This is a genomic window from Streptacidiphilus sp. EB129, assembly GCF_041262645.1.
GTDB lineage: Bacteria > Actinomycetota > Actinomycetes > Streptomycetales > Streptomycetaceae > Streptacidiphilus.
The window spans coordinates 1-57,671 of sequence record NZ_JBGCCS010000013.1 but is presented as its reverse complement, the minus strand read 5'-3'; the positions used below and the strand labels follow the sequence as shown (position 1 = coordinate 57,671).

The window sequence follows — 57,671 nt, the reverse complement described above, 5'->3', positions numbered from 1 at the left end:
GGACCACGAGCCCGGTCCGCGTCTCGCTGGACCGCTCGGCCGGCAGCGCGCTCAACTGGCCGACGATCCTGGAGGTGGCGGGTCTCATCCTGCTGTCCGTCGCCATCTGGTTGCTCTTCGACCTCAAGCGTCGCAGAGCGGCGCCAGGGTAGCCGGCCCCGGCCAGCAACCTCGCCCAGGGCAGAGAAGCCCGCGCGTTTCCTCGGGCAAGGCCCCGAGGAAACGCGCGGGAGATGGCCGACGGCAGCATCGAACTGCCCACACAGTGCGCTATATGTCGGATATACACGTTTTTCCACGATGCCGAGTGGATCAGCGAGAACGGCCTGAGGACTCCAGGGAGACTCAGCGCCCGTGGGACGTCCTCTCGGCGAGCCGGACAAGAGGACGAGATGAATTGGCCCTGGTATGCCCCACGGACAGTGTCACGCGCCCTGGTACTGATCCTGCTGATCTGTGCAGCATCCGTCGGAACGGCACTGCTCCCCCCGCATGCCAACGCGGCGGGGGCGGTGCTGTTCCATCAACCGTTCCACGACGACACCGTGGATGGAACGGCGGGATCGGTGTCGCTGCCCACGGCTCCGTCCGGGCCCAACAGCGCCTGTCTGACAGCCTCCGGCAATGCCACCGCCAATCCGCTGTCCAGCTGCCCGAGTGCGACGGACGTGCAAGGTGCGGGCCGGCTTCGGCTCACCTCGAACTCCATGTCCCAAGAGGGTGGTGTCTTCGCCGACACGAGCGTCCCGACCTCGCAGGGCCTGGACATGACGTTCGACTCCTACCAGTACGGGGGTACCAACGCCGACGGGATCGCGTTCGTGCTGGCCGCGGTCGACCCGGCCAATCCGCAGACACCGGCCGCCATCGGGCAGACCGGCGGATCCCTCGGCTACTCAGCGAAGAGTTCCGCTCCAGGCCTCGCTGACGGCTACCTGGGAGTGGGCATCGACGCGTACGGCAACTTCAGCAACAAGTACGAGGGATCGGGCTGCGCCGACCCCGCCGCCATCGCGCAGCGGATGCCGGGTCAGGTCGTGGTGCGAGGTCCGGGCAACGCCGCCGTCGGGTACTGCCCGTTGCAGAGCAGCGCCCCGACGCCGACCGCTCCGAAGCTCACGCTGCGGGCCGCGACGCGGACTGCTGCGCTGGTACCTGTCGAGGTGGTCTTCAATCCGACGGCGTCGTCGGTGACGACGCCGTCCGGGCTGGCGGTGCCCGCCGGCGACTACGCCGTCAGCTTCACACCGGTGGGCGGAACGGCCAGGACCATGGTGGGTGCCCTGCCGGTGGTACCGGCCGGGCTCTACCCGGGGAGCTGGGTCAGCGCCGGTGGAATCCCCCAGCAGGTGGCATTCGGATGGGTGGCCTCCAGCGGGGCGTCGGCCGATTACCACGAGATCGACAACGTGGTGGTCACCAGCCTCAACTCCGTCCCCCGACTCGCCCTCTCCCAGACGAGCTATGCTCCGGCGACGCCGGCGCCGGGCACTCCGGTCACCTACACGGTCTCGGCATCGTCCTCGGGGGCGGCGGAGAACTCCCCGGTGACAGTGACCCAGACCCTTCCGGTCGGAGTCCTGCCGGTCCGCGCCTCCGGCGGTGGCTGGGTCTGCGGTCCGCCGGCCGGACAGCAGATCGTGTGCACGGACAGCACAAGCCCTTTCACCAGCGGCACGATCACCGTGAACGCAGTCGTCACCTCCAGCGTCGTCACCCAGGCCCTCATCCAGACCGGCACCAGCGCAGTCGTCTCCTCCGGCGACGCCGGCCCCGCGACATCGTCGAGCGCACCGGAGGGCACCCCGGCCGCCGCGCCCGTGGTCACCGCCGTGACCCCGCTCAACGGGCCTTCCCGCGGGGACAACCACGTCACCATCAGTGGCACCAACCTCGGTGGAGCAACGGCCATCGAGATCGGAACGGCCGCCGAATTCGCCGCCGGCACACCCGCCACCCTGGTGCCGTGCGCGTCGTCGGCGCCCCGCTGCTTCACCGTCACCAGCGACACCGGCCTGGACATCCCGGCCATGCCCCACCACCTGGCGGGACCGGTGACAGTGACCGTCGTCAGCCTGGGCAGCTCCGGCAGCGGCGTCTACGCCTACAACCCGGGCCCCGCACTCAGCTTCCCCGATCCACCGAGTGGGGAGATCAACGCGTACTACAGCGACCAGCTGACGATGGCCGGCGGAACCAGCCCCATCACCTGGTCCGTGAGCGCCGGAACACCGCCGCCCGGTGTCACGCTCAACGCCGCCACCGGGCTGCTGTCCGGCACACCCACCACCGCGGGCACGTACACCTTCACAGTCCGGGTGACCGACGGTGCCGCTCTGAGCGGCACCAGGCCGGTGTCCCTGTCCATCATCGCCGGGCCCGCGCCGACCTTCACCGCCCCACCGCCCGCCTGGACACACACGGTCTACCTCGACACGCTCACCGAATCCGGCGGAACCAGCCCGTTCACCTGGTCCGTGAGCGGTGGCGGACTCCCCAGAGGCATCAGCCTCAGCCCCGACGGGAACCTGACCGGTACCCCGACGGCGACCGGGACGTTCCATTTCACCGCCCGGGTGACAGATGCCAGGGGCCAGTCCGCCGCCCAGGCGACCAGCGTGAGCGTGTCCGCCGGAGTGTCGACCACCTTCGTCGCCCCTCCGGTCGCCGTCGTCGGCGTCGCCCACACCGACAGGCTGACCGCCGTCGGCGGCACCACCCCCTACACCTGGTCGGTGAACGCGGGAAACCTGCCGCCCGGCGTCACCCTCACCTCCGCGGGCGTGCTGTCCGGCACACCCACCGCCTCGGGTATCTTCCCGTTCTCGGTCAACGTGACCGACAAGAACAACGGCATCGCCACCGCCTCGATCACCCTGGTGGTCAAACCCACTCTCCTGCTCGGCTTTCCCGCCCCGCCGTCCGCGCAGGTCGGCGCCGCGTACAGCGACACGCTGACCGCCACTGGCGGAGCCGCCCCCTACGGCTGGTCGGTGAAGACGGGGACGGTGCCCACGGGCATCACGCTCAACGCGTCCACCGGCGTACTCGCCGGCACCCCCACCACGGCCGGCACTTTCACCTTCACCGTCCAGGCCACCGACAGCAAGAGTCAAACGGCCACCGAAGCCACCTCGGTCACCGTCGCCGCCGGACCGCTGGCGATCTCCGTGCCCGCCAGTGCGACCCTGCCGGACGCCCCGCCCGGCGGCACCATCAACGCACCACTCGGCGCGGTGACCGTCACCGACAACCGCGGCGCCACAAACGCGCAGTGGACAGCCACGGTCACCACGACGACGTTCACCACCGTTGGCGGAACCCCTGCGGAGACGATCCCCCCGACCCAGATCGCCTACTGGTCCGGCTTGGTCACGGCAGGCACCGGCGACGGCACGCTCACCCCAGGCCAGCCGGACCAGGCCCACGCCGTGGACCTCACTGTCCCGCGGACCGCGTTCAGCCGTTTCAGCGGCAGCTCAGTCAACTCGGCGTCATGGAACCCCACCTTGGCCATCACCGTGCCTGCCACGCCCGTGGAATGCAGCTACACCGCCACGGTCACCCACTCGGTGGCGTGACGCCGCCCTCCCGGCATATCCAATACACCTTGGCCATCAGCAGGAAATCAGCCGTATGGGCCACCGGTAGCACATATCCAAAATCATTGAAAATCCCCGGACCAAGCAGCCGGACCACCATCCCGAACGGACGGCACACCGAGGAGGAAACGACGCCGCATGGAGTACTGGAATAGAAAGAAATCTTTTATCAATATATGGTTCTCGTGGCCGAGCGTAGTCACGCAATTCTCCGGGCAATGGGCCCGGCGCTGCGCTCGGAACCTGAGGAGGTATCGCATGCGCCTGTCGTCTCTTGCGACCGCGGCCCTGCTGGGCACGGCGGTTCTCGCGGTGAACGCCCCGCTTGCATCCGCACAGACGGTCTCGGCAGTCACCCTGCCTACCGTTCACGTCGCCCCCATGACCAACCAGGCCTGTTCTCCCACAAGTCAGAACAGCCCCGCGGCCGCCATTCCGTCCGCGGACGTCGCGAACAAGGCGGCCGCGCCTTCCCTCGAGCGGGCTCCGCAGCAGGACCCGGGCATGCAGCCGCAGAGGGAGGACCGGGACGACCCCGGCAGGACCATCGTGGTGTCGGTCCACATCATCAACAACAACGACAACGAGGCCGAGAACCGCAACGACATCAAGAACGACAGCAAGGCCGACAACCGCAACGACAACAAGGCCGATGCCGACAGCAAGGCCGCCAACCGCAACGACAACAAGGCCGAGAACCACAACGCCTCGCACGCCGACAGCGCAGCGCTCGCCAAGGCGCACGCCACGAGCGTCAACGTTCTCAAGAACCACAACCGGAAGGTCGTCAAGCACCAGCGCCACCACTGCCACCACGAAGAGTAGAAGCCGCTGACGTGCGCACGCAGGTGACACGGCGAGCACACGCTGAGCACACCGAGCAGCCGACCTTCTGAGATCCACCCGCCCGGCACTGAACCGGGCAAGCCTGTCCGAAGCCGTACACTCGGCTGGAAGGCCCTGCCACCTCCCCCGATGGCAGGGCCTTCCCCTGTTCGGCAGCGGAGCATACGTGCGCCGCCCACGCGGTCCGCGTCCACGCCGGCCATCGGCGGATATGCCACGACATACCCGCGAACCCATATCCGCGTCGACTGGCGCGGCAAGTACCCCGAGCCTTACCACCGAGTCGGTTCGGATTGCCCGCCCGATGGTGCTCCATGAAATTACTCAGCGACATAAAGGTGAAGCGACAGCCTTCTTCCGTGTGAACCCTGTGGCCCTCGTGTTACGTTTCCCGCCACATCAGCGCAAACTCTCAGGAATTCAGAGGCCGCGCAGCAGAGGCACGCCTTGGGAGAGGGTCTGATGCTCACGGAGCAGGGATATGCGGAGGCGCGAATGCCGCGCTGCCGGTCGCGATCGCAGGATCCGGCGTTGAGACAGCCACCTCATGCCCTGGCCCCACGCCTCCGTCCAGGGCGATACCCACTGTCCCGGATCTGTCCCTCACCCCCACACACGGTTCCGACGTGCACACGGCATCCATCGGCGCCGTTGTCGGCAGCGTCTGCATGACGGCGACGCCGCCGCCCTTCGCGCGCCACTGCACGGCGCTGACGACCCACCGGGTCACCGGCCATGGCCGGACCCGCGACCGATTCCACACCCAAGACACGGAGCCGTGGCCGACCAGTGGAAGGGACGGTCTCCATGGCCGCTGAGCCACTCGATCCAGAGCGGACCACTCCCATCGGCCGCACTCGCACCGGCCCGCCTCACACCGGCGTTCAGGCCCCGGCGCTCCCCCCGGCCAAGGCTCCCTGGACGTGGATGTACCACTCCATCGGCGCCTACGGCGAAGACCCGTACCAGGTCACCGTGACTCCCGAACGGTTCGCCCGGCAGCTGTCCTGGCTGCATTGCACTGGTCTGCGCGGTGTGAGCATCAGCGAGCTGCTGCAGGCCCACGCGGAGGGGCGCGCCAGTGGAATGGTCGGACTCACCTTCGACGACGGCTACGCCGATCTGCTCAGCGAGGCTCTGCCGGCGCTGGAGCGCTACGGATTCACCGCGACGGCGTTCATCGTCGCCGGCCGGCTCGGCGGACAGAACGACTGGGATCCGAACGGACCCAGGAAGCAGCTGCTGACCCTTGAGCAAGTCCGCCTGCTGGGGGGTAGCCGCATCGAGATCGGCTCGCACGGACTGCTTCATCGCTCCCTGCCCGGCCTCGCCCCTGAGGTGCTGGAAATGGAGACGCTGCGCAGCCGCGAGTTGCTGGAGGCCATCGTCGAACGATCCGTCACCGGCTTCTGCTACCCGTACGGGGCGGTGGATCCCAAGGCCCTGTCCGCGGTGCGCGACGGCGGCTACGACTACGCAGTCGCCATCGACCACGGGCCGCTCAGCGGGCGTTGGGCTCTTCCACGCACCTTCGTCGGCGAACGGGACGGCGAATGGCGGCTGCGTGCCAAGCGGGCGCGCCACCGGCTGCGCTGTCTTCGCACCCACGCCGAGGGAAGGGGGGCCTGTTGAAGGTCCTGCATGTCATCACCGGACTGGCCGCCGGTGGCGCGGAGCAACAGCTGCGGCTACTGCTCCGGTACCTGCCGAAGCGTCTGCAGTGTGACGTGGTCACCCTGGAGAACCCGGGCACCGTGGCCAACGGGTTGCGCGCCGACGGCGTCAGGGTCTTCGACCTGGGCATGCAGGGCAACCGCGATCTCGCCGCGCTGCCGCGGCTGACCGGCCTGATCCGGTACGGCGGCTACGACGTGGTCCACTGTCACCTGTACCGGGCCTGCGTCTACGGCAGGATCGCCGCCCGCCTCGCCGGGGTGCGCGCCATCGTGGCGACCGAGCACTCGCTGCTCGCCCAGACGCTGGAAGGCAGACGGATCACCCCTGGCGTCCGTGCTCTCTATCTGGCCACCGAGAGGCTGGGACGGAGCACCGTGGCGGTGTCGGAGGCGGTCGCGGAACGGCTGGTCCTGTGGGGGGTTCCGCAGGGACGCGTGGAGATCATTCCCAACGGTGTGGACCGCGCCCGCTACATTCAGCCCGCGCCGACCCGCGCTGCCACCCGCCTGGCCATACGGGCCGAACTGGGACTGCCGCACGATGCCTTCGTCATCGGCGGGCTCGGCCGCATGGTTCGGGGAAAGCGCTATGACGTGCTGATCGACGCGCTCGCGATGATGCCCTCTGCGCCGTCCGCCACGCGAACCCCCTGGCTTCTGCTCGTCGGCGAGGGCGAATCCCGCCCTGCACTGCAGCGACGGGCCAAGGAAGCGGGAGTGGCCGAACGCGTGGTCTTCACCGGGGAGCGGGACGACGTCCCCGAACTCTTCACCGCCATGGACGCGCTGGGCGCGCCGTCGACGTTGGAGACCTTCGGGCTGTCCCTGATCGAGGCACTCGCGGCCGGGCTGCCGGTGTGCTGGTCCTCCGGGCCGGCCCTGGCCGAACTACCGGCCGATGCGGCGCCCGGAGCCTTCTGGATGCCCGCGGATCCGACGGACTACGCGGCGCAGTTGAGCGCGCTCAGCTCTTCCCGGCTCACTCCGCTCGCCCAACCGGAAGCGGTCAGGCACTACGACATCGCCCGTTTGGCCTCGGACATCTGCGGCCTGTACGAGCGGATCGGGCCGCCGCGGGCCGCCCCGCCGGCCCAGCGCTCGGCGTCCACGCCCATGTCCACCTCGGAGGATCGACTCGCCGTGAAGAAGGTCTGCACCGATGTCCGCCCGTAGCCGCGCCTCGGGCGAGACCGGTACCGCGCCGGGTCGCTGCCGCCCCGAACCGCCGGCACCGCCCCTCGGCCCGGTCGACCCAGTCATCGGGGCGAGGATCCCGGTTCCGGCACCGGGCACGGCCCTGCCCGACTCCCCCCGTACCGGGGCCCACCCCGTACCGGAGCGGGGTCCACTGGTCGAAGTGGTCCGCGATGCCGCCGTACTCGACTCCCTGGCCGCGGAGTGGGACGCCCTGGTCGACCGGTGTTCCGCAGCCACCCCCTTCCAGAGCCACGCCTGGCTCTCCTCGTGGTGGCACTCCTACGGGCGCCGTGGCCGGCTGCGCGTGCTGACGGTCCGCCAGGACGGACAGCTGGTGGCGGTCGCACCGCTGATGCTGCGCCACCGTCTCCTCCCGCTGCTCACGCCGATCGGCGTGGGCCTCACCGACTTCCTCGACATCCTTCTCGACGACGCGCATGCGCAGGAGGTCGCACCCCTGCTCGCCAGTGCACTCGCCCGCGAGCTGCACCTGAACCGCCCGTGGGCCGCCCTGGATCTGCGCGAGTTGCGTCCCGGCGCCGCCGCGCATCTGCTCGCCACGCATTGGCCCGGGGCGCGACGCCTGTTGCCCGACTCCCTGTGCCAGCACCTTCCCGGTGCCCCCGCCGAGAAGTTGCTGTCGCGGCTGTCGGGTCGCACCGCGCAACGCTTCCGGTTCAAGCTCCGCAAGCTGGAGGCGACCGGGATCGAGACCCGGCTCGTTCCCGCCCAGGAGGTGCCACACGCCATCACCGAGCTACTTGCCCTCCACGAACTTCAGTGGCGCGGACGCGGCGTCACCACCGAGCACCTGCGCAGCCGCTTCGCCGTGCACCTCCGTCGGTCTGCGACGCGGATGGTCGCCGCCGACCGCGCCGCGGTCCGCCAGTACCGGCTCCACGGCGCCCTTGTCGCCTGTGAGCTGGTGCTCCAGGGTCCCGACCTGGTGGCGCTGTACCTGTTCGGCGCGCACCCGGTTCTGCGGTCGCAGGTGGACATCGCGGGCATGCTCCTGCGGGAAAGCCTGTCACACGCCTCCGAGACCGGCCGCGGCGAGTTCAGCCTCCTTCGCGGCGACGAGCCGTACAAGTACCACTGGCGTCCCGAACAGCGCCGCAACGAGCGGCTGCTGCTCGGCGGCGGCCCGGCAGTCGCCCTGCGCGCCGGCGCGATCCGGGGGCGTCGCGGCGCCGTGCGTGTCCTGCGGAAACGCCTTCCCCTACTCGTGGGCCGGGGCACGTCCCGCTGACGACGGCAGACCGCCGGGCGGCGGCGTCCTACCGCTTCGCCAGCACCTGCCGATAGACCCGGCTGGCCTTCGGGTTGGCGGTGCAGCGCCACACCCCGTGGGGACAGTAGTCGGTGATGGTCTGGTAGAGCGTGTTGTGGGTGCTGATCCAGTGCAGCATCTGTTGCACGAACGCCGGGTCGTCGCCCTGGCCGAACATTCCCCACTCGGGATACGACACGGGCTTGTGGTGCGCGGCTGCGAAGCGGACCTGTGCCAGCAGCCCGTACGGCTCCTGGACATAGCTGGTGAAGGACGCGGTGCGGCTCGGGTCGGACTGGGCCATGTCGTAGCTGTCCATGCCGACGATGTCGGTGACATCGTCACCCGGATAGCAGTCCGGCCAGGGATGAGCGTCCAGGCCACGGGTGGGCGCGAACTCGAACCGGAAGTGCTCCCCGGGGACGGCCCGCATCGCGCCGACGATCCGGCGCCAGTACGTCTTCCAGGCGACCGGGTCGGGGCCGCAGCGCCCGGTGTAGGTCGTGCCGTTCATCTCCCAGCCGAGGGTCAGCACGGCGTCGGACGCGCCCAGCGCGACCAGGCGCCGCGACAAGGTGGTGTAGTGACTGTCGTACCTGCCTTCGGCGCCCTGCCGCAGCAGGGTGCGGACCTGGTCGTCGCCGACGTCGCCCTCGTTGTCGGCGAGCATCGGCACGGCAATGACCAGGAGCCGATCGGGGGCGGCCAACCGCCAGGCCGACCACGGCGCGAGCAGCGTGGTGCTGCCCTCGATGTCGCCCCAGGTGTCACCGGGAAGGTAGGTGTGTCCGACCTGGATCCTCGCACCGCCGAGCCAGCCGGACAGCTGCCGCTGCGCGTCATTGGATTCCGTCGAACCGAGGAAGGCGCCGAACGGCACGGAGTGCGGGGCGACCGCCGTCGGATCCGCGCGCGTGACCGGTGGCCCGGCCTTGCCGCCACCGAGCCGCAGCAGCACCACGCAGGCCAACGCGAGCAGCAGCGCTGCCGAGACGAACAGCGTCAGCGCACGACGCGCCATTACCGTCCTCCCTTCATCGCGAGCCGGCTGAACTCACGGTAGGCGGACCTGCCTCGGTCGACGGCAGGACACACCTCGATGGCGAGGAATTCCCGAGGGAACCATCAATTCGCGCTGCCGCAACCGCAATTCACTCGACATCAGGGGAATTTCGACGAGCAGAATCCGCGGCCATCGCGGTCGCGCTCGGCGATTTCATCCAACTCGACTGTCTCATAAGTTGCTTGCGACAGACCCCGGTCCAGCCGCCGGTGAGCAGACGCCCAGCGGAGCGAGGGCTGCGTTCAGGTCCTCGCCGATCGGCCCGTCCTGCCACCTGTCCATGGCAGCGCGCAACCGCTCCAGTTCACCGCGGTGGCGAGCGGATCCGGTGTCGGCGGCGATCACCGCGGACTCGCCGGCCAGCACAACGGCCTGTTCGGGCTCGCCGAGGCCGGCGCACGCGATGGCTTGCCGGGCCAGATAGACCCCGGTATCCCGGCGGGCGCTGACCGGCGTCGCGGCGGTGATCTGCTCCCAGAGCCGATGAGCCTCGCGGTGCAGCCCCAGTCGGCCGTAACAGGTGGCCCGTTGCACCTCGAAGTAGCGCTCGTTGCGTCTGCCGGCGGTACCCCACTGCGCCGACGGGTCCGTTCGCTCGACGTGTCCGGCTGCCCGGTCGAGCAGGCTGTCGACACGCTCCCGGTCACCGAGCAGCGCGTGCCCGTGGGCCTGCTGGGCCATGAGGTTGACCTGGATGTGCGACGAGAGCCGGTAGCCCTCGGCCAGGGCGATGCCGCACAGGTCGACCACGGCGCGGCCGTCACCGAGGTCGGCGCGCAGATGAGCGGTGTTCGACAGGGTGTAGGCGACGAGGTCGGCATCACCGGACATACGCGCCTCGTTCTGTGCCAGGCCGTGCCAGTAGGCGGAGGCGTGCCAGGCTCCGGAGTCCTGATGCAGCCATCCGCACAGTTCGGCGTATGCGGCACCGACTTTGAGGAGTTCACTGCGGACCTGGCGTTCAGCGTCGCGTGCGAGGGCCGCGATCAGCTTGTACTGCTCGGTTACCGTGCTGATCAGGTCGCGCGAGCCAAGCATTATGTCGGCGACGTAGTGACCGTCGAGCTGGGCGTAGAAGTACGGGACTATCCCCAGGTCGACGTGCCGCCTGGCGTTCATGCCCGAGAGGAAGTCGGATGCGGCCGGCCCGAAGGGATACCCCGTGGTGAGGACGCAGCGCCGGTCCGAGGAAGCCCGCGGCACGGTACCCGGTTCGCATGCCCGGATGAAGCCGAGATCCCTGGGCCGTCGGCCGAATACCGCGCTCAGCACGGTCAGCGCAGGATATCGGGGCCATCCAGGATTTTCCGACTCCCATCTGCGGTAGGTGCGCTCGGAAACCGACCACCCGCGAGCGGCCTGCATAAGGGAAGCCGCCTTGGTGATCTCGAACGCGGCCTCCTCCTGGGAGTGCCACCCACGAGCAATCCGGGCGGCCCGCAGACGGTAATTCCCCAAGCTGGGGTCTAACGGATCCTCAGTACCCACCCGGCTACGCCTCCCTTTGACGCTTCGGCGACGTCAGCTGGAACGGTGCAGCAACTACCCATTCTGCATTCTCCTAATAGCCTAGGCATCGAATGGAGTTGGGGCGATACTCTGTTCGCCGTCTCACTCGATCAGGTGATGGACGCCAGGCCATGGATTGGCGAGGGAGCCGCAATATCGTTTCTCCTTCGCATACGTCTGGGCAGAAACCTTTCAGTGATTTCGCAGTGGCCGCAGAATGGCCGCTGGACTTCCTGGCCGAACGGGGTCCGGTGCCCCTGTACTCAAGTGATGACCGCCCAGGTCCAGAGGCCAGCATCGAGGCTCCCCTCCTGGCCCTGGGCGGTCGTCCCGTTTCCGGCGAGTAGAGAGCTGCCTGCATGCACTCCCTGGGGTTCGTGGTTCGCTTCACCATCCGCTCCCGGCCGTACCTGGTGGCTGCGGTTCGCCGCCGGGTACTGGTCCACCTGCATTGCCGCGGCGTACGGCTGGATCCCGACACGTCGGCCGTGCTGGAGCTACTCGTGTCCGAACTCGTCACCAACGCTGTGGTCCACGCCAGAGGCACACGGGTGGCGGTCACTCTGTACGGATGGGGAAACCGAACCTTGGTCGATGTGCACGACAGCAGCACTCAGCTTCCACGGGTCCGCCGCGCTGAGGACGGCGCCGAGGCCGGGCGCGGCCTGGCGCTGATCGCCCACCTCGCCTACCGGTACGGCTGGGCGCCCACGAAGGACGGTAAGCACTGCTGGGCCGAGGTCAGGCATTCCCCTGACCCCGAGCGGAGCGCCGTCCCACCCACACAGGAGTCGGCCGTTCACCAGGAGGAGCCCCAGGGAAGGAGGCCGGAGCGGGCGGCACGCAGCCTCCTCCCCTTGCGCTGCTGCCCGGCGAGCAGCGATCCGGACGGGGAGTCGTCCTGGGCGCGCGATGGGCACCAGCGCCCGGTTTCACTGCGGCCCGACCCTGTCACCGCGCACCACGGAGATCTGGAACGGGGTCAAGTTGTTGGCCGGGTTGCGGTCGTCGGGGCTCGTCACTGCGATCAGGCCCGTCAGCCGGCCTGACGCATCCGGGCTGATCTGTACGGGCACGAGAGCGGTCGCCGTCTCCAGCGCCGGGAGCCCGGCGGGAAAAGTGCACTGGACGACGACACCGCCGGCCTCGGTCCGGCAGCCGACCGGGAAGAACGGCCCCACTGCCCTGGCCCCAACAGGAAGGTCGACTGTCACCGTGAACGGGGAAGCCGTGCGGTCCGGCCCAAGGTTGGCAACGAACGCGTGCACGGTTGTCGTCCCGCCCGGCTTGACCGGCGCGGGATCCAACCGGTACACCGCCAGGTCGGAGTTCGAGGGCGAGGAAGAAACCGTGGAGATGGGCGCCGCGGCACCGGTCAGGACCGCAGTAAGCAACGCCACCGCGCCAAGTCGGTGCACCATCTGGTCAGCTCCTTCATCAGAACAGAGCGACCACTCTACGTAACCAACGCATCCGATCACGATGGCGCGCCGTAGTGTGCAGCCGAGTTCGACCGACGGGCCCCCAGGGCAGCCGACCGACCTGTGCACCCATTCGACGACTCCCTGACCTTCACGATCCGGTGCAGGTCTACTGGGTTGACCGGTCCGGGGAATGGTCCGGGATCTGAACGGCGCGCCTGCCGCATCCTGCGCTGGTGTCCCGCTGCCCGTTCAAAGGCGGCGGGACAGCAGCGCCTCCGGCTACAGCCGCTGCAGCGGCACCCAGCGCGGCCCGGCACGACGCCGGCCTCTGCCCATGCGGGCCAGGCGTTCCCACTCCGGATCCCGCTCACCGGGCACCGCTCGCTCTTGGGCTGCCCACTGGGCAGCCAGGGCGTCGAACAACGGCGTCTGGCTCGGGCGGATCGTTTCTGTGTCGGTAGGCGGCAGTACCCCGCTGGTGGATTTCGTCAGGCTGGTCACGGAAGGTTCAACGAGCGCGACCATCGCGCGCACCGCGGCAGGCACCCGTGTGGCCGGGCGTGCGCACCGTCGGGTCACGCCTGCCACTCGTGGGCGCCGCCGCCGATCCAGTGCACGCTGTCGGGCGATTCGACGTCGAGCTCGTCCAGGCCGGCGCGGCGGCAGAACTTGGCGACATCAGCGAGGCTGTGCGCCTTGCCGACCTGGGTGCCGAGGATGTCCACGCGGCGGAACGGCGGGGAGGCGTCGACGACGGGGTGCACGACGACATGCGCGAGGTGCTCGTCCTCATGGGTGCCGAGGGTGGTGTCGGTGTCACTCATGAGGTCAAGGGTGGCCGCCCCGAGGCGGACCGGCATCCCGGGACCGGGGTCCACGAGGCGGGAGCCCCCTTCCACAGATAGGGGCTCCCGGCACGCGCGCCGGCTCCAGACCTTCTCCTCAGCAGCGCTGTCCCAATCGACCACGCCCCGGGCACGCCCGGAACGGGAATGGGGCCGATCGGCCGTACAACTTCCCCTGACCGTGTGCGCACGCAGTTGAGGGAGCCCCCGCACGCAACGGGGGCTCCCTCGCGCCGGGAGAAGAGGCTGGGATGCCTGCCCGGCGGGCGCGGTCGACGGGGGTTCAGGTCCGGACCGGCGCACGGCACCATCAGGCACCCCGGCGACGGCGCGTGCGACCCGGATGGGCCGTCCGGGCGACGGCATTTCGCTCACCTGGGCGTCCGGGCACTGTGAAGCGGAGTTGGAGAACGGCAGGACCTGAGACGGGTCCGCCGCCGGCATCTGGCAGCGGACCCGTCTCATGCGCCGGTCAGCGATAGACGCGGACGTAGTCCGCCGAGAACGTGATGGGTGTCGTACCGGACGGGGCCGGATGGTACTGGCCCGCCGACACCGAGAGATTGAGGATCACGTATGCCGACCAGGTCGAGCCGACTCCGGTGTTGTCCTGGTAGACCATGACCCCGTTCACGTACCACTGCACCGAGTTCGCGCCGTAGTACGTCCCGATGGTCACCCACTGGCCGGGATTGATGGTCGAAGCGTTCGTGTAGTAGTCGGACGCGGCGTTGACGTGGTTGGTGAACTCGAGCAGGTTCGGGTTGTCGGGGTGGTACTCGAACGAGTCGATCTCGCCGTTGCCGTTCTTCCAGGTCCACAGCGCCGGCCAGGCGCCCATCCCGGTGGGGAGCTTCACCCGGGTTTCGATGTAGTCACCGGTCTTGACCTGGAAGCCACCAGAGGTGCCCTCCGTCGTCAGCAGCCCGGTGTTCCATGACGTGTTCCCGTTCTCCAGCACGTGCGTACCCGGCTGTGCGGTGAACGTCACGGCTCCGCCGGACACGGACACGTCCGAAGGGGTGATCCAGTCGAGCTTGTTGTCGCTGGGATTGTGGTTCCCGTACTGGTAGGAGGAAGTGGTCGAGTCGTTCCACACCGACGGAGAGGGGGCCGCGTTGAACTCGTCGGACCACGCCAGTGTCTTGCCGGCGGTCGGCCCGGACGGTGTCGGCGTGGGGCTGGGCACGGTCGGGGCCGCGCCGACGACCATCGTGGTCGAGGGCAGGTTGGTCCATGCACCGGCGACCTCGTACGCGCCGAAGATCGTGTAGGTTCCGGCGGTGAAGGTCCTGGTGCCAGTGGTCAGTGTGTAACCGGCCGGGCAGATCGTCACGTTGGAGGCGCCCGGGAAATCCTCGACCGTATTGTTCTTGTCCCGCACCGCCACCGTCACGGCCTGCGCCGTGAAACAGGCTGTGGACTGGAGCTTCAGCGTCGCCGACGCCGGAACGCCTGCCGTCAGATACGCGGGGGCAAGGTACAACTCGGTCACCGTCGGGCCCGATGACAGCAGGTTGCTGAGAAGGATGCCAACTCCCGACGCCGCCCCTGCCAGCACCATCACCGCACCGAACCGCAAGGACTTTCGACGCCGACCCGGCTTCATCGACCGGTCCCCGGCCGTCGTACGCCTGAAGAGATACTGCTTCATGATCGACTTCCTCACTGACGTGTGAAGAACATCCCAGGCAGCCGACCGACAGGATCCTCACTGCCGGTCCGGCACGGAACGAACCCGCATGCCGCCGAGGCGCACCGCCCGTCCGACCGAGTCGGTCAGATCGCCGCCGGTGATCCCATCGTTTGCCCATAGTAGGACATTTGACTATTTACGCCGACTGGAAGCGGCACCTACCGCTCCAACCCTCAACTGCCGATGGAGCTTTGCGAGCAGGTGCCGTTCATCACTGCCCCAAGTCGGCTGCTCGGCAACGCTCCAGGTCGACATGGGGAAAATCACTAAAAGTCCTCACCCCCGCAGACTGCCCACCTGCGCCGACCCCTCGGCGCGACCGAATCCCGATCAGTCACCCGCTACGGAGTGCGACGATCCGTCAAACACGGGCCGGACTCCGGGCGATCCCCGTGGCGAGACCGTGAGCTGCGCTCGTCGAAATTCCCCACCCTCCCCAAGCCCCGACAGCGTGATGCCGCGACCCCGGCCCGATGATCTCCAGACCCGCCGAATTGGCGGTCGGGGTTTTCGAATTGAGACAGGACCGGCCACCACCGAGCATGGCAAAATGTCTGACTATTAGCCAGGGCAGTTAATGCCCAGGTCAATCTGGGCGATTCACGAATTATCTCGGTAGTGTCACATCCACCTGCCTTGAATCCATTTTGGCCCGCGTCTCGCCGATGTTCCCGACGTGGTGGCAGGTCTACCTCGGGGAAGCCCAGTTCGACATGGGCACACAGCAGAGGAGTACGTGTGCGGCACACCATCCGCGGCGGTGACCGGCCGCGTCCCGATCGGCCCATCGGCCCCCGGACCGCCATTACGGCACAGGACCGGCCGGCCCCAGCAGCCACTGTCCCTTCTCGCCCAACGGCCGCCCGGGCGCATCGCTGGACCACGAACGTCACCACCCCTGTCGCCCTGGCCATGGCGGACACCATCGCCATGCTCTGCGCGATCGCTTCGGTTGACCCCGCCCGACCGCACCATCTCCTGGAGGCCGCCTGTGTCGGGCTTCCGGTCGTGGTGATCCTCAACCATGCGGGGGGGCTGTACCGGGTGCGGTTCGCGCTCTCCGCCCTGGACGACCTTCCCGCGCTGGCCGTACGCGCCGGCGTTGCCGTCGCCGTCAGCCTGACGGCGGCCCGATGGCTGCATCTGCACTGGCTGACCGCCCTCGCCGCGCACAGCCGCAGCCTGGCCGCCCTCATCGTCTGCCAGATCCTGGTGGACTTCCTCGGCCGCAGCGCCGTCTTCGCCGTCGCCCGCGGCATCCGCCGCCGCCACCCCCGCCACACTCTGATCGCCGGGGCGGGCCATGTCGGGCAGCGCGTCACCGCGGCACTACTCGACCACCCCGAGTACGGCCTACGCCCCGTCGGCTACATCGACTCCGACCCGATCTTCCTCCCCTCCGACTCCAGCGTCCCGGTTCTCGGCGGCCCCGCGACCCTTGACCTGCACATTCCCGCCCAACGCGTCCGCGCCGTCGTCCTGGTCTCCGGCACCACCGACGACAGCGAATGGACTCAGACGCTGCGCACCAGCACACGCCACGGTTGCGAGGTATGGCTCGTCCCGGGCGTCCCCGAGTTCAGTGCGTTCGCCTCGGGAAGCCAGCTGGCGGCCCAGGGCGACCATCTCTGGGGCTTTCCCTGCCTGCGTCTGGCCCAGGCCGCCACCGACAGACCCACGTGGGTACTCAAACGCGGTATCGACATCGTCCTCGCCACGCTGGGCCTGGTCCTGTCCGCCCCCTTGCTGGCGACCTGTGCCCTGGCCGTGCGTATCGACGGCGGGCCCGGTGTGATCTTCCGTCAGCAACGGGTGGGTCTGCTCGGCACCACCTTCGACGTTCTCAAGTTCCGCACCCTGCGTCCTGCGGACGACAGGGAGTCCAACACTCTGTGGAACATCTCCCATGACCACCGTATGAGCCGGATCGGCCGCTTCCTGCGCAGCAGCTCACTGGACGAAGTCCCGCAGCTGTGGAACGTGCTCCGGGGCGACATGAGCCTGGTCGGGCCGCGCCCCGAACGGCCCTACTTCGTCACCCGTTTCACCCAGGCCTACCCCCGTTACGGCGACCGCCACCGCGTGCCCGTCGGCATCACCGGACTTGCCCAGGTCAACGGCCTGCGTGGGGACACCTCCATCGAGGACAGGACCCGCTTCGACAACCACTACATCGAGAGCTGGAGCCTGTGGCAGGACATCAAGATCATGCTGCGGACGGTCAGCTCGGTGTTCCGGTCCTCCGGGAGCTGAGCCGGTGCCTTCCTCTGCTCTCCGGCTGCGCGCCCCGAGCCCGCAGGCGGTCTACCGGGTGCTCCTGGTGTGCACCGGCAATCTATACCGCTCGCCTCTCGCCGAGCGCCTGCTCGTCGAGCAACTGGGCCCGTTCGGCCGCGGGATCCGCGTCATCAGTGCCGGAACCGCCGCGCGGGCGGTGCCGATTCGGCTCGCGGCGCTGCCCACTGAGCCGGCTACCGATTCGCGCGGCAGGGTGCCCCGCAGGCTGACCGTCGACCTGGTGGAAGGCTCCGATCTGGTGCTCGGCGCTGCCACGAAGCACCGTGAAGCCGCGGTGCGGATGTCGCCGGCCTGGGCGCTGCGGCGGGCATTCACCCTGAGGGAGTTCGCGCGCCTGGTACGACCTCAGGACGCCGAGGGCACTACCTGTCCGGTGGAACGGTTCACCGTCATCGCCCAGGCCGCGGCGGCGAGGCGAGGTGCCCGCTGCGCCCCGGCCGACGATGACGTGGCGGATCCGCAGGGTGCCTCCTCGCAGGTGGCGCAGACGTCTGCGGCCCTGGTCGAGGAAGCGGTGGAGCGGATCGTGAGAGCTGTGCTGGGCTGAGGCGGAACCGCGTCGCCCTCGGGTACTGGGATGGGACGATCCGCGGAAGCAGATGATCCGTCACGGTGGCGCGCAGCGGTCGTGCCAGTGGCTGGCGCAGGAGCACGGGAGCAGCGTCAGAGGGTGGCCCAGGGTGGCCCAGGGTGGCCCAGGGTGGCCCAGGGTGGCCCAGGGTGGCCCAGGGTGGCCCAGCTAGTCCTGGTCGCGGCGGCGTCGGCGAAGCAGTGTCACCGCTGCGGCGCCGCCGACGGCCAGACCGGCGGCCGCGGCCGCCTGCGCACTGAGAAGACTTGAAGCGCTTCGGATAAGTGGCTTCTTGTACGCGACGGTCGCTGCCGAGAGGTAGGTGTTCTCGGCCGCGTTGCTCGGCAGACTGACGAGGACGGGTACTGAGAGCACCTTGTTCGAACCCTTGGGCGTGAGGGTGAGCAAATGGACGCCGGGGGTGGTGTTGGCGGGGATGGTGACCTCGCCCGAGACGTGGCCCTCGGCGTCAGCCGTGAAGGTGGCGAGTTGCTGCTGGAGGGGGACACGGTGCACGCTGCGGCTCGCGCGGGCGCCGAGGGGAAGCGGCAGTGTCGGCGGCAGCGTGGGCAGCACGAGGTTCAGCACGATCTGCTGTCCGCCGGGGAGGGTGGCGCTGAAGACGAGGTGGCCGCCGGCGATGACCAGGCTGGCGCTGACGCTGAAGCCGCCGGGCACCGGTGGGTAGGCTGCGGCTCTGGCGGACTGGGCACAGGCCAGCGGTGCCGCGGCGACGAGACCGGCGGCCGTGGCCGCGAGGGCGGCGCGGCGCACGGATTGTGTGGGCATGGATTCGTGGCTCCTTACTTGGGCCCGGAGGCATGGATGCCGGGTGGATTCGCGTGGTGCTGCGGGCAACGGCTGCGGAGATGCATGCGAGCTTGCAGGCGCCGGGCAACGTGCCCGCTGCGTAAATCCGTCGTATGGCGCAGCCGTTGCGGCGACCGTGGAGATCGGGGTGGACGTGTGCCTGAGCGCACCGGCCCGTCGCTGCACGCTTTCACGGCAAAGCTCGCCGGGGCAGGCCGGTGTGACGCCGTGGTGGGGATTCGAGCACTACACATCCCTTCAGCTGCCGAACAGGGGATCTGATGCCCTGTTCGGAGCAATGTGCACGGGCCGTGCGCTTCAATGAACACAATCGTGAACAAATAGAGGTAATCACGGCATTGTCCAAGAATTAGCGACCGACACTTCCGGCAGTTCGGCCATGCCCTCCGGACCGGCGGTCCGAGAGGATCTTCATGCGCGCAGTAGTGACCGGCGGGGCCGGATTCATCGGCTCCCACCTGTGTGAGCGTCTGCTCATCTTCAACACCTTCGGCCCCCGGATGCGCCACGGCGACGGACGTGCCGTCCCGACGTTCGTACGCCAGGCCCTGCGCGGCGAACCCATCACCGTCGCCGGAACCGGCGCCCAGACGCGGTCGCTGTGCTACGTGGCAGACGTGGTCGACGGGCTGATGCGCATGCTCCGGAGCCACCACTGCGGCCCGGTCAACATCGGCAACCCCCATGAGCTGTCCATGCTTCGACTCGCTCAGTGGATCACCGAGCTCACCGGGTCCTCATCCCCGATTGCGTTCATTCCCCGCCCTCAGGACGACCTCACCCATCGCCCCCAGGCCCGCCAGGCATCCGCGTCCCTGGTCGTCTGACCCGCCCGCACACCCCGTGCCCTCCCCCACGGACCGCAGACCTGCTGACGCCGCCCGGCGAGCAGCCCGCACCCATCCCCTCCAGGAAGAGCGATGCCGACCAGCCGGACACACGCGCTGCAACCACGCGTCCTGCGCTGCGCGAACGTCCCCATCACGGCCTGCCCACCGACCGAAGCCGCACTCCTGGTCCTGCGACTCGCCACCACGCGCCGGGAGGAAGGGGCGGACATCCACCTGTGCAACGCCTACACGATCGCCCTCGCCGATCGCGACCCGGGCCTGCGCGCGACGCTCGACCACGCCACCGTCAACTTCCCTGACGGCAAGTCGGTGGTGTGGGCCAACCGTTGGCTGCACCGCAAGCAGCGCCCGCCAACCCAACGGGTGTACGGACCGGACCTGTTCTGCAACGTGTTCGAACTCGGCGCACTGGTGGAGCTGCGCCACTACCTCATCGGCGGCACCCCCCAGGTCCTGGCCGACCTGCAGGAACGACTGCACCGCCGGTTCCCCGGAGTCCTGATCGCCGGAGCCGAGTCGCCGCCGTTCCGGGAACCCTCCGAGGGCGAGCGCCGCGACCAGATCAACCGGATCCGCGACGCGGACGCCCAGATCGTCTGGCTCGGCCTCGGCACTCCCAAACAGGACCGTGAGGCGGCCTGGATCGCCGCACACCTGCCTGTCGCCGTCGCCGCCGTCGGCGCCGCCTTCGACTTCGTCTCCGGGCACAAACGCCAGGCACCGCCGTGGATGCGGGACAACGGACTCGAATGGCTGTTCCGACTCGCCAGCGAACCGCGCCGGCTGTGGCGGCGCTACCTGTACGGGAACGCCAGGTTCCTGTGGTGTGTGATCACGCAGACGGTCCGCGGGAACTGAGCACGAACACGCCCGATCGGGTCAGCCTCGATCCATCAGGGCGAGGCGACGACACACGGTGCCCGACGCCGTCCCACAATGGCGGCATGCCCCGTCACGCGAATCCACCAAGCCGTCTGCATGTGGCAGTTGTGCACAGCTTCTACGGTTCGGCCAGTCCCAGCGGGGAGAACCAGGCGGTCCTCGACCAGATGGACGCCCTGCAACGCGCAGGCCACACGGTGTCGTTGGTCGCCGCGCACACCGACCGCCTGCAGGACCGCCCCTTGTACTCGGTGCGCGCCGCCCTCACCGTGGCCACCGGTCGGGGCCGCTCCCCCGCCGCCGCACTCCGCAGGCTCCGCCCGGATGTCACCCACGTCCACAACCTGTTCCCGAACTTCGGACGGTCCTGGGCACGCTCCTGGACCGGACCGCTGGTAGCCACCGTCCACAACTACCGTCCCCTGTGCGCCGCCGCGACGCTGTACCGCGACGGCGCCGTGTGCACGCGCTGCCCGGAAGGCGACCGCTGGGCAGGGGGGCGCCACGGCTGCTACCGCGGATCGGCAGCCGCCACCGTACCGCTCGCGGTGGCAGGGTGCCGCGGCGCCGCCGCGGACCCGCTGCTCCACGAAGCGGACCGGGTGGCCGTACTCTCCGAGCAGAGCAGGGACGTCTACCTGCGCGCCGGGCTGCCCGCCGATCGACTGGCGATCGTGGCCAACTTCGTCTCCCGTCCCGGTGCGCAGCCACGACCGGCCGTAGACCGCTCCAGATGGGCCTACGTGGGCAGGCTCAGCGAGGAGAAAGGCATCCTTGAGCTGCTGCGTCAGTGGCCGGACGAGCAGCCGCTCGACGTGGTCGGCGACGGCGAGCTCATGCAGGCCTGCCGCAGCGTCGCGCCGCGCGCGGTGCGCTTCCTGGGCACGCTCGAACGCGAGGAGGTACGCCGACGGCTCCCTTCCTGGGCGGGTCTGCTCTTCCCGAGCCGCTGCTTCGAGGGAGCGCCCCTGGTCTACCCCGAGGCGCTGGCGGCAGGGCTACCGGTCCTCGCCTGGGCCGGCTCCTCGGTCGGCCGCGCCGTACAGGAACACGGCACCGGCCTGGTCGTGCGGCCCGGAATGCCGCTGGGTCCCGCTGTCGCGCAGGCCCGGCGAACCTTTCCCGCGCTCCGTCGGCACTGCCGGGAGGTGTACGCGGCCGAGTTCAGCGAGCAGCGCTGGCTCGAACGCACGCTGAGCCTCTATCAGCAGGCGGCTCGGAGCCGGGCGACGCGGGCGTCGTCGGGGGGCGGCGCGTGAGCACGTCCCGGTCGCGCCGTGCACTCGTCGTCCAGCCCTACGTCCCGCACTACCGGGTGCCCTTCTTCGAACGCCTGGCGACGGAACTGCGCAGTCATGAAGTCGACCTCACCGTGGCACACGGCGAGCCGTCCGCGGCCCTGGCCGCCCGGGACGACGCCGCGGCACTGGACGGAGCACATCTGCTGCGGCAGACGTCGTTCCGCATGGGCAGGCGCACCCTGTTCTGGCGCCATCTCAGCGAACTCGCCTCCCGCGCGGACGCGGTCGTCCTGGAGCAGGCGCTGCACAACCTGGACGCCTACCCTCTGCTGATCAATCCCCGCTCCGCACCGGCCGTCGCCCTGTGGGGCCACGGGCGCACGTACAACAAGGCATCCGGCGTGCTGACACGCACCCTCAATCGCCGCCTCACCCACCGAGCGGACTGGTTCTTCGCCTACACGCAGGGCGGTGCCGACCACTTGGCCGCCGGCGGCTTCCCCAGCGAGCGCATCACCGTGGTGCGCAACTCCACTGACACCGCTCCCCTCAGGGAAGCCCTGGCAGCCGTCACGCCCGAGCAGGTCGAGAGGTTCGCCTCGGACCACGGCGTCGTTCCCGAGCGCACCGCTCTGTTCCTGGGCAGCCTGGACGAGTCGAAGCGGATCCCGTACCTGCTGGAGGCGGTGCAGCACACAGCGCGGCTGCTTCCCGGATTCACCCTGCTGGTCGCGGGGGACGGCCCGCAGCGACCGCTGGTCGAGTCCGCGGCCGCTCGGCACAAGGAACTCGTCTACCTGGGACCGGTCTTCGGCAGGGAACGGGCGCTGCTCGGCGCCGTGGCGCAGCTGATGCTGATGCCCGGACTGGTGGGCCTGTGCGCCGTGGACTCCTTCGCTCTCGCCACGCCCATGGTGACCACCCACTGGCCCTACCACGGTCCCGAGTTCGAGTACCTGGAGCACGGACGCAACTCCCTGATCGTGGCCGGAGGACCGGAGCGCTACGCGGAGGAGGTCGTGCACGCGCTGTCCCGACCGGATCTGCTCGCACGGCTGCGCGACGGGTGTGCGGTGGACGCGGACCGTTGCACGGTACGGGAGATGAGCCGGCGATTCGCCGGCGGGGTGCTACGGATGTGCGGGGCGTGACATGCCGCGTATGGAGCAATGAAGTCCTGAACCGCCGGTGCGTGCCAGGCTTCTCGCGTCGATCACGGTCATGGCACCCGCCCCCGCGCATGGTTGGCGCGGCGGGATCATCGGGGTCCGTCACGACCCCCGATGGGGACCCAGCGAGGGAACAGAAACGTGCTCAGTACGATGATCGCCGATCCGACGAAGCCCGGCTCCCTCGCCCACTTCACTCGCGTCCGGCGCTGGGCGGAACTGCTGCGGTGCTTCCCGAATCTGGCCGACATGCGGGTCCTGGATCTCGGCGGAACACCGCACTCCTGGCGTGCCTCCCCGGTACGGCCGGCACACGTCGTGACCGTCAATCTCGACACGGCCAGTGCGCAGTGCCCGGAACCAGGCATCACCGCAGTACTCGCCGACGCCTGCGACCCCTCTCTTACCCGCCTGCTGTCCGCGGAGCGATTCGACCTCGTCTACTCCAACTCGCTCATGGAGCACGTCGGCGGGCACTTCCGCCGGCAGCAGTTCGCCGAGGCCGTTCAGTACTTCGCGGACCACCACTGGGTTCAGACTCCGTACCGCTACTTCCCGGTCGAGCCGCACTGGCTCTTTCCCGGGATGCAGTGGCTTCCCTTCCGCGCCCGGGTTGCCGTGTCCGAACGCTGGCCCCACGGACACATCCGCCCCGGAGACCGTGCCCAGGCGACGACGGACGTCGAACAGATCGAGCTTCTGTCGGCGACGGAGATGCGGTCCTACTTCCCCGATTCACAGATCTGGTTCGAACGGTTCGTCGGCCTGCCGAAGTCGCTGGTCGCCTGGACGTGAACCGCGGGCGCGCTATGCGCCGTCCACGTCCAGCGCGGCCCTGATCGCGCGGACGCGCATGCTCCAGTCACCGACTTCGCGCAGCCGCTCCAGCGCCCGGTCGACGTGCGGCTGCCAGCGGTGCGGAGCGTGGAGGATGTCCAGGATCTGCTCGGCGGGAGCGCGCCAGTCGACTTCGACCACCGGGTTGAAGCCCATCAGGCGGACGAGTTCCGGCGGGGCATGGCCCACGAGCAGGCAGCCCGAGGCCATGCTCTCGAGGTAGCGGTGAGTCAGTGTCTGCACGCTCCCCGCTCTCTGCGGGTGCGTCATGGAAGAGGGGAAGCACGCCGAGACCACGGTGTTGGACAGGCCGCGGCGGAGCGCCGACTCGTCGGGAAAGACCAGTCGGCGTCCGGGGCGCTCGTAGACATGGCAGCGTGGGGCGTCCTCCGGTACGGCGGCGCGCACGATGTCGTGCCACATCTGGTAGCGGCGGCCGAGCTCCAGTACCCCGATCGTTCTGGCCACGAGGGGGCGCTGCGGGTCGTGCCGGGCGACTTCCGTGGCTTCGGGCAGATGGATCACTCGGCTTGCGGGCAGTGCGCGTGCGAGGAAGCGGGCCGACTGGCTGGCTGTCGTGAAGACCACGGGCGGACGCAGCGGGCGCAGCCGCCGCACCCACAGGTCCCATTGGGGCTCCCAGACGTCCCAGCAGTACGGCACCACGGCGCCCGACACCGCCGCGCTGTAGAGCAGGCCGAACTGCGCTCCCATCATGGGCACGACGATGGGTGCGGAGCGGCGGCCGCGGGTCCGCAGGCCGAGCGGCATCCGGGTCCTGGCGAGGATGCGGCCGACCGTGGGTCCGGTGGACCGGTTCTGCTGAACACCACCCTGACGGGTCAGCTCGGTGACGAGATCGCGTACGACGTAGTGCGACGGGTGCTCCCCGAGATTGGGCGACACCACGCGCAGGGCGGGGCCCGGAAAGGCGACGACGTCCAGTTCTCGGCTCCTCTCACCTGCCGGCCGCCGATATGACGGTTCGTCATCTGACTGTGCCTCGACACTCTACATCGCCTCCGATGATCCCTGCGCCGTAAGGGACATCCCCGTCGCCGTCACGCCCCTGCCCCGGTCACCGCAACGTCGCGGCGGAAAGAAGAACGCCAGGCTGACTCATCCCCGCACATGCGGGGCGAATGCCGATCCGAACGGACACAACCGTAAGGAGCACGAGTCATCCCCGCGCCTGCGGGGTGGGCATCGGTACCAGGTGGAACAAGACCTCGCGAACGGAGTCATCCCCGCGCGTGCGGGGCCGGGTCGGGCTGGACACCCGTCGTGTGGGCGGCTTCGGCTCATCCCCGCGCTTGCGGGGCGGGCGGCGCTGACGATGCCCGGTCCGTGGACGGATGGCGGGCTCAGTGGGGCGGCGGGCTCAGTCGGGCGGCACCGGGTGGTCCAGGCGGGTGCGGGGCGGGGCAGCCGTGTGGGCCAGGGCGAGGAGTCCGCAGCCGTAGGCCTTGCCCGGGCCGATACCGAACACGGCGAGGGTGCGGAGCTCGTCGGGATCGCGGATGGTGAGGGTCCCGGTGAAGGCAACCTGGTTGTGGGTGATCGTTCGCGAACCCGCCTTGGTCCCCGGGGCGTTGTCGCCGGGGCGTGAGCTGCTCTTCCACCCCAGCCGCTTGGTGTGCGGCTGCACCGTGAGCGTGTCGACGCGGCAGGCATGGGCGGTGCGGCGGGTGAACCACGCCGCTTGCTCCGTGGCGTCGTGCAGCGGGAGCTTGGTGCCGCGTTCGCGTTCGGGGAATCCGTCCGGGGAGGATCGTGTGGGTGCCGCGACCAGTCGGAAGCGCATCGTCTGGCCGGCCCGCAGGGACAGGTGGAAGCGGGTGACGTCCTTCACGGTGGGGTGCGCGCCGAGCGCGGGGTTCAGGCGGTCCCAGTCGGGCAGGCGAACGGATTGGACCAGCAGCACCGGCTCCTGCCCGGCGCGGCTGTCGATGTGGTGCAGGACGTGGTTGTCGGCGCGCGTCCCGGTGAAGGGAGTCATGGTGAAGGCGTGTGCGGCCTGGGAGTTGCGCAGGATGCCGGCGGTCCAGCGCCGGCGGGGATCGAGGGCGATCCGGGAAAGGTAGACGGACAGGGCTTCACCGTTCACGTTCATAGGGATCACCGCCGATGTGGGGAGTCGGGCCGGGAACAGGCGGGGGGCCGCACGGTGTCGTGATCAGGGTCGTGCGGGTGCGGCGTCCGGTGTACGTGCGCCGGCCCGCGGTGAAGCTGACGGGCTGGTCGGCTGTCAGGTGGGCGCCGGCGGGGTCCTCGCAGATGAGGCGCAGCTGGGTGGGAGCGCGCAGGTGTCCTTGGTAGGGGAGCTCGGTCAGGGCCGTGACCGGGTCCCGGTCCGTGGTCGTGATGTAGATCGGTGCAGCCGGCGGGCAGGACTTGCGGCCCAGAAAGAGTCCGTAGACCGGGCGTGCCAGCGCTTGGGCACATGCCCCGACCAGGTCCGCGTCCTCTCCTCCCAGCGCCGCGGTGAACACCGCGTCGGCGAGGTAGTCGCGGCGGGAGAGCTTGGGCTGGCCGACGGTCACCTTTCCCGAGGCGGAGTACCAGCCGTCGATCCCGACGGTCTGGAAGTCGCTGACGGCTTCTCCGGGCTGATCCACGCGTACGGCGAACCCGAGGGCGGCCAGGTCGAGGATGTCGTCGTGGCGCGGCCGGCCGAGCGCTGCCGCCAGCAGCCCGATGACGCCGGACTTGGTGGGGTGCAGACCTGTCGTGCGCTGTTCGAACATGCTGGACGAGCCCCAGGCTTGCAGGGGGCCGTCCAGGCGCAGCAGGAGGGTGGCGGGCATCAGCGTCCCGTGTGCAGGAGGGCGCGGGCCGTGGCGGCGGCGAGGTGGTCGCGGATGGGCAGGTCCTTGCCGGGGAGTCCCGGTCCGGTGATCGCCTCGGGTTCCCCGGTCCAGGTGTGCCAGGACTCGATGACGCCGTCGTGCCCCCAGGTGCGCCCGAGGGTGCCCCAGTGCTGGGCCAGCGCACGCGCGGAGGTGCTGACGAGGTCGTTGCCGTAGTCCGCCCTGACCGGTCGGGAGAAGGCGTTGGCCAGGGACAGCGGCTGGTCCAGGCGCAGTACGGTCAGGACCAGCGAAGGGCGGGTCCAGGGGGCGGTGGAGGTCTGCTTGGCGGTGGGCATGGCGTACACCGATGCGTTCAGGGCCGCCGCGACCGCCAGTTCGAGGACCGTGTCGTCGTGGGCGAGGTTGGCGCTGAGTTGTCCGAGTTGCAGGCTGTGGTAGCGGTAGAAGACGGCGGAGGTCAGGCTGGCGGTGTCGAGGAACCCGGTCGCCGCCTCGCCGGGGGCGGCGTGGTCGTCGACGGCGGTGTAGTAGTCGAGATCGTCGACCAGGCTGTGGGTGCCGATCGCATGGGCGACGTGGAGTGCTCCGTCGACCCCGGCTTCGGGCGCCTGGGCCATCATGCGTCCGAACAGGGCGATGTCGGCGGCCCGGGTGGCGTCCAGTCTGCGGAGTGCCTCCTTGCCCAGTTCGCGGAACGCGGCCGGGCAGTCGGCCTTGCGTTCCTTCTTCGACTTCCTCGCCGTCGCCCTGGACTCGTCGTCGTCTCCCGTCGGCCAGATGGCGTGGTCGGGCAACGCCGCCGCCAGCAGCTCGTCCGCCCGTTCGTGCACCCGCCGTGCGATCGACTGGATCTCCTGGTCGGAGATGAGCAGCAGCACGTTCGACTGCTTCAGGGCCGCCCTCGACGGATCGGTGTCCAGCAGTCCCGCGCCCCATACGGTGTTGACCGCCAGTGTGTGGGCCTGGAGGTCGTTGTGGCCGAGGGCGACGAGGGCTTCGGTGAGCAGCGCGGGGATCTTCCGGGTGCGCGCGGAGAGGTGCTCGACCGGGACCGACCCGGAGGAGCCGAAGTGCAGGCGCATGGCGCGTTTGGCCGACTGGGACGACCAGCGGGCCCGCTTGGCACCGCCGAAGTGCGCCGTCTTGGGCTGGCCGTCCTCGTCGCGGTTGATCAGCGAAGGAGGCAGCTGATGGAGCATGTGGATCTCAAGAGTGGGCACGGGACGGCTCCGGATCGCTGGCGGCTGCGGGAGAGTAGAGGCTGGTGAGCCAGCGGCGGTGGACGGGCTCGGACCAGCCGTCCAGCAGTTGTGAGATGTCCGCGTGCAGCCGGGGCCAGTACGGGGCGATGCCGTGGGTGCGCAGATCGGTGACCGCGGCGGACAGGCGGCGCGGGAGGGTGCCGGGGGTGGCGTTGACCAGCACGCGGATATGGCGCTCCCGGGTCCGCTCGTCGGGCAGTCGTGCCAGGGCGGCTCCCAGGTCGGCGCCGCCCTCGACGGGCTGGTGGAAGGCGGTGTGCCAGTGCGCCCACAGTCCCGCGGTCAGCAGTCCCGCGTCCTGCGCCGTTCGCCATGGGCGCACGTGGGGGATGACGTAGGGCAGCGCGGCGGGGTCGGCGTGGTCGGGCAGGTGGCGAAGGGACCGGCGCAGTGCGGCCAGTGCCCGCGCGTTGCCGTCGGCCTTCATGCGTGCCAGGGCGCGCGGCAGGGGGCGCGCCCACTGGGGAGCGGGGAGGGTCATGGGCGGACCTCCCCGGCCAGGGCGGCCGTGGTCCTGGTGATGGCGCGATGACCGGTCGCGCGCGCTGCCGCGTATCTGGGGGCGGCCGGCAGGGACGCGGTACAGCTGTCCAGGGCGCTGTGGGCGGCGGACGCGGCCCGGCGGAGCCAGCCGTCCACGAGCCGTGAGCGGATGTCCTCGTCCGCGGCTCGCTCCAACTCCTCGGACAGGTCGGTGCCGGGGCGCTCCAGCCGGGTCCAGTAGCTTCGCTGTGCGGCGGCGACAGCTCTGGCCCGTTGCTCGCGCATGGCGCGGGGTGCCTGCAGCCCTGCTTCCTGCCGCACTGTCACCAGGGCGCTGGAGCAGGCGTCGGCCATGGTCTCGGCGATCCGGACCGCGTTGCGCAGGTGCGCCGTGCCGTGGACGGACACCGGGACGCTCTCCCGCATCCAGGAGACGTACTTCGCCTTCGATTCCACCGCGAGGCCCACCGCCTCGATCCGCACAGGGGTCCGGCCGATGGTTTCTGCGCGCTCCTCCAGGGCGCGGACCATCCGCGCGCCGCGTGTGGCGGTCCCCAGGGCGGTGGTGGCGCGCCAGGAGGCCACGTTGGGGTCGTACCCCAGCAGCGCCCAGCCCTCGGTGGCGCCGTCGGCCTCGACGGCGGTGATGTGCGGGTCGAGCGCGGCGATCACTCCCCTGGGGACCACCGGATCGATGCCGGGGTCCACCGCGACGAGCAGCCGGGTCACCATCCCGTCGTCGTCCGGCAGCAGCCTCACATGCCGTGTCTGCCAGGTGAGGAGTTCGATCAGGTCCCGGGGCGGACGCCCGTGCACCGGCGCCCCGGCGCGCCACGGCGGTCGTCCGCTCACCGGCCCGGTGGGCGTGTTGAGGAGCAGGGTGCGGGCCAGGGTCGGTGCGGTGGGGATCGCCAGCAGCCGGTCGAGCAGGACTCCGGCCCGGCCGGGGGTGGGGCCGCTGCCTGCCGCGTTCGCCCACATGCCGGTGCGGCTGAACTGATGGAACGACACGAGCCAGCGCAGCGCCTGCGCCTGGGTGAACCGAGCGGGGTTGGGCCCGCCGAGATCCGTGGTGTCGCTGTAGATCACCGGGTTCTGCCCCGTGGGCAGATGGGGTGCCAGTTCGCCAACGGACTTGACCCCGACCCGGTCGGCCAGCCCGGGGTCCTGGAGGAAGGGGGCGCTGCCGGAATGCAGGTGCATGCGCTCCTGCTGCTCGTGCAGGTACCCGGAGATCAGGTCCAGCGGGAGGCCGTCGTGCCACCAGCGGGCCCAGTCGTCGTGGTCGCGGGGGCCGCCGGTCGCGTCCAGGAGCACCGCGGTGAGCAGCCTCAGCACGGCGGCGGCCACCGGCGGCTCCCCGGCCAGGCACTCCCAGCGGTCGGCGCCGGCCAGTGCCGCGGCCAGCGACACCTCGCGGACCCGGCCGCCCGCGTCGGCGACCATGACCCACGGATCGGTCGCGGCGTTCAGGAGCATGGCACGCGACGATAGCGCATCTTCCGCACCGATTTACGGCCCGGATCGTGCGCTCCCGAATTGGCCAGTGGCCGAACATCCTGCTATTCGAATATGCATTCGTTCGTAGGGGATGGATTGATTCCGCCTGGGGTCCGATAATCGACCCCGGCTCCAAGTCGGCGACCTGGAAACCCTGCGCCATCCCCCTCGGCGGACTGGCTCAAATCCTTCGAACGCAGACGCGCCACGTATTTGATCACACGGCGGGATCTTGCGAATATATAGACACCCATAGAATTACCGGCACCGGCGGACCGGAGGGAGGAATCCCGTGAATCACTCGAAAGGACCTATTCACTCCGTCTGCGCGGGGGCGCGATCACCACGTCGGAGCGCGGAGGGGGCCCGGCGTTCCGGTTCATCAGTGCGACCAAGCCCTTTGCTGCGGCACCCACAGAGCGGGCAGGCGGCGCCGACGCCCCGGACCGGTGGCGACGAGCCAGTGCCACTCCGGGTCCGGCACCCCCGGCACGGTCCGGCCGGCGCTCTCCCACCGCGCGGCCATCGCGTAGTACAGCGGTGTCGCATACAGGTCGACGGAGTCCACGCCCCGGCGACCGCGTGCGTCGGACGGTGCCGTCGGTGCTGAGAACATCTCCGCACCGACGGGCTCGCCCGCGTCGGGATGCCCCGGCCCGTTGTGGCCGGTCCCCGACACCGCCAGGTACGCCGCTACGAGACTGCCCTCACCGGCGGTCACCGGACCGTCCAGCAGAGGCCGACTGTTGAGCTGCGCGGTTCCGGTGGGCTTGCAGGCTCCCTGGCAGGGGCCGTCGTGTGCCACCGGGCACGCCCTTCGTAGTGCTTGACCAATGTGACGCATGCGGTCCGCCTCTCACGGGTACGAACGACGTGGGCCGCCTCCCCGGCGCTGGAACAGGGCTCTCTATCGGGAAGCCCGGTGCAGGGCGCTGCGGGAAGGGGCGCGGTGGGGGCTTCGGTTGCAACGCAGCTGGCGTACCAACTGGTGCAGGGAGACCATCGAAGTGACGGGGGGAAGGCCTGCGACGACCATGTCGGGCAGAGTCCGCGGGACGTCGACGATGCACAGCGCTGTCGCGATACTGGAGAACAGGACGACCACGACCCAGGAGTGGATCGCCTGGCGTCCGTCCAGGGCAGCGCGTATGACGGACAGGCAGCCGGCCAGCCACGGACCGTAGATGATGACGGGCCACGGCTGCGACAGGCCGGCGGGCACCCGGGAGAGCGCGATGTGCTGCAGCGGTCCGTAGGAGAGCAGATAGCCGAGCAGGCACACCACGGTCACCGTAACGGCGGTCAGCACCTCCAGCATCGAGCCCAGCACCTTGGTGGGCCCGGGGCCGCTGGCCCGCCGCCGGCCGCGCCGAGGGCCGTAGCCGGGCATCGGCCCATGCGGGGCGGCCAGGGGCGGAGGCGCGAACACCTCCTCCGGCTCCCAGCCGGGCGGTACCTCGACCGTGGGGAACGGGGGCGGTGGAGCCGCGGTCGCCACCCGATCGTCGTGCCAGGCGCCGGGGGCGTACTCGGCATAGGGAGGATCGTCCACCGGACGCGTACGGATGGGCCCGTACGCGGGGAAGAACTCGCCCATCGGGTCATACACAGACTGCTCCGTACGCTGGTTGGCTTGAGGGGGCGCGGGCCGTCGCCCGGATCGCCCGGCAGTTCATCCGGCGTGCGTGCGGCCGCCGTCGCAGCGCTCGGTGAAGTTGGCCTCGATCTGGCGGATCGCCTGAACGAAGTCGAACAGGATCCCCGACGAGTAGGGCAGCGCGATCAGCTCGCTCCCGTGCGCAAGGTAGCCGACCCGTACATGCCCGAGCGTATTCCTGCGGTCGGGGACGAAGAGCCACTTGCCGAGACGGCAGACCGGATATCCGTCCAGATGCGATGGGATCTTCAGCGGGAGGGTTTGATTCATGACCTATAAACGAGATTCCCGACGCCCGGGAACGTACGTCATTCGGGCGTCCTTCCATATTCTATTTCCGCGCAGCTCCGCGAAAATCCCCATCTGCGCCGCACGCAGATCCCCTGCACTCATGCGGAAAAAAGGCGAGCAGCATGGAAACATACACCAGACCGTCGGGACGGCGTCACCCTGCCGGGGGCTCCCACCGGGGCCGCCAACGCGTTTCGGCGCAGTGAACAGGCTGCTGGCAACAGCTAACCCTCTCGCCCACCCGTGCGATATCGGGATCGGCCGCGCCACCTCCCCCTGGTTTACGCCACCCCCCGTTCCCCTCGCTTCTCGATGGCTCGAATGGTCTCATCCACTGGATCGCGAACTTTCACATCCGACCCTGCTCGCTGAAATTGCCCGGGAGTGAAGAGGAGGTGGAAAAACCTTTCTTCGACGCGATCTATAGGACCTCCGTGCTACATTTTCCGCCACACTGGCGCGAGTTCCCAGTAATTCGGGAACACGCGGGTATCCGTGCGCCGCGCGAGGAGGTTCCCATGCTTACCAAACAGGAATATGTAGACGTTCACACGCTTCATCTGCAAGGGTGGTCAATTTCGGCCATTGCGCGTCACCTGGGCCGTGACCGCAAGACCGTGCGGTCCTACCTGTGCGGGCACCGAGTCGCCGGGGTGAGACGCCACGGGCCGGACGACTTCCATCGATTCCTGCCGTACTGCCGGGAACGCCTCGCGGACGCGGCTCACCTGCAGGCCACCGTGCTCTTCGACGAAATCGTGGAGCTGGGCTACACGGGCGGCTACTCGACCTTCACCCGTGCCCTGCGCAAGCACAGACTCCGCCCGCCCTGCACCAGATGCCACGGCAACCCGGTCGAAGAGACGGTACCGCTGCCGCGCTCCGCAAGCGAGGAGGTCAGGTTCGCGTGGCTCAGGCTCCCTGATCCGCCGGCCCGCTGGCGATTCGGCAGCTACGCGCACCTGCTGGTGGGAATGCTCACCCGTACAGGCCGCTGGTGCGGAGCGCTCACCGACAGCGAGGAGTTCCCACAACTCGCGGAAGCCGTCGACCAGGTACTGCGGCGGCTGGGCGGTACCGGCGGAGTCTGGCGGTTCGACCGGTCCCTGGCCGCGTACTCCCCCTCCACCGGCAAAGTCGCGCGCGCCGTGGCACAACTCGCCGAGCACTACGGGGTCGCCATCGGCCTGCCCCCGGCGCAGGATGACCGCGGCGTGCTGCCGGACACGGAATTGCGCTCACTTGCCCACGACTGGTGGAGCACGATGGCACCCGACATCGGCATCCCGACTGCGCAGGAGCGCCTCGACCAGTTGACTGCGCGGATGGACGCCCGTCGAACGAGCGTGCACGCCTTGGCCCGTGAAGGCACCGGCCGCACCGCAGAGTTGCTGGCTCTGCCGGCAGCGCCCTTCCCCGCACAGATCTGCGTCATGCGTACCGTGAGCGCCGAGGGTCTGGTGTCGTTCCGCGGCAACGCCTACGCCGTCCCGGCGGACCTGGCCGGCGCCATCGTGGAGGTGCGCTGGCGCCTTGACGAGACGTGCCTGTCGATCGCGACGACCCGTGGCGCGGTGATCGCCCGTCATACCCTGGCCCCGCTGGGTGCGGGCCAGACGGTGATAGGCCGTAGCAACGCCATCGTCCTGGAACGGCCGACGCGTATGCGTCCCGCCAAGGGATCGCTCTGCCCGGGAACCTCGTACCAAGCGCCGTGTCCTGCCGCGCTGGCGGAGGCGCTCGCTCTGCGCGGCGGCGATCCGACGCAGAGCCGTATCCAGCAGACCCTGCTGCAGAAGGAGATCATCGCCCAGTCCGCGGGTGTCATCGCCGAATGGCGCGGCATCGACGTGGACGATGCAGTCGCGTTGATGCGCCAGCACGCCCACGGGCAGGGAGTGCCACTGTCCGACCTGGCGCGGGACGTCATCGAAGGCGTCGCCGACGTCTCACGGATCGCCTCCACCGCTCTCCCGTCCCTCTCACCGCGGGCCAACGGCGGCATCACACCGTCCGACCGCTCCTGTTCGACCTCGACCCGTCCGGGTGCCCGGACCTGACCCCTGCTTGTCGGCGGGGCCTGCCCTTGCTGCCGCGGACCCGGCCACGAAATCCAGAAAAGATCGACTATGCACACCTCTCCCTCCTGCCAGGAAATCACCCGCCGCCGGGCGACCGGTATGACCCGCGCACAGGTCGCTGTCGCCACGGAGGCGGCACGGCTGCACGAGCGCCTGCGCTCCTGGTCCTGTGGCAGCCCGGTCGACCGGGTCGTCGTGCGCAGTCTGGAACAAGCCCACGAGGAGTGGCTCCGGATCAGCTGCGTCATGGCGGCAGAGAAGTTGACCACCTATCATCCCGACCACGATCCCGCCCTCCGGCAACAGGAGGCGCAGCAGAGCGAGCAGGCTCTGCACGAGGACCGGGCACTGGCCTCCGCCTTCGGCGCGTGCTGGTGAACCGCCGTGTCCGCGGCGGGAGTCGGCCGCCCGCTCTTCGCCCTGGTACGGCCGTACTGGACGTCGCCAGGTGAGGAGTCCTGGGGGAGCACTCGAGAGCATCCTTGTCGCCGTCCCGACGACGGGCGTACGGCCGGTGCTCCCGCTGCTCCAGGAGCTGGTGACGCAGGCGCGGGCGGCTGCCGGTGGCGGACGGCATGTGAGGGTGCTGCTGCTCGACAACTCGGGCGACAACTCGGCGCGGGCTCGCGCGGACGCGGCCGCCGCGGGCGCCGAGTACCTGCGCGTCGCGTGGCGCGGCTTCGCTCAGGTGCGCAACGCCGCGCTGGACGCGGCGGCCGGGCAGGACGCCCTGATCTTCATCGACGACGACGAGTGGCCGTGCCGGGAGTGGCTGGAGGCGCTGGTGGAGGGCGCCGAGCAGATGTCGGCCGATGTGGTGCTCGGCCCTGTCGACGTGCGCGTCCCCGCAGACGCGCCGCGCTGGCTCGACGGCGGTGCGGTGCTTCGTGAGCGGTACTCGCAGCCGGACGGACCGCTTCTGTGCCCGGCGTACTCCGGGAACACCCTGCTGCGGATATCGGCGGTACTGCGTCTGCAGGCGCGGTTCGAGTCGAGGTTCGACCGCTCCGGCGGAGAGGACACGGCGTTCTTCGCCGAACTGTCGCGGCAGCAGGCGGTGTTCGGCTGGGTGCAGGGGGCGCTGGCGTTCGAGGTGCCTGATCCCGACCGGCTCACGCTGCGCGGCGCGGCGCGGCGGGCGTATCGGTCGGGGCGTGTCCAGGCGGTCTTCGAGCAGACGGCGGCCACGCGGTCCCCGGCGCACCACGCCGTCCGCAGAACCGGACGCGTCGCACGCGGTCTGGTGCGGATCGCCAGGGGTGCGTCGACAGGTCACTCCCCGGACTGCGCCAGGGGCACGATGGATCTCGCGTTCGCCTGGGGGTGGCTGGCCTCCACTCTCGGCGCGATGCTCGGGCCGGGCGTCAAAGGCTCCCGATCCTGACGGTCGCCCGCATCAGCAGGCCGGCAGCGGGGCGCCACAGCGGCCTGGTCCGTCGCAGCACGGCAGGCATGCTCTGGGTGAGAGCCGCGTCCGCTTCCCAGCAGGAGCTCGCGCGGTTGCGCACGGTGAGGGATCCGGGATGCGATCGGGGTTCGCCCAGCACGGCGGGGACGTACCGCGCCGTTCCGCAGGCGATGAGCCTGCGGTGGAGGTCGACGTCGAAGGCGAGACGCAGACTGTGGTCCAGGCCGCCGATGCTCTCGACCGCGGATCGCCGGTACAGGCAGCCCGGCTGGGCGATCAGGTTGTGACCCAGGCGGAGCAGGAGCGCGCCCATACGGCCAGGACGCACGTGTGTCAGCGTCGCTCCGGTGTCGTCGATGTAGCGCGACCGGCCGTACACCATGACGGTGCGGGGGCCTCGCTCCAGTTCGGCCAGGGCCAGTGACATCGAGGCGTGCGCCAGCCGGTCGTCGTCTCCCAGCCAGCCCACGGCGTCGACCCGGTGGCCCAGAAACCTCCATCCGGTGGTGACCGCGGCGGCGATCCCGCGGCTGCGCTGCTGGATCACGGGAATCCCGGAGCATTCCTGCCGGACGCGAAGCAGCGCATCGGGGGTGGTCACGATGACCAGGTCCAGTCGGGAGCCCTGTTCCTGGCCGGTGATCGAGCGCAGGCACTCGGCGAGAAGGTGGGGACGTTCCCCCAGTGTCGGTACCACGATGCCGGCCCGCATCAAGGGTGTCTCCTCTGGTCGAAGGGAGCGGTCAGGTCAGCTCTGCCGCTGCGGTGTCCTGACCTGCGGCCAGGTAGGCAAGGGCTGCGCCCGCGGCGGTGCCCAGAGCGGCGCCTTCCAGCCTGGGCCACGGTGAGAAGGCCATGTCCCAGGCGAGCTGCCAGGTCAGAAAGGAGAAGACCAGCGCGGCTGGGCCCGAGCCGGATCTGATCGCCGCGGCGAGGGCGCGGCCCACGAGCAGCAGGGGGAGCAGCAGGCCGGGCAGTACGAGGGGGCCGTTCTCGGCCCACGTCTGGAAGAACGTGGAGTGCAGGTACAGCCCGTGGCTGAAGTAGTAGCGGCTGACCTGGTCGTTGACGGGTACTCCCCGGGCCTGGAGCCGGCGCAGGAATGCCTCGCGGGTCTGCAGTCCCATCTGGGGTGAGATCCCGCGGCCGAAGAGCGGGGTCTGTGCGACGACGACCTCGGAGGTCAGTGCTTCGGCGCGTCCGCCGACCAGGAGACCCCCGGCGACGTGGCTCTGCCGGTTCCACTTGTACTGCTGGGCCGCGCCGAGTTGTCCGCTGCCCGCGAGGCACCCGTAGCCGGCATAGATGAGCACGGTGGTCACGGCCAGCGCCGCTCCCACCCGCAGGCAGCGCGCCCATGACTGCCGTCGCAGTCCCCGCCTGCCGGCCAGTGCCGCGGTGACCGCTGCCAGCGAGACGACGAGGAACTCCGAGCGGAATCCCCACTCCAGATTGACCAGGGCCAGCCCCGCGACCAGGGCAGCGCCCAGGACACGTCGACCTCGGCGGACCAGGACCGCGGCGGCGAGGACCGCTGCCAGGCTCACCGCGGGCCCGAGTCCGAACTTCCACGGGTCCTGGGCGAATCCCGTGGACGGTGACAACACGCTGGCTGCAAGCAGTCCCAGGACCATTGAGGCGGCATACGCGCGCGCCACCGCGACGCGCTGGGTGAAGGCCCAGATCGCTCCGCACAGGCTCAACGCCACGGTGAGCGGCCGGCACAGGGAGAATACGAGATGGTGCACCGTGTCGTGCACCGACAGGCTGGTCATGACGGCGGCGAAGCACCACAGCGCCAGCAGGGCCAGGGTCGCGCGTGCGACCCCGCTGCGGGAGACGGCCGAGGCGACGACCGGCAGCAGCGCCAGCAGGACGATGTGCCCGAAGGTCACACCGCCGTGTGGGTAGACGGAGCAGCCCGTGCCCAGGCCCGCGGTCACCGCGGCTGCCAGGAGCAGGGGTTGACGGTCTGCTGTGGCGGCGGCCGGATCCAGGGCGTGGAGCACCCTGGGCGGGGTGCACCGTTGGGCCGGAAGCGACACTGTCTCAGGCATCGGTCATCGCCCTCCGAAGGGTGGGTGCCGCGACGGCGACGGCATACGCGGCGAATGAGGCCAGGACGGGGCCAGGCGGGCCGAGGAAGTAGGCCAGCGGGACCGACAGAGCGAGGTTGGCTGTCGCCATGACGACCGCTCTGGTGGCTTGGAACCGAAGCCCGGCGGCATCGGTGAGCCACATGCTCGCCGGGTAGTCCAGGGCCTGGACGAACAGCAGGGCGGCGAAGCAGAGCATCAGTGCGGTTCCTACGTGGACCCGTCCGTGTGTGATCCAGGTGGCGATCGCGGGCCCGGCCAGGACGAGTCCCAGACCGAGGCTCTGCCCGCCCAGGGCGAAGGCCGCGGTCAGGCGCATCAGGTGACGCCTGGGCGAGGAGTCCTCCCCGGTGTGGCGCCGGCGGGCGAAGTGGACCCACAGCGGCAGGCCGGCGGCGCCGACCAGGCTGCTCGCGGGGACGAACAGCTGGGCGCCGGCCGAGTACGCGGCGACCGCCGCGGCGCCGGTCGTGTGGCTCAGGACGATCCGGTCCGTGGAGTACGCCACCGCCGACGCCGCACTGATGACCGCCATCGGCGCGGCGAGACGGCGTACGCGCGCCCCTTCCGCCCCGGCGGCCCCCCGCGCACTGGTCAGGACGATCCTCAGTGCGGGGATGCCCAGGTGCCGTCCCGCGAGCAACAGGCAGGCCGCCCCCCAGCCGCACTGGGCGAGGAAGCCGGCGGCGATGAAGGCCGCCGCGGGAAGGTGCAGCGCCGCGACCGAGAGGGTCAGGGCGAGGGTGAGGAAACCGGTCGCCGCCTGGAGCAGCACGACGGTGTGGGTGCGGTTCACAGCGGCGAGGAGTGACCTGCCCAGGCCCAGCGGGAGCGTACAGGCGAAGAACACCGAGGCGACCGCGACCGCAGTGTCGGCCTGGGCTCCCGCGGCCCCGCCCAGCAGCAGCGACCACGCTCCGAAGGCCGCAGGCACGGTGCCCGCGACCACGATCAGGGCGGCGACGTGTGACAGCGTGCGGCCGCTGGACGCCAGGGTCCCGCGCACCGGATCGCGGTCGCCCCCTTGCCCGGCCACCGCTTCGGTGATGGCCGCGCCGGCTCCCAGGTCGCCGATGGGAAGGACCGCCGGCAGGCTGGTGATCAGCGTGACGAGCGCGTATCCGGGCACACCGACGGCGTCGACCACGGTGCGCGCCGAGGCCAGCGCCGTCAGAGCGGTCAGGGGAAGCGTCGCCGCCCGGGTCAGCAGGGAGCGGCTGAGGATGTGAAGGATCCCGGCACGTCGGGATACGGGCCGCTCCGCCGGTGCCTGCGGCACGTCGTCGTAGGGCACGGACAGCGTCACTTCGCCCGCCAGAGATTCCATGGGCCCGCCTGATCGCGCCGCCGGGACGCGGCGAACGCGGGACAGTGCCCGGTCCGAACCGGATGGGTGCGGCTGCCGCTCCTCTCGGTGGAGGCGGCCGCCGACGGGTCAGCCCGCAACGCCGGCTGCCGCGAGCACCGGACCGTGTGCCTGGGCCGGAACGCACTGCGTCCGGAGGGCGTTGACCTCCGCGTCGACCATCAGCCGGGCCAGTTCGGGCGCCTGGACGGTGGGCCGCCATCCCAGCAGCTGCTCGGCCTTGGAGGCGTCGCCGACCAGGTGGTCGACCTCGGCCGGCCGCAGATAGCGCTCGTCGAAGCGCACGTGGTTCCGCCAGTCCAGTCCGACGTGGGCGAAGCAGTACGCGACGAACTCGCGGACGCTGCAGCTCGTTCCGGTCGCCACCACGTAGTCGTCCGGAGCGTCCTGCTGCAGCATCCGCCACATCGCGTTGACGTACTCCGCCGCGTAGCCCCAGTCCCTGCGTGCTTCCAGGTTGCCGAGATGGACCTCGTCCTGAAGCCCTGCCTTGATCCGGGCCGCGGCGAGAGCCACCTTGCGGGTGACGAAGGTGAGACCGCGGCGCGGCGACTCGTGATTGAACAGGATGCCGTTGACCGCGTACATACCGTAGGCCTCGCGGTAGTTGCGCGTGGCCCAGTAGGCGTAGACCTTGGCGACGCCGTAGGGCGAGCGCGGGTGGAACGCGGTGCCCTCGTGCTGGGGCGGCGGGGCGGAACCGAACATCTCCGAACTGGAGGCCTGGTAGAAGCGGCAGGGAAGACCCATGACCCGGATCGTCTCCAGCAGGCGTGTGGTGCCCAGCCCGGTGGCGTTGCCCGTGAACTCAGGCTCGTCGAAGGACACCCGCACGTGCGACTGCGCGGCCAGGTGGTACACCTCGTCCGGACAGATCTGCTCCAGCAGGCTGGCCATCCGGGTGCCGTCCGTCAGGTCCCCGTAGTGCAGGAACAGACGGGCTTCCGGGTCGTGCGGATCCTGGTAGAGGTGATCGATGCGCTGGGTGTTGAAGGTGGAGGCGCGCCGCACGATGCCGTGCACCTGGTACCCCTTGGCGAGCAGCAACTCCGTGAGATACGAACCGTCCTGACCGGTGATCCCGGTAATCAGAGCCGTCTTGCTGGTCACGCGCACTCCAGTCCGTGAATGGGCAGTCGCCGGCGGCGGGAGTAACGCCGACTTCGGCACCAGCTCCTGTCACGTCGTCAGCGTACGGAACGTTCGAGAGTTTTTGTTGTAACTTGTCGCCCTAGAGATCTTTGTCCCTCTTGGACAGCTCTTGAGCGCATTCGCCCGCAGCCCGGCTTGAGGACGGTCACCCCTTGGATCTGCGCGACTACCTCCGGGTCCTCGCCCACCGATGGCAGCTCATCACCGCGACGGCCCTGCTGGGGACCGGGCTCGGCGCATGCGCCACCTACGTCGCGACACCGCAGTACCAGTCCACCGCCACGCTCTTCGTGTCGCTGCAGGCCGGAGCCGACACAGCCCAGCTGAACCAGGGCAACAGCTTCGCCCAGGCGCGGGTGCAGTCCTACACGGCGGTGGCCACAAGCCCCCAGGTCACCGAACCAGTCGTCAAGTCCCTGCATCTGCACATGACACCGGCCCAACTCGCCGGAAAGATCACTTCCGACGCGCCCCTGGGTACAGTGCTGCTGCGCATCACCGTCACCGACACCCAACCGGTGCGCGCCGCGCGGATCACCAACGCCGTCGCCGCCCGCTTCGCCGACGTGGTGGCCGACCTTGAGCGCCCATCCGGCTCCCGCCAGTCCCCCGTGCGCCTGAGCATCACCGACCCCGCCACCCCGGCGCGGGCTCCCGCCTCCCCTCGTCCTGCCCTCGATCTCTCGCTCGGCCTGGCCGCGGGACTCGCCTTGAGCGCAGGGATCGCCGTCCTGCTCGAATCGCTCGACACCTCACTGCGCAGCCCGCAGCTCCTGGCCGAGTTCCTGGCCGGCATCGGCGGACCGTCCGTTCTGTGCAGCATCGTCCACGATCCCCGCACTCCCGGGCACCCGCTCGCCGCTCGCGAGGACACGCACGGCCGCAGGGCCGAGGGCTTCCGCCGGCTGCGTACGAACCTGGGTTTCGTCGGCGTGGACCGCCAGCCCAAGGTGATCGCGGTGACCAGCGCGCTGCCCGATGAGGGGAAGACGAGCGTCGCCGTGAACCTGGCCGCGACACTGGCCGAGTCCGGGGACTCGGTCTGCCTGGTCGACGCGGACCTGCGGCGCCCGTCGGCCGCGCGCACGCTGGGGCTGGTGCGTGACGCCGGCCTGACCACGGTCCTGATCGGCAAGGCGCAGATCAAGGATGTTCTCCAGTCCACCGGTTCCTTCGCGGTACTCACCAGCGGAGCCGTGCCGCCCAACCCCACGGAGTTGCTGGGGACCGAGCAACTGCGCGGCACGCTCGCCGCGCTGGCCGAGGAGTTCGACCACGTCGTGGTCGACACCGGTCCCGTGCTCCCGGTCGCGGACGCCGCGGTGCTCGGTGCGGCAGTGGACGGCTACCTGCTCGTGGTACGCAGTGGACGGACCAGCCGGAGCCAGGTCGGCGAGGCGATCGCCTCCCTCGAACGCGTCGGGACGCCGCTGCTGGGAGCTGTGCTCAACATGGCTCCCAGCAAAGGAGCAGCCGACGCCTACGGGTACACGTACGAGTACCGGCCCGAGAACACCGCCACTGCCCTGTCGGCCCGGTGGAAACGCCGACGCCATCAGGGCCCGCCGCACCAGGCAGTCGCACCCGAATCCCTCCCGCTGGAGTCCCGCCCACGGGATCCGCAACCTCTGACGACCGAAGGGAGCGCAGGCCGATGAGCCTCATCACCGAACAGCCGCTGCAGCTGGAGCGCACCCCCGTGGACCGCACGGCTCGCGTCTACGTGGCCGGGGCCCGGGGCATGGTCGGCTCCGCCGTGTGGCGGCATCTCGCGCGCCAGGGCTTCATCGACCTCGTCGGTCCCAGTTCCATGGAGCTCGACCTGCGCGATCGCAGCGCCGTGTTCGCGTGGTTCGCCGCGAACAAGCCGCAGGTCGTGATCCTCAGTGCGGCCCGGGTGGGCGGGATCAGAGCCAATGCCGCCTATCCCGCGCAGTTCCTGTCGGACAACGTGCGCATCCAGGTCAACGTCCTCGACGCGGCTCTCCACCACGGGATCGACCGCCTGCTGTTCCTGGGATCCAGTTGTATCTACCCCCGGGACGCAGCCCAGCCGATCCGCGAGGAAGCCCTCCTCACCGGCGCCCTGGAGCCGACCAACGACGCCTACGCGATCGCCAAGATCGCCGGCATCCTGCACGTGCAGGCAGTCCGCCGGCAGCACGGTCTCGGATGGATCAGCGCCATGCCGACCAACCTGTACGGCCCGGGCGACAACTTCCACCCCGAGCACTCCCACGTCCTGCCCTCACTGATCCGCCGGTTCGACACCGCGCACCAGTCGGGCGCCGCCACCGTTCTCAACTGGGGTACCGGGACGCCGCGCCGCGAGTTCCTCCACGTCGACGACCTCGCCCGAGCATGCCTGCACCTGCTCGACCGGTACGACGGGCAGTCACCGATCAACGTCGGCACCGGCGAGGACATCAGCATCCGGGAGACGGCCGCACTCGTGGCGGAGATCGTCGGATACCGGGGATCGGTGGAGTGGGATCCGGACCAGCCCGACGGCACGCCGCGCAAGCTCCTGGACATCTCGCGACTGACCGCCCTGGGCTGGACACCGCAGATCCCGCTGAAGGAGGGCATCTCCCGCACCTATGCCTGGTACCGGGAGCACAAGGCAGCGGGGACCGCTCGAACGTGAACTCGCGCCAGGCACCCGCTTCCTGACAGCGCGGTCTGATCCCGTCAGGCACCCCGCCGCACGCGACCGCATCCAAGTCCTTGACGATTCCTCCCTCGGCGGCCCGTGACGCGGTCCGCGAAGGAACTGCATTGAGCCGTCATCAGCCGAAACTGATGACGGCTCAATGGCATTGCCCTGCCGACAGCCTGCGTTCCCGGGAGCGTCCGGGGGCTGCACAGAGAGTCGGTGACACGACGCGTCACCGAGACGGTCGGCCCCGGCTCCAGCTCCGAAGAAGCGGCTTCCGGCTGGAGACCGGGTCGTCAGCGACTGGTTCCTGTGGGCTCGCCCACCGGACTAGGAACGCCAGCGCTGGGGGCAGTTCTTGCTCGGGAACCTGTCCTTGTTCCTGAAGGAACCGGCAACGTGGCGTGCCGCAGGCCAGGTATCCCGTCTACAGGCATACAGGCTGAAGGTGTCACCCATGATTCGATGCCGTCTCGACGTTCGCGGCTCCCTTCAAAGGTAGTGATCTTCCCCGAGGCAGAATGCGAACGGGGCGATTCGGGGGCTGCCTGCGGCCCATCGTGATCGACGGGCCAGCTCAGCCAGGGTTGTTTCGTGAGACACGGGACCAGATCGCTCACCAGGCTGGAGGCCGCCGGAGTGGCCGCCTACGAGGTGGGCGACGCGATTGCCCGGACCTCGGGAGCCACCGCCGCCCTCACCCCACCGTGGCGCATGACCATCGCCGGGACCCTGGCGCCATGGTGCATGACCATCGCCGGTCCCCTGCCGTGATGGGCACGCATCACCGGGCCCCTGTCGCCGCGGTGAGCGGCAACGACCGGCCCCCTGCCGACATGATGGGAAGCGACCGCCGGAACCTTGCCGCCATGGTGCGCAGCCACCGCCGCTGGACAGCAGTTCGACGCTGCCATGGCCTGCCCTCCCACGGCCAGGACCAGGCCCGCCACCGCAACGATCAAGCCCGCCGAAGCGGCTACTCGCTTGCGCGCTGAACCATCCATCTAAGTGCTCCTTACGCTTTTGTCCACTCGGATGTGTTGGCTGTTGAGATAGCATCATGTATGCGGTCGTGTAAATCGAAGAACACGTCGAACCGGGCGGATACCCCCCTGAACAGGCCATCGGATTCCCCCAATCGGCCCAGCGCTGGCCTTCCCCGCCCTATACGCCGAGCGGCTACCGATCAACTGATTACCCGTCCGACACCTACGAATCGGGCTGCCTGCCCCTCGACTCCTAACGGGACAGCAGCATTGGGCATCCGGCCAACACGTCAGCAGCCTCCGCGGTGATCACAGGGAGAGACTTCCGGGCTGCACGGGCTGCCTTGCCCAGTCCCGGAGGATCTCGACGTGTGTCCAGGGGCTTCCTCCGCCAGTCGTACTCGCCTTGACACCACATCACGCGCCACTTCCCACAGGGTTCGTTCGCTGGCGTACGCGAAGGCTCGCAGAACGATCAGCGCCTCATCGGGAGGGAGCATCAACTGGACGCTCAGTATTCCAGTCGCCTGGTGCACGATCTCACGATGCTGTACTGCAGGAACATTCAACGAGATCCATGTCGGATACGGATGTCGTTCGCCGCCGAGGAGTTGCAGGGTCAGTGCCGCTGCCAGACCCAGGGCATCCTCGTTCTCCTGGTCTGTCATAGGCCCGGGAGAAGTTCGCACCGCTGTCAACACACCGATAGCGGTCGTACCGACACACAAGGGGAAGCAGAAAACCGCCTGAATATCGAGCCCCATGCACTCGGGCACCAAGGTCGGCCACAGAGCACCCTGATCCTGCGTCAGATCCGGAAGGAAGACCGGCCTGCCAAGACGAATGGCATCGGGACCCGGCCCCTCACCAAGGGTGAACTCAAGTTCTTCGAACCGCCTGGCTGCGCCTGGCGAGCAGGCGACCAGAGCCGTGGCTCCACCGTCGATGACCAGCGAGACTGCGACACCATGGACGTTGAGCACCGTGGCGCAAGCAGAAGTGAGATGACCGTGCGTCATGCCCGGCAACCTACGGAGGATTTCGACCATCCGACGGCTAATCATGTAGTACGCCTCACAGTATCAGGCATGTGCCACATTATGCAGAAGTGGAATTTGGTTAAGGGGCCCGAGAATTGCCGCTCGGGATATCTGCAGGTCTGGGTCCCCACCCCGGCCCATACCTTGTACAGAACTCCGCGCCCTACACTGATGCACGCCCCGGACCCGGGTGCACACCCAGGCCTCGACTACTCTTCATGAAGTGACACATCGCCGGGCCCCAGCGCCGCGCCATTGCGTGCCCTGTCCATTGGACCCCGTCGCGTCGCCCTCACCCCGCAGGCCGCTTGCCTCTTACTCGGGCATCAGCTGCTCCCTCTCGAAAGCCTGCGCATCGCGCGCAGCGGCTATCGCTCTCGACTTCACGGTCATGATGGCCCTCTTCGGAGCCAAAATCAGGTCATAGGCTAGCCGAAACCATCGGGCAGGGCGGAGCCGACGACGCGGATCGCGCGACCCTACCGGAACCGAATGATTCCGCTCGAAAAATGAAGCCTTCTCTGTGCGTTCGGAGCAGGTTTGAGCCAATTCGACTGCACGGCACGCCGAGCAGTTGGTCACCACGCAACGGCACACACGCCCCATGCTGTTGCCAGCCTAGACTCCACGGGGAGTGATTCGTATCCCTCCCCATCACAGCGATGATTGGCAAGTGCCGCAGGCAATCTAATGCGGCCGCTCAGATCGTCCGACGACTGTCCCCCATCACGGATCGGTAGTCAACAGGTCGCGGATCCGGCAGCACACAGGGGCCGGCAGCCATTTCCACCGTGGCTGCCGCCTGCTTGAGACGATGCCGGTGACGCACTTGGCAGCAGCGGAGTTTGTACAGGAGTCAGTTTTACCGCCGGCCATGGATGTTCGATAATTGCGCAACTCACGGGGTGGGCCAGGCCCCGCTCGCCGGCCTGCGGAAAATGGTCCGACAGCCTCGTCCGGCGACCCGGGCGACTCCACCGGCCCCCGGGGCAGACCTCCCGCGCAGCGGTCTCATGCCGACGGCCACTGGGCAGTGCGGGTGATCGTTGCCCCGATTGCAGCCATGCCACTACGGAAGGCAGTTGGAAGCCTGAGAGGGTCGGCGTGGCCGTCAGTCCCCTGAAGCACTCGAGCCAGCGAAGACGACTGGTCAGCCCGAACGTCTCGACGAGGAACGGACCATGCATCGCTTCCCGATCCAATCTGCGCGTGACCGCCGACTCGCGTCAGCTCACACAGTGCGACGCCGCGCCCTGAGGGGATGCACGGCACTGATACTTGCCCCCGCTCTGAGCGCCCTGGTGCTCATCCCCCGCGCCCAGGCACTGCAGCCCGCGCACTTGGCCACCAGCAGCTCGGAAGGGGCGCAGGTCCGCCTTGGCAGGCTCTACATCGACGCACAGCACGCGAACGCGGCATCGTGCGTACTGCTGAGCCGTCTCCACGCGGCACAGGAGCGTGAACAGCGACTCCTGGGGCGCTTGGCATCGCTGAGGGCCCGCCTGAAGGCAGATCGAGAGCAGGCCGGACAAATGGCCGCCGCACAGTACCGGGACAGGGGCATCCCCGCACTCGGCCAGGTCATCCTCGCCCCGAACGCGGAACACGCGACGCAAGCCGAAGACGGAGTGGACGGGACATCGCAGTCGGAGAAGTCCCTGGTGAGCAGACTCAAGACGGACCAAGGTGCGGTGACCGCGACCGAAGCCGAACAGGCCGCATTGACGACCCTGCTGCGCAGCCTCGCCACGGCTCACGCACACGCATCACAAGAGGCGAACCGAGACCAGTCGTCCGCCCTCCAGGCCCTCGCCCAACTCACGGGGCAGCACGGGCTGCAGGCGCGCGCATTCCGGGAAGCGCCGGCACCGGAGGGGGCTTGGGCCGTCGCCTCGTCGTCGAACACCGCGGAAGCCACCCCCTCGGCAGCTGGTGCACGCGTGGTTGCCTACGCGTTCGCGCAGCTCGGAAAGCCCTACCGCTGGGGCGCGACCGGCCCCGGCGCGTTCGACTGTTCCGGCCTCACGTCCCAGGCCTGGGCCCATGCTGGTACCCACATCCCACGTACCAGTGAAGCGCAGTGGAATGCACTCCCCCACCTTTCGAACAGGCAGCTGCGCCCTGGCGACCTGATCGTGTACTCCCGCGCGTCCCACATTGCGCTCTACATCGGCGCAGGACTGGTCATTCAGGCTCCGCACACCGGGTCGTTCGTCAAGGCCACGCCCATGGCACTCGAACCGGTCACGGGCATCGTGCGCCCTGACCCACACTCAGCAAGCCTGCTGTAGGTGCTCTCGCTCGCCGCAGGGAGCGAGACGAGGTCGCTGGGCTCGTCTGTGCTCACCTGCCTCGGCTTCACCTGGCTCAACCCGCATGTCTACCGACGACTGGCGCTCCGGCGACGGTTCCGGGAGCAGCGGGAGACGGCACAGCGGCGCGCGTTGGCACCCACTGCAAGCAGCGCGCCGCTGTGGATCAAGGGGGTGCTGCGTCCGTCCAGGGGTGCCTGAGTTCGCCTTCGGCGTCCAGGGCCTTGAGCAGGGCCTGCACGGACGCGGAGACGACGAAGATGCCCTTGCGTGCGTGGTCGGCTTCCTGCAGGGCTTGATTGAGGCGCATCACCAGGGAGCGGGCCTGCGGGCCGACCCGGTAGGTGGACTGGCGGCCTGAGTCCACAAGACCCATGCGTTCGGACAGGAACGCCTGGGCGGACGAGATCTGCCGGCTCACGTCGGCGGGGCCGTGCCGCAGGGCGGCGTCCAGGTAGTGCCCGATGGCGAGCTTGTGGTTGCCCGAGGTACGACGGTCTATCGCAAGTCGTGCCTTGAGTGCGTCGAGCACGTCCGGCACGATGCGAAAGCCATGGGTGGCCCAGGTGTTGGAGCAGATCACCGCATCGACAAAGCTGGCGTTGAGGGCCTCATGGGCCCATGTGCCTGCCGGTGTCCGGTCGTGGAGATACTGATCGGGCACGGTGTGTACGGAGGTGTTCGTACGGCGCGAGCGGGTAACCTCGCCGACCGGGTATGCCGCCGGGGGAAGCGGCGCCGATCCGAGAAGACCGGCGCGGAGTGCGTCTGCTACTGGCCGGGGAGCCGAGGCAGCCGTCGACAGTTGCCCGGGTGGAGGGTGCGGCACGCGCTTGCGGTCCTTGGGCTGTTCCACCGGGGCAGCTGGTGCGGGCTCGCTCGGTGTCGGTTCCCGAGTGGCCGGCGGAGCCGAGAACGCCACGGGCGTCGGCCGCCGGGGGCCGGGGCGGGAGGTGCGGGCGGGTCCGGGTGGGGCACCGTCGGGTGTCCCTTGGGCGATGAACGAATTGGCCACCACTTCGTCGGCGCCGGCGATAACCGCGCTGAAGACGCTGGGGACAGGACGTTTGAACGCCGCAGCACTGCGCTTCCTCGGTCTTTCGCCGCCGGTATCCGTGGAGTCAGACACCGAGCTTCTCCTCGATCGATGACGGGGCGATCTCCCAGCTGTCACGTGGTCGCGTGATGCGTCCCAGGACCTCGTGCATCAGGGCGGCGTACTGTCGGCCCGGCGGCAGGTTGGCAAAAGTGAGGACAGCCGGCACGCCGCCGCCGAAGGAGCGCGAGATACGGTCGTCCTGGCGGATGTCGCGGACGAAAGGCAGGAGTCCCGAGCTGACCATGCCCTCTCTGACGTCGACTTCCTGACGTTTCCAACTTGAGGGCGGGCTCGACTTGTTCAGGACGGCTCCGAGGTACTGGGGGTTGCACTCGTTGTCCGTGTTCTTGGCGACGAACTTCACCGAGCCCGCCAGCGTCACGGCCCCGCGCACCGTCGCGTATTCCGGGTAGCACACCGTCAGCACCCAGTCGCCGGCTGCCCAGCCGACTGCCGCGAGCGACGAGATCGCCGGAGGGGTGTCGATGACCACGAAGTCGTAGCAGCCGTCGAGACCCAGCAGCATGCGGCGGAGCATCGGGGTGGCTGCGAACCCGGCGCCGACGAGCAGGTCCTGGGCGCGGCTCATCGTGGACTCCTCGGATGCCAGCAGGTGCAGGACCCCGGGAGCCTCCCAGCCTTCCAGTAGGGCGGAACGGTCGTAGATGATGCTCGGCAGGTCCGTCTCAATGCCCTGGACGAAGGCCTGGAGTGCCCATCCCAGGGAGCGGCAGGTCTCGCCGCGCGGGACGTTGATACCCATCGCGGTTCCAGCCTGCGCCTGCGGTTCGAGGTCGACCACGAGGACCCGGGCGCCCATCAGGGCCAAGGAGGCGGCCAGGTTGACAGTGGTTGTTGTCTTTCCGACGCCTCCTTTCTGGTTGGCCACCGTGAGTACCTGCATGCCCGACACGCTCCTCGGTCGTTGAGAGCCAAGTGACACAAGAGTTGGGCGGATGCGATGGCGCACGGACAAGAGTGCATTTCCCCTCTTCCCCGCAAGTTCAGGCAGATTGAACCCGAGCAAGTATGTCGCTTCTGTCCTGGTGTCACACGGTTTGCCGCGACGACGATAACAGGCATTCCTGGCCCATCGACAGGCGACGCGCGCAACAGCGACTCAGGGGCCCTGGCGATCGCATAATTCCTCACTTACGCCCCTGTGCGCTCTGTGGAATTCCCCGTTTGCTCTCCCATCCCCCTGCCGGATCGGAACCGCGACCTCACCGCGATTGCGGCCTCAGTGGCAGCAACGAGTCCGGAATCTGATGCATCCTCGCCTCCGTGGTGCTTGAGGTCGCGGCCGCGATGTGCACTGCCCTGCCGACGCTCGCAGGCTGCGCAAAGGCCCGACGCCGGAGCAACACCGAACAGGAGCCGCCGGCACGTGCGGGTGCTGCACGTCCACGCCCGGGGTGCGGGCTCCTGGGAATCCAACACCCCAGGCGTACCAGTGTCGGTGGATGCGAGTTCGAACCGCGAAAGGACGAGGGGCCGAGAGGCCTGTGGCTCCGTTTGCCGCAGCACCGCGCCGTGATGGGACTGATCCGTCGATGCTGACGCTGGGACCGACGATCCTGGGACGGTTGCCGTCGAGGCCGGGGTCCCGGCCGAGCAGCGGGCGCACCATTCCCGCCGACCTGTCGGTCGGGCGTGCCAGGTGCGGCCGCAGCCGGCGCAGGCGACAGTGTCCGGCAGCTGCGACAGCAGCCACCCCAAGGGCGATCGGATGGTCCCACGGTCCCCGACCTGGGCAGCGAATCCCTGCGCTGTGCTCATGGGAGCGAAGCGGATCGTGAGATGCGCTGCCAGGTCGGAGGCCCGCATGGACTGCAGCACGCCGTCCACGGCCCGCACCGCGACGGTCTGCTGGGCGGGCGTGAGCTGCTGCCACAGTGTGCGAACCGGAGCGAGTGCCTGGTAGGTGCGTCGATGCACGATCGGTTCGCTGCGGCGGTTCGCGCTGCTGGAGGTGGGAGGTGCCGTGGGTGGTCTGTTCTCCGCGCGCAGCGCGTCCGGCGCGTCGGGAGAGGCAGTGGCCGGGTGGTCCGAGGAGGTGCCGCTCACGTCCGCACGCGTACCACCGGCATCAGTGGGGACCATGCAGTCGGCTTCGCCGGAGACCACCGACCAGGCGTCACTTTCACTCTGTACAGGAACCCTTGGTGTGTGGGGTGTGTGTAGCTCTGCCGTACCGTCCGGGTCTGCCAGGCCGGTACGGGGGCCGGTCTCCCCCACGCTGGGCTGCGGCAACATCCGGCAGCGGCAGTCGTCAACTGTTCCTGCCGCAGCGTCCGGGTCTGCGGCGACGAGGAGAGCGGGCTGCGAGGGGACCCGGACTGCGGGTTCACGCTGCCGCTCGGAGCGCAGTGCAGACCAGGCTCGCGCCACGGAGGGAACCCACAGTTCCCCGGCGCCGTTGAGTCCCGACGCAGTGGACTTGCGACGCCGCTGCACCACTCCCGCGCGCTCCAGCCGGTCGAGGATCTTCGCTGCTCCTGGGGGCCTGCATCCCAGTCGGCGCGCCAGGGTTGCCACCGCGCGGCCATAGCGGGAGTCGACGGGTCCCCCAGCGAACCGCACGCGTCCGTCGGGTCGGGCTTCCAGGACGAGCAGGAGCAATGCAAGCCGGTCGGTGGCGGATCCGCGGCCTCGACGGTGGGCCAGCAGCCCCGGTACGGTCACCCGACCGTCAGCGTGGTTCCAACCCGGTCCGAACACCGCTTCGACCAGCCTGAGAAGGGTCGCCAGTTCCTTGCGGGACAGCGACAGTGGATGGCGCGGGTCACCGGCCGGGCCCCGAGCGTGGGCCAGCAGGGGCAGTGTGAGGTCCAGGCCCACAACCCCTGTTCCGTCGATGCGCGGATGGGTGACCACGATGCCCGAGGGGCGTAGGGATGCCAGTGCCTTGTCCACGCTTGAGATGCCCACGCCCATCCATGATGCGAGATCGCCGGCTCGTGTCGACGTGGCCCAGCCCTTCCCGGCGTTGGCTTTCGCCAGCGCCATCACGACCAGTCCTCGCGCGGTGTCGCTGAGCCCCGCCAACTGGGACTGTTCCAAGAGGAATGCCACCGCGCAGGCGAGCCGTCGCCGTGTCCCGGTGCCCAGCGCCAGCGGCGGACGAGCGTCCTCCTGGCCGCCGGCGAGGAGAACGAGGCCGCCCCCTCGGACCGGGAGACTCGCGGCCGGCTGGGTGAGTGCGGGAGACGGCAGTGGCTGCGGAATCGAGATCCCACCTTCTTGCTGGCGCTCTTCGCCGCGTGGTGCTCCGGCGCGGGGGCCGACGGTGGCATGGTGGAGGTGGTCGTCCCACGCGGTGAGAGCTGGGGGCCGTACCTGCAGGGCACTTGACGACATGCGGGTCCTCACGGGGGAAGGCAGCACAAAACACAGCCCCGGGCGTGATGGGTAGCTCGACCCGGAACGAGGGCGTACTGAATCACGACAGCCGGTCAGGGCTGACGGAGGCAGCAAAAAACCCACTGCCCGACTGGTTCGAACGTCACGGCGTCGCGGGCGGTGGGTCTATTCAGTTGTGTTGTGCGCGTCACCTCCGTCTAGTGGTCGGGGATCCCGAAGGCTGCTGGGACGCCTGCGCGTTGGAGCCCTCGGAAAGTCAGTGGGTGGGGGTGGCGGAACTGCGCCTGACCCGTGGAGTCGGGATGCGCTGGAGGACATCGTCGAGCTCGCTGATCCACTGACCGATCGGGATACGCATCGCGGTTTGGCCGCGCAGCAGGTCGAGTTCGGTGGAAGCGCGCTCACCGGGAGTGGTGGCGACGCGCACGGCGCCGGGCATCACCCACAGCACGGTGTCCTCGGTCGTGGTGGCATCGAATACGGCATCGCGCGCGGCGCTGACAGCAAGCGTCTGCCACAGCTGCAGGTCGTGCTTCTCGCTGCGGGCGCGCCGCTCGCCGGGCCAGGCGAGCTGGGCGACGACCACGTAGACGCGCAACGCGATGACGTCGTCCTCCGAATACGGGGCATGGATGATGCCCGAGTCACGGGCCTTCCAGGCCCAGGATTCGCTGACGTTCGCCGCGATGGCGACGGAGTGGGCGGAAAGCTGGCGAGCCATCCTCTGCCTTCCCAAGGGTCACTGTTCGTGCAGCGCCAGGCTACCGCAATCACCACCGCAATATTCGAGTGACGCAAGACATCGGCGTGTTGACGACTTCAACTTATCCGCCCCAGCACAGCTGATTTCGAATATGTCGCATGAACTGTTGAGCGATAGGCCCTAGTGACAGGTAGATAGGTCCATCGATGAACAGACGGATCGTTAGCACGGAACCTAGACCGACAGATCGTTATAGCGTGAGAGGGAACAATAGAGACAGGAAAACACTGATGGGTACAGCCATCGCTGCACCCATCGGTATATCGCTAGTTGAGGCTGGTCAGACCCGGGATCGCACTCCCGTCGGGCGCTGCAGTTCACCCTCCTCATCCAGGCAGTGCAGCAGTTCCTGCAACGCCGCGGACACGACGAAGATGCCCTTGCGGCCGTGATCGGCCTCCTGCAACGCGGCGTTCAGACTCATCGCCCAGGCTCGGGCCTGCGGACCGACCCGATAAGTGGACTGCAGCCCGGAATCCACCAGACCCATCCGCTCCCCCAGGAACGCCTGTGCGGAGCCGATCTGCTCGTCGACGTTCGCCGGCGCGTGCCGGATCGCCGCGTCGAGGTAGTGGCCCACGGCGAGTTTGGGATTACCCATGCTGCGCCGGTCGGCCGCGAGCCGCACCTTCAACGCAGCCAGCACATCGGGGATGATGCGGAACCCGTACGACTTCCAGGTGTTCGAAGAGATCACGGCATCGGCGAAGCTCTCCGTCAGCGCACGGTGAGCCCAGTCCGCGCGGGGCGTCGCGACTCGGCTTGCCCGGGCTGCGGGGGCCACCACGCGCGGCGCGCGGGTTCGCTCTGCTGTGGCTGCGGGAGCGATGTCTGCGGGCCGTGGCGCCGGTGCCGCGGTTCGGTCCTGGTGTGTCTGCTGCGCGGAGAGGGCGACGGCAGCCGGCGCGTCGCGATGGGCGGGCGCCACCGGAGTTGGCGCACGCGGTGTACTCACCGCGACCGCAGCCGGCATACTCTCCTGGTCCGGCATCGGCGCGGATCGGGGCAGAGCGGGGCTGGTCGGGTCGCCAGGAGAGGCACCCTGGGCGATGAAGGAGTTGGCCACAACATCGTCGGCACCGGCGATCACCGAGCTGAAGACGCTGTTCGCCGGACGCCGGAACGCGGGCGCAGTCTTCTTCTTGGACTTGGAGGGGGTTTTGGCCTCCGCAGCGTCAGACAACGCTGTCCTCCTCGATCAGCAGAGGTGCGATCTCCCAATACGCACGCGGCTGGCTCATCCGGGTGAGCAGTTCGTCCATCAGGGCCGCGTAACCCTGCCCCGGAGGCTGGTTGGCGTGCGCCAGCACCGCGGGGATCCCCGTCCCATATGACCGCGAGATCCTGTCGTCCTGGCGGATGTCGCGCACGAACGGCAGCAGGCCCGAGGTCACCATCCCCTCCCGCACGTCGATTTCCTGCTGCTTCCACTTCGACGGAGGGTTCGATTTGTTCAGGATCGCGCCGAGGTACTGCGGGTCACACTCCCCATCGGTGTTCTTCGTCACGAAGCGAACCGATCCCGCAAGTGTCACCGCACCGCGCACAGTGGCGTATTCGGGATAGCACACCGTGACGACCCAATCGCCGGCCGCCCACCCGACCGCTGCGAGCGAGGAGATAGCAGGCGGCGTGTCGACCACCACGAAGTCGTAGCTGTCCCGGAGGGTGTGCAGCATCCTGCGCAGTATCGGCGTAGCAGCGAAGCCCGCACCGACCAGAAGGTCCTGCGCCCGACTCATCGTGGACTCCTCCGACGCGAGCAGATGGAGGCTCCCCGCACCTTCGAAGTCCTCTACCAGACCGGACCGGTCATAGATGATCTTCGGGAGGTCGATCCCGATCCCCTGGACATACGCCTGCAGGGCCCAGCCCAGCGAGCGGGAGTTCTCACCCTGAGTGATGTTGACGCCGAGCGCTGTACCGGCCTGGGCCTGGGGCTCGAGGTCCACCACCAGAACGCGCATGCCAGCGAGCGCGAGCGAGGCCCCCAGATTGATCGTGGTCGTCGTCTTGCCGACACCTCCCTTCTGGTTCGCCACCGTGATCACCTGCATAGACACGCTCCTACGCTGCGTTGAATCAACTGACACAAGACCTTGAATCGGAGCCCCCGCCGAGCAGGTCGGCGTCATACCCACTGCTTAGGAGCGATGCGGAGTCAACTCCGGCCTGCGATATCTTGTCTGTCCTCGTGTCACACGCTTTTCGCCTGAAGATAACAGCGCCTGCGGTCCCCCGTCAGGCGACGCGCGGAAACTTCGTCGCCGGACGTCCGCAACCGCAACAATGCACCTCCCCTCCCCCGGCTACGAGCGCAGAACGAAACAAGATCAGGTCGGCATGAGGGGACGTCTGTCCGTCAGACCGAGCGGCAGACGAACAGACGAACAGACAGATGGGCAGACCGATAGACAGAAGAGCGGGCGCACGAGCGGGCAGACCGTTAGACAGACTGTCAGTCAGATCCATCAGGGGAAAGACAGCCCAACAGCAACATGCGCAGACAGGCCGATCTCTCGGCAGACCGATAGACAGTCACATCGCAGGATCCAGAGACGAGAAGCTGGTTCGTCAGCTAGACAGCCCGATGCCTCGCTAGACAGAAAGACAGACAGAACGTCAGTGAGAGGAGTCGTTATAGCGTCATCAGGATCGAACGCTAAGTCAAACCATCGAGCGGTGTATCCAAAGAAGTCAACATCGCTCTCTCGGTGGTGATATGCAAAGCAATCCTCATCGTTATATCGCTCGCAACATCACCTTCCCGGGGTCCATCGACCGAACGACCGACCTAGCCGTAGCGGGTGGTCACGAACGGTGTCTGCCCCTGCGTGGGGGAGAACGACGGTGCCGTCACCGGCCTGGGCAGCTCATCGACGGGATCGGCGGACGCCGTGCAGCTGCCTGCGGATCGCCAGCATCAGCAGTGAGACTGCTTGCCGGGATGCAGCCGCTCCGCTCCGGCAGTCACAGGTGGGGATATTCAAGTAGCCGTCGCCAACGCTGCGTTGTGCGGTGTCGATTGATCGAAGGCAGCCATACTGGGAGAGTTCGCGTCGGGCAGGGACCATCCTGCGGTGTCCGGCTGCCGGGCCGACTCGGTGGCGGTCCTGGCAGCGTTGTTGGCACTGGACGCGCACCCGCCCGCCCGCCCGCTTGCGCACGGGCGGGCGGTGGTCCGCGGAGGCTGCTCGGTGGCCCGGATGCCTGCTTTGATGGGCGGTCGGTTTCACCCGGGCCGGCTTGCCGGCAGCACGCACACGCGAATACGTGCCAGCAGCCGGGCAGTGTGTACCGCGGTACACACGCGTGGCGCTGCTCAAACAGTCGGACAGAGCCATGCGTCTCAGACGCTCAGACGCGGAGCAGTTCCACAAGCTGAGTCAGCTCACGGGGCGAGTATTCCTCCCGGATCTGCGCCGCAAGCAGCGTCGGCTTGGCCAGACGGATGCCATCCGTGCGCTCGGACTCCCGTGCTGCCGGCACGTGGACGGGGCTTGGTGTTTCGTCGTCTGCCTCGCTTGCCGGTGTGAGAACGCCTGTGGCAACCAGGCTTGGCACGCCCCCGTCCGCCTCGGTGTGTTCCCCATCCGCGCCCCCTGCGGTGTGTACCGCGGTACACACCGCGCCGCTGGCCGGGTCGACGTCTGTGGCAACGACGCTTCGCATACCGCCGTCGGCGTCAGCGTGTTTCCCTTCCGCACCCCCTGCGGTGTGTACCGCGGTACACACGGCAGCCTCGGATGCTTGCACAGCGCCAGGCCTCGGTGCCGAGGGTGCCGAGAAGTCGGGGGCATCATTGACAGTGTGCCGAGCGTCCCCCTCCGCCCGTTCCCTCTCCTTGGAGGCACGGAGTTCAGCATGGCGCTGCTCAAGCGCCGTGTACTGCTGGGCGGCAGACAATCCCTCGATACCTTCGCGGCCTGCGAGCCAGCGGGCATCCCTCAGCGAGATGCCGTCCTTGCCCTCGGTCCGGGCGTGGATACGGATTTCCTGCTGGATCTCTTCGGCGAGCAGGAGGAGGCGGGTGCGCTGCGATACATAGCTGGTGCTCCACCCCTGTTCCTGGGCGGCTGCCCGGGCGGAAGGGTACTCGGAGACGATGCCCCGGATGGCCTTGGCTTCCTCGATCGGATCGAGGTTGCGGCGTTCCTCGTTCTCGTCGAGCGCCGCACGCAACAGCTCTGCGCGACTGGTGGCGACGGTGTCGTCAATGATCGCGATCAGGTCGCTGCGGCCGTACTTACGCGCGGCCTTGAGACGCCGGTTGCCGTTCACGATGACATGGTCGACCCTTTGCAAGTCATCCCGGTCGACGTCCTCGGGCCACAGCGCCAGATAGGCTTGGAGGGTGACGCCGAGACAGCTCTGGAGCTGACGCTTCGCGATGGACCGAAGGTCCTCGAGGGAGCCGTCTTCGTCGCGTGGATTGTGCGGGTTGACCGCGCATCGGTCAACGGGGAGCCGCACAGCAGCCGGGTCCTGAGCGACATCTGTGGCTACTCGCGGCTGTCCCTCGTCGAACAGGTCGGCCATGCTCTTACGACGTGCCATCAGAATCCACCTGTCCGCGATTCCGCAAGGCGCAGTTCATGCTCCAGGGCGAGGTCGGAAAAGTCCTGGCGGGCTTCTTGTGCGATGCGGGACTTCGGGTACCTGGTGACTACTTGCCCGTCGGCAGCGGCCCGAGCGTGCAACTTGTAGTGCCGGATGACCGTCTTGGCGAGCGGCCAGCCCTGCCTACGGCAGAACTCGATCGTCTCTTGCAGGTCAGAGTGTCCGTCCCGGGGATCCCAGTTGGAGATCACAACCGTGAACGGCAGATTCCGAGGCTTGATGATGCGGTCGATGGTGCTCTTGGTGGGCTCCCAGCCAAGAGACTCCGGCTCGATGGGGACGATCACGTGATCAGCGCTGTCGAGCGCTGCGCGGATCGCCTCGGCGACCTCGCCCTTCCCCAGGCCGTCGTTGCCGACTCCACCACGACGCGCCGCCGGATCCATCCAGCCGGGGGTATCCACGATGGCGCGCTTGACCTTCGTCGTGGAGCGCAGCTTCTTGATCCCCTCAGGGTCGTCGAACGCCTCGATGAAGACGAAAGGAAGGTCATCTCCCACGCGCTCCGCCCACCACGGCGTGGAGCCCTGGGGATCGATGGACACCGCGGCGACGGGGGCCCATTCATCGTCGTTCAGGGACGTACGGCTGAGGACTTCGGCGATCGTGGCGGCAAGGTTGACGGTGATGGTGGACTTGCCGATGCCGCCCTTTTGGTTCAGGACGACGGTAACTGTAGCCACGGGCTCTCCTGACTCCGTCGGCTTCCCAAGCGGACCTTGGTACTTCGGATGACCGCAACAGCATGTCAGAAGCGTGGCCATCGCTATGGTTTGGCCTCCCGCAACGGCGCGTCGTGGAGAGTGTGTACCGCGGTACAGATGGCGTCCCGCCGAGTGGTGTAGCAGGGATCTTGGAATGACCCCTGGTCATGGGGCGGCCACCGCGCAACTCTCCGAGTAGCGAAGCTCGTTG

General features: G+C 68.9%; 49 protein-coding genes (1 of these 49 running past the window's edge). 22 read left to right on the top strand and 27 right to left on the bottom strand.

Going from position 1 to position 57,671, the window contains the following annotated elements; all coding sequences use genetic code 11:
- The 6 genes from ABH925_RS17840 to ABH925_RS17815 all read left to right on the top strand — a co-directional run.
- Window positions 1–152 carry the 3' end of a peptidase gene (locus ABH925_RS17840; RefSeq protein WP_370149028.1) on the top strand. 643 nt of this gene lie to the left of the window's left edge, so only the last 152 of its 795 coding nucleotides appear in the window; its start codon lies beyond the left edge, outside the window; the stop codon is at window positions 150–152.
- Between the two features lie 555 nt (window positions 153–707).
- Window positions 708–3,581: a putative Ig domain-containing protein gene (locus ABH925_RS17835; protein ID WP_370149027.1), complete on the top strand. Its 2,874-nt coding sequence runs from the start codon at window positions 708–710 to the stop codon at window positions 3,579–3,581.
- 525 nt (window positions 3,582–4,106) lie between these two features.
- Window positions 4,107–4,427: a hypothetical protein gene (locus ABH925_RS17830; protein ID WP_370149026.1), complete on the top strand. Its 321-nt coding sequence runs from the start codon at window positions 4,107–4,109 to the stop codon at window positions 4,425–4,427.
- 948 nt (window positions 4,428–5,375) lie between these two features.
- Entirely contained in the window at window positions 5,376–6,080 is a 705-nt protein-coding gene (locus tag ABH925_RS17825) for a polysaccharide deacetylase family protein (RefSeq protein ID WP_370149024.1), read from the top strand.
- Entirely contained in the window at window positions 6,077–7,297 is a 1,221-nt protein-coding gene (locus ABH925_RS17820; RefSeq protein ID WP_370149022.1) for a glycosyltransferase, read from the top strand. Before ABH925_RS17825 ends, ABH925_RS17820 begins: the two co-directional genes overlap by 4 nt.
- A complete protein-coding gene (locus ABH925_RS17815; protein ID WP_370149021.1) occupies window positions 7,284–8,570 on the top strand; it encodes a GNAT family N-acetyltransferase in 1,287 nt (428 codons plus the stop codon). The genes ABH925_RS17820 and ABH925_RS17815 overlap by 14 nt, the downstream gene beginning before the upstream one ends.
- A 28-nt stretch (window positions 8,571–8,598) precedes the next feature.
- Here the strand turns inward: ABH925_RS17815 and ABH925_RS17810 are convergent, their stop codons facing one another.
- Window positions 8,599–9,612, bottom strand: a complete 1,014-nt coding sequence (locus tag ABH925_RS17810) for a glycoside hydrolase family 26 protein (RefSeq protein WP_370149019.1) — start codon at window positions 9,610–9,612, stop codon at window positions 8,599–8,601.
- A 213-nt stretch (window positions 9,613–9,825) separates the two neighbouring features.
- A complete protein-coding gene (locus ABH925_RS17805; protein WP_370149018.1) occupies window positions 9,826–10,773 on the bottom strand; it encodes a Twin-arginine translocation pathway signal in 948 nt (315 codons plus the stop codon).
- 749 nt (window positions 10,774–11,522) lie between these two features.
- Between ABH925_RS17805 and ABH925_RS17800 the strand changes: the two genes are divergently transcribed.
- Window positions 11,523–12,212: an ATP-binding protein gene (locus tag ABH925_RS17800; protein WP_370149017.1), complete on the top strand. Its 690-nt coding sequence runs from the start codon at window positions 11,523–11,525 to the stop codon at window positions 12,210–12,212.
- Here ABH925_RS17800 and ABH925_RS17795 read toward each other — a convergent pair.
- The 3 genes from ABH925_RS17795 to ABH925_RS17785 all read right to left on the bottom strand — a co-directional run bounded on the left by ABH925_RS17795 (window position 12,096) and on the right by ABH925_RS17785 (window position 14,828).
- Window positions 12,096–12,644: a hypothetical protein gene (locus ABH925_RS17795; RefSeq protein WP_370149015.1), complete on the bottom strand. Its 549-nt coding sequence runs from the start codon at window positions 12,642–12,644 to the stop codon at window positions 12,096–12,098. The genes ABH925_RS17800 and ABH925_RS17795 overlap by 117 nt on opposite strands.
- Before the next feature lie 518 nt (window positions 12,645–13,162).
- Window positions 13,163–13,411 carry a hypothetical protein gene (locus tag ABH925_RS17790; RefSeq protein ID WP_370149014.1) on the bottom strand — a complete coding sequence of 83 codons (249 nt, stop codon included), beginning with the start codon at window positions 13,409–13,411 and terminating at the stop codon, window positions 13,163–13,165.
- A 493-nt stretch (window positions 13,412–13,904) separates the two neighbouring features.
- A complete protein-coding gene (locus ABH925_RS17785) occupies window positions 13,905–14,828 on the bottom strand; it encodes a family 16 glycosylhydrolase (protein ID WP_370149012.1) in 924 nt (307 codons plus the stop codon).
- On the opposite strand from ABH925_RS17785, the gene ABH925_RS17780 reads away from it, so the two are divergent.
- The 3 genes from ABH925_RS17780 to ABH925_RS17770 all read left to right on the top strand — a co-directional run bounded on the left by ABH925_RS17780 (window position 14,806) and on the right by ABH925_RS17770 (window position 17,973).
- On the top strand, window positions 14,806–15,111 hold the full coding sequence (locus tag ABH925_RS17780) for a hypothetical protein (protein ID WP_370149010.1): 306 nt from the start codon (window positions 14,806–14,808) through the stop codon (window positions 15,109–15,111). The two genes, ABH925_RS17785 and ABH925_RS17780, sit on opposite strands and share 23 nt — an antisense overlap.
- Window positions 15,112–16,040: 929 nt before the next feature.
- On the top strand, window positions 16,041–17,381 hold the full coding sequence (locus tag ABH925_RS17775; RefSeq protein ID WP_370149009.1) for a sugar transferase: 1,341 nt from the start codon (window positions 16,041–16,043) through the stop codon (window positions 17,379–17,381).
- 67 nt (window positions 17,382–17,448) lie between these two features.
- Entirely contained in the window at window positions 17,449–17,973 is a 525-nt protein-coding gene (locus ABH925_RS17770) for a low molecular weight phosphatase family protein (protein WP_370149007.1), read from the top strand.
- A 192-nt stretch (window positions 17,974–18,165) separates the two neighbouring features.
- Here ABH925_RS17770 and ABH925_RS17765 read toward each other — a convergent pair whose 3' ends face one another.
- Entirely contained in the window at window positions 18,166–18,786 is a 621-nt protein-coding gene (locus ABH925_RS17765) for a hypothetical protein (RefSeq protein ID WP_370149005.1), read from the bottom strand.
- 455 nt (window positions 18,787–19,241) lie between these two features.
- On the opposite strand from ABH925_RS17765, the gene ABH925_RS17760 reads away from it, so the two are divergent.
- The 5 genes from ABH925_RS17760 (at window position 19,242) to ABH925_RS17740 (ending at window position 23,766) form a co-directional block, all read left to right on the top strand.
- Window positions 19,242–19,655 carry an NAD-dependent epimerase/dehydratase family protein gene (locus ABH925_RS17760; protein ID WP_370149004.1) on the top strand — a complete coding sequence of 138 codons (414 nt, stop codon included), beginning with the start codon at window positions 19,242–19,244 and terminating at the stop codon, window positions 19,653–19,655.
- Window positions 19,656–19,748: 93 nt separating this feature from the next.
- Window positions 19,749–20,537, top strand: coding sequence for a WecB/TagA/CpsF family glycosyltransferase (locus ABH925_RS17755; RefSeq protein WP_370149003.1), 789 nt, complete (start codon window positions 19,749–19,751; stop codon window positions 20,535–20,537).
- Window positions 20,538–20,623: 86 nt separating this feature from the next.
- On the top strand, window positions 20,624–21,820 hold the full coding sequence (locus ABH925_RS17750) for a glycosyltransferase family 4 protein (protein ID WP_370149001.1): 1,197 nt from the start codon (window positions 20,624–20,626) through the stop codon (window positions 21,818–21,820).
- Window positions 21,817–22,953 (top strand): glycosyltransferase family 4 protein, encoded by a 1,137-nt coding sequence (locus ABH925_RS17745; RefSeq protein WP_370148998.1) that lies wholly within the window; start codon window positions 21,817–21,819, stop codon window positions 22,951–22,953. Before ABH925_RS17750 ends, ABH925_RS17745 begins: the two co-directional genes overlap by 4 nt.
- A 159-nt stretch (window positions 22,954–23,112) precedes the next feature.
- Window positions 23,113–23,766 carry a class I SAM-dependent methyltransferase gene (locus tag ABH925_RS17740; protein WP_370148997.1) on the top strand — a complete coding sequence of 218 codons (654 nt, stop codon included), beginning with the start codon at window positions 23,113–23,115 and terminating at the stop codon, window positions 23,764–23,766.
- 12 nt (window positions 23,767–23,778) lie between these two features.
- Here ABH925_RS17740 and ABH925_RS17735 read toward each other — a convergent pair whose 3' ends face one another.
- From ABH925_RS17735 to ABH925_RS17695, 9 genes are all read right to left on the bottom strand, one after another.
- Entirely contained in the window at window positions 23,779–24,717 is a 939-nt protein-coding gene (locus ABH925_RS17735) for a hypothetical protein (RefSeq protein ID WP_370148995.1), read from the bottom strand.
- 472 nt (window positions 24,718–25,189) lie between these two features.
- Window positions 25,190–25,921 carry a type I-E CRISPR-associated protein Cas6/Cse3/CasE gene (gene cas6e, locus ABH925_RS17730; RefSeq protein ID WP_370148994.1) on the bottom strand — a complete coding sequence of 244 codons (732 nt, stop codon included), beginning with the start codon at window positions 25,919–25,921 and terminating at the stop codon, window positions 25,190–25,192.
- Window positions 25,905–26,615 (bottom strand): type I-E CRISPR-associated protein Cas5/CasD, encoded by a 711-nt coding sequence (cas5e, locus tag ABH925_RS17725; protein ID WP_370148993.1) that lies wholly within the window; start codon window positions 26,613–26,615, stop codon window positions 25,905–25,907. The genes cas6e and cas5e overlap by 17 nt, the downstream gene beginning before the upstream one ends.
- Window positions 26,615–27,841 (bottom strand): type I-E CRISPR-associated protein Cas7/Cse4/CasC, encoded by a 1,227-nt coding sequence (gene cas7e / locus ABH925_RS17720; RefSeq protein ID WP_370148991.1) that lies wholly within the window; start codon window positions 27,839–27,841, stop codon window positions 26,615–26,617. The genes cas5e and cas7e overlap by 1 nt, the downstream gene beginning before the upstream one ends.
- Complete coding sequence (gene casB / locus ABH925_RS17715; protein WP_370148989.1) at window positions 27,828–28,364, bottom strand: type I-E CRISPR-associated protein Cse2/CasB; 537 nt, start codon at window positions 28,362–28,364, stop codon at window positions 27,828–27,830. Before casB ends, cas7e begins: the two co-directional genes overlap by 14 nt.
- On the bottom strand, window positions 28,361–29,845 hold the full coding sequence (casA, locus tag ABH925_RS17710; RefSeq protein WP_370148988.1) for a type I-E CRISPR-associated protein Cse1/CasA: 1,485 nt from the start codon (window positions 29,843–29,845) through the stop codon (window positions 28,361–28,363). The genes casB and casA overlap by 4 nt, the downstream gene beginning before the upstream one ends.
- Window positions 29,846–30,248: 403 nt before the next feature.
- Window positions 30,249–30,671: a hypothetical protein gene (locus tag ABH925_RS17705; RefSeq protein WP_370148986.1), complete on the bottom strand. Its 423-nt coding sequence runs from the start codon at window positions 30,669–30,671 to the stop codon at window positions 30,249–30,251.
- Between the two features lie 102 nt (window positions 30,672–30,773).
- Window positions 30,774–31,475 (bottom strand): hypothetical protein, encoded by a 702-nt coding sequence (locus ABH925_RS17700; RefSeq protein ID WP_370148984.1) that lies wholly within the window; start codon window positions 31,473–31,475, stop codon window positions 30,774–30,776.
- Window positions 31,476–31,538: 63 nt separating this feature from the next.
- Window positions 31,539–31,793: a hypothetical protein gene (locus tag ABH925_RS17695; RefSeq protein WP_370148983.1), complete on the bottom strand. Its 255-nt coding sequence runs from the start codon at window positions 31,791–31,793 to the stop codon at window positions 31,539–31,541.
- Between the two features lie 416 nt (window positions 31,794–32,209).
- On the opposite strand from ABH925_RS17695, the gene ABH925_RS17690 reads away from it, so the two are divergent.
- The 3 genes from ABH925_RS17690 (at window position 32,210) to ABH925_RS17680 (ending at window position 35,279) form a co-directional block, all read left to right on the top strand.
- Window positions 32,210–33,874 (top strand): ANTAR domain-containing protein, encoded by a 1,665-nt coding sequence (locus tag ABH925_RS17690; RefSeq protein WP_370148981.1) that lies wholly within the window; start codon window positions 32,210–32,212, stop codon window positions 33,872–33,874.
- A gap of 69 nt (window positions 33,875–33,943) precedes the next feature.
- On the top strand, window positions 33,944–34,273 hold the full coding sequence (locus ABH925_RS17685) for a hypothetical protein (protein WP_370148979.1): 330 nt from the start codon (window positions 33,944–33,946) through the stop codon (window positions 34,271–34,273).
- A gap of 70 nt (window positions 34,274–34,343) precedes the next feature.
- Window positions 34,344–35,279 (top strand): glycosyltransferase, encoded by a 936-nt coding sequence (locus tag ABH925_RS17680; RefSeq protein WP_370148977.1) that lies wholly within the window; start codon window positions 34,344–34,346, stop codon window positions 35,277–35,279.
- On the opposite strand, the gene ABH925_RS17675 is transcribed toward ABH925_RS17680, so the two are convergent.
- The 4 genes from ABH925_RS17675 to gmd form a co-directional block, all read right to left on the bottom strand.
- Window positions 35,260–36,015 (bottom strand): glycosyltransferase, encoded by a 756-nt coding sequence (locus ABH925_RS17675; protein WP_370148974.1) that lies wholly within the window; start codon window positions 36,013–36,015, stop codon window positions 35,260–35,262. The genes ABH925_RS17680 and ABH925_RS17675 overlap by 20 nt on opposite strands.
- 31 nt (window positions 36,016–36,046) lie before the next feature.
- Window positions 36,047–37,360, bottom strand: a complete 1,314-nt coding sequence (locus ABH925_RS17670; protein WP_370148972.1) for a hypothetical protein — start codon at window positions 37,358–37,360, stop codon at window positions 36,047–36,049.
- The gene (locus tag ABH925_RS17665; protein WP_370148970.1) at window positions 37,353–38,726 is read right to left on the bottom strand and encodes a hypothetical protein; all 1,374 of its coding nucleotides are present in this window, start codon (window positions 38,724–38,726) and stop codon (window positions 37,353–37,355) included. The genes ABH925_RS17670 and ABH925_RS17665 overlap by 8 nt, the downstream gene beginning before the upstream one ends.
- Before the next feature lie 108 nt (window positions 38,727–38,834).
- Entirely contained in the window at window positions 38,835–39,875 is a 1,041-nt protein-coding gene (gene gmd, locus ABH925_RS17660; RefSeq protein WP_370148969.1) for a GDP-mannose 4,6-dehydratase, read from the bottom strand.
- 194 nt (window positions 39,876–40,069) lie between these two features.
- Between gmd and ABH925_RS17655 the strand changes: the two genes are divergently transcribed.
- From ABH925_RS17655 to ABH925_RS17645, 3 genes are all read left to right on the top strand, one after another.
- The gene (locus ABH925_RS17655; RefSeq protein WP_370148968.1) at window positions 40,070–41,575 is read left to right on the top strand and encodes a polysaccharide biosynthesis tyrosine autokinase; all 1,506 of its coding nucleotides are present in this window, start codon (window positions 40,070–40,072) and stop codon (window positions 41,573–41,575) included.
- Window positions 41,572–42,564, top strand: coding sequence for a GDP-L-fucose synthase family protein (locus ABH925_RS17650; RefSeq protein WP_370148967.1), 993 nt, complete (start codon window positions 41,572–41,574; stop codon window positions 42,562–42,564). The genes ABH925_RS17655 and ABH925_RS17650 overlap by 4 nt, the downstream gene beginning before the upstream one ends.
- 603 nt (window positions 42,565–43,167) lie before the next feature.
- Window positions 43,168–43,347: a hypothetical protein gene (locus ABH925_RS17645; protein ID WP_370148966.1), complete on the top strand. Its 180-nt coding sequence runs from the start codon at window positions 43,168–43,170 to the stop codon at window positions 43,345–43,347.
- Between the two features lie 502 nt (window positions 43,348–43,849).
- Here ABH925_RS17645 and ABH925_RS17640 read toward each other — a convergent pair.
- The gene (locus tag ABH925_RS17640; protein ID WP_370148965.1) at window positions 43,850–44,578 is read right to left on the bottom strand and encodes an ANTAR domain-containing protein; all 729 of its coding nucleotides are present in this window, start codon (window positions 44,576–44,578) and stop codon (window positions 43,850–43,852) included.
- Between the two features lie 1,361 nt (window positions 44,579–45,939).
- Here ABH925_RS17640 and ABH925_RS17635 point away from each other — a divergent pair.
- Window positions 45,940–46,890 (top strand): NlpC/P60 family protein, encoded by a 951-nt coding sequence (locus tag ABH925_RS17635; RefSeq protein WP_370148963.1) that lies wholly within the window; start codon window positions 45,940–45,942, stop codon window positions 46,888–46,890.
- A 187-nt stretch (window positions 46,891–47,077) separates the two neighbouring features.
- Here ABH925_RS17635 and ABH925_RS17630 read toward each other — a convergent pair whose 3' ends face one another.
- From ABH925_RS17630 to ABH925_RS17600, 7 genes are all read right to left on the bottom strand, one after another.
- The gene (locus ABH925_RS17630) at window positions 47,078–47,575 is read right to left on the bottom strand and encodes a hypothetical protein (protein WP_370148960.1); all 498 of its coding nucleotides are present in this window, start codon (window positions 47,573–47,575) and stop codon (window positions 47,078–47,080) included.
- A gap of 457 nt (window positions 47,576–48,032) precedes the next feature.
- Entirely contained in the window at window positions 48,033–48,914 is an 882-nt protein-coding gene (locus ABH925_RS17625; RefSeq protein ID WP_370149223.1) for a ParA family protein, read from the bottom strand.
- A gap of 2,715 nt (window positions 48,915–51,629) precedes the next feature.
- Window positions 51,630–52,094 carry a hypothetical protein gene (locus tag ABH925_RS17620; protein ID WP_370148958.1) on the bottom strand — a complete coding sequence of 155 codons (465 nt, stop codon included), beginning with the start codon at window positions 52,092–52,094 and terminating at the stop codon, window positions 51,630–51,632.
- 322 nt (window positions 52,095–52,416) lie between these two features.
- Window positions 52,417–53,226: a hypothetical protein gene (locus tag ABH925_RS17615; protein ID WP_370148957.1), complete on the bottom strand. Its 810-nt coding sequence runs from the start codon at window positions 53,224–53,226 to the stop codon at window positions 52,417–52,419.
- 85 nt (window positions 53,227–53,311) lie between these two features.
- Window positions 53,312–54,193: a ParA family protein gene (locus ABH925_RS17610; RefSeq protein ID WP_370148954.1), complete on the bottom strand. Its 882-nt coding sequence runs from the start codon at window positions 54,191–54,193 to the stop codon at window positions 53,312–53,314.
- Between the two features lie 1,300 nt (window positions 54,194–55,493).
- A complete protein-coding gene (locus ABH925_RS17605; RefSeq protein WP_370148951.1) occupies window positions 55,494–56,693 on the bottom strand; it encodes a ParB/RepB/Spo0J family partition protein in 1,200 nt (399 codons plus the stop codon).
- Window positions 56,693–57,439, bottom strand: coding sequence for a ParA family protein (locus ABH925_RS17600; protein ID WP_370148949.1), 747 nt, complete (start codon window positions 57,437–57,439; stop codon window positions 56,693–56,695). The genes ABH925_RS17605 and ABH925_RS17600 overlap by 1 nt, the downstream gene beginning before the upstream one ends.
- Window positions 57,440–57,671 lie beyond the last annotated feature (232 nt).

Excerpts from the sequence above, each read along its gene's own strand:
- ABH925_RS17835 (WP_370149027.1), top strand. The coding sequence starts at position 708 with ATGTCCCAAGAGGGTGGTGTCTTCGCCGACACGAGCGTCCCGACCTCG.
- ABH925_RS17830 (WP_370149026.1), top strand. The coding sequence starts at position 4,107 with ATGCAGCCGCAGAGGGAGGACCGGGACGACCCCGGCAGGACCATCGTG.
- ABH925_RS17825 (WP_370149024.1), top strand. The coding sequence starts at position 5,376 with ATGTACCACTCCATCGGCGCCTACGGCGAAGACCCGTACCAGGTCACC.
- ABH925_RS17815 (WP_370149021.1), top strand. The coding sequence starts at position 7,284 with ATGTCCGCCCGTAGCCGCGCCTCGGGCGAGACCGGTACCGCGCCGGGT.
- ABH925_RS17810 (WP_370149019.1), bottom strand. The coding sequence starts at position 9,612 with ATGGCGCGTCGTGCGCTGACGCTGTTCGTCTCGGCAGCGCTGCTGCTC.
- ABH925_RS17805 (WP_370149018.1), bottom strand. The coding sequence starts at position 10,773 with ATGAACGCCAGGCGGCACGTCGACCTGGGGATAGTCCCGTACTTCTAC.
- ABH925_RS17800 (WP_370149017.1), top strand. The coding sequence starts at position 11,523 with ATGCACTCCCTGGGGTTCGTGGTTCGCTTCACCATCCGCTCCCGGCCG.
- ABH925_RS17790 (WP_370149014.1), bottom strand. The coding sequence starts at position 13,411 with ATGAGTGACACCGACACCACCCTCGGCACCCATGAGGACGAGCACCTC.
- ABH925_RS17775 (WP_370149009.1), top strand. The coding sequence starts at position 16,041 with ATGGCGGACACCATCGCCATGCTCTGCGCGATCGCTTCGGTTGACCCC.
- ABH925_RS17765 (WP_370149005.1), bottom strand. The coding sequence starts at position 18,786 with ATGCCCACACAATCCGTGCGCCGCGCCGCCCTCGCGGCCACGGCCGCC.
- ABH925_RS17760 (WP_370149004.1), top strand. The coding sequence starts at position 19,242 with ATGCGCGCAGTAGTGACCGGCGGGGCCGGATTCATCGGCTCCCACCTG.
- ABH925_RS17755 (WP_370149003.1), top strand. The coding sequence starts at position 19,749 with ATGCCGACCAGCCGGACACACGCGCTGCAACCACGCGTCCTGCGCTGC.
- ABH925_RS17750 (WP_370149001.1), top strand. The coding sequence starts at position 20,624 with ATGCCCCGTCACGCGAATCCACCAAGCCGTCTGCATGTGGCAGTTGTG.
- cas6e (WP_370148994.1), bottom strand. The coding sequence starts at position 25,921 with ATGAACGTGAACGGTGAAGCCCTGTCCGTCTACCTTTCCCGGATCGCC.
- cas5e (WP_370148993.1), bottom strand. The coding sequence starts at position 26,615 with ATGCCCGCCACCCTCCTGCTGCGCCTGGACGGCCCCCTGCAAGCCTGG.
- casB (WP_370148989.1), bottom strand. The coding sequence starts at position 28,364 with ATGACCCTCCCCGCTCCCCAGTGGGCGCGCCCCCTGCCGCGCGCCCTG.
- casA (WP_370148988.1), bottom strand. The coding sequence starts at position 29,845 with ATGCTCCTGAACGCCGCGACCGATCCGTGGGTCATGGTCGCCGACGCG.
- ABH925_RS17695 (WP_370148983.1), bottom strand. The coding sequence starts at position 31,793 with ATGAATCAAACCCTCCCGCTGAAGATCCCATCGCATCTGGACGGATAT.
- ABH925_RS17685 (WP_370148979.1), top strand. The coding sequence starts at position 33,944 with ATGCACACCTCTCCCTCCTGCCAGGAAATCACCCGCCGCCGGGCGACC.
- ABH925_RS17675 (WP_370148974.1), bottom strand. The coding sequence starts at position 36,015 with ATGCGGGCCGGCATCGTGGTACCGACACTGGGGGAACGTCCCCACCTT.
- ABH925_RS17670 (WP_370148972.1), bottom strand. The coding sequence starts at position 37,360 with ATGCCTGAGACAGTGTCGCTTCCGGCCCAACGGTGCACCCCGCCCAGG.
- ABH925_RS17665 (WP_370148970.1), bottom strand. The coding sequence starts at position 38,726 with ATGGAATCTCTGGCGGGCGAAGTGACGCTGTCCGTGCCCTACGACGAC.
- ABH925_RS17650 (WP_370148967.1), top strand. The coding sequence starts at position 41,572 with ATGAGCCTCATCACCGAACAGCCGCTGCAGCTGGAGCGCACCCCCGTG.
- ABH925_RS17640 (WP_370148965.1), bottom strand. The coding sequence starts at position 44,578 with ATGACGCACGGTCATCTCACTTCTGCTTGCGCCACGGTGCTCAACGTC.
- ABH925_RS17625 (WP_370149223.1), bottom strand. The coding sequence starts at position 48,914 with ATGCAGGTACTCACGGTGGCCAACCAGAAAGGAGGCGTCGGAAAGACA.
- ABH925_RS17620 (WP_370148958.1), bottom strand. The coding sequence starts at position 52,094 with ATGGCTCGCCAGCTTTCCGCCCACTCCGTCGCCATCGCGGCGAACGTC.
- ABH925_RS17610 (WP_370148954.1), bottom strand. The coding sequence starts at position 54,193 with ATGCAGGTGATCACGGTGGCGAACCAGAAGGGAGGTGTCGGCAAGACG.
- ABH925_RS17605 (WP_370148951.1), bottom strand. The coding sequence starts at position 56,693 with ATGGCACGTCGTAAGAGCATGGCCGACCTGTTCGACGAGGGACAGCCG.